Source organism: Microbacterium esteraromaticum (assembly GCF_900163815.1).
Lineage (GTDB): Bacteria > Actinomycetota > Actinomycetes > Actinomycetales > Microbacteriaceae > Microbacterium > Microbacterium esteraromaticum_B.
In genome coordinates this window covers 57,133-112,728 of record NZ_FUKO01000033.1, presented here as the reverse complement: position 1 = coordinate 112,728, position 55,596 = coordinate 57,133, and the positions used below count along the sequence as shown (strand labels likewise).

Genomic DNA, 55,596 nt, shown 5'->3' with positions numbered 1-55,596 from the left:
GATCCCCGCGAAGGACGGCGCCGCCGCAGTCGCCCTCGCCCAGGCTGTGGAACAGATCGGCGACGACGAGCGAGCTGCGTTCGAACAGGTCTCCGAACTGGCTGGGCGCTGATCATGGCCGGCCGTCAGCCCCGGAGCGTCTGGGAGGATCCCGGCACCCGTTACAACGCCGAGGCTCCGAACGTTCAGAAGGAGAAACGCCGAGGGAAGATCCTGCGCGTCGGCGTCTGGATCATGGCCTTCGGCGCCTTCCCGCTTGCCGTGCTGCTCGGCTTCGTATCCATCGGCCTCATCCAGGGTATGAACGCCGAGAAACCTGCCCAGCTGGGATCGTTCGACACGAACGGTTCGGCAGGAAAGCCAGCGGCGACACGCGCTCTGATCGATTGGCTGACCGCCGATCCCTCGCCACTGCCGAACGGCAAGTTGATCTCCTGGGACGGATTCGAGGTCAAGGAGCCTCCGGCACCTGTCGATGACACCGAGAAGCCGGTGAGCTACCACTTCGAGCTCCACCGCTTCACCCTGGAACGGAATGACTCGCTGTACAGCGCTTCCGTCCAGGTCGTCGTCGACGGCGCCGGCGTCAGTGTGATGGGGACTCCCACCCTCTTGCCGATCCTCGATGCCCCTGCGACAGCATCGTCGCCTTGGTTCGGGCTCGGGACCGCGACTCCGTCGGAAGCCGTGCAGAGCGCGGTCGAAGAGTGGGCCAGCGCATTCACCGGCGGCGACCCGACCGCGCTCCGACGAGTCACGCGTGATCAGGATGCCAGCAGCACCTACGTTCCGCTGGTGGGGATCGAGACTCTGCAGTCCGCGAAGATCACGACCGCGAGTTACAAAGTCGTCCCTGCCGCGGATGGGAAGACCAAGGACGACAAGACCAGGATGATCGTCCAGGTCACGCTCGAGCTCTGGTGGGACGGCCAGACCCCGACCGAGGAGGAGCTCCTCGGTCCGAAGCCACCGACAGCGCAGAAGATCACTTACGACCTCCTCGTGCTGCAAGCCAACACTGACGCCGCCTATGTCGTTGCCTGGGGTGAGCCCGGGACCGGACCCGACCTCAAGCCCGAGGCGAATGCCATCGCCGGCGTCGACACCCGCAACCTCGAGCCGGGAGAGGGTTCGCAGACCCCAGACCCGAGCGAGTCCCCTGACCCGAACGACACTCCTGCTCCGGAAGGGACGCCGGCACCATGATGGCGAAGAAGCCCGCGAACAGCGCATTGACCATCCCGATCCTTCCTCAGTTCGAGACGCGTGCGCGCCGCCCGCTCTTCGATGGCTTGTGGCCCGGGATCGACGGATCCATGTGGCTGTGGCGGTCCGTGCCGATGGGCTCGGTGCCGGATGCGCGCACAGAGGAGGGCGCCGTCGCCGTCGGTCATGGTCTGGCCAACGCGTACGAAGCTCTCGCCGCATTCGCGGGCAGCGGCGCGCACCGCAGCCAGGTCAAGTCCACCTACCGTGACACGCATGCGCTGCTCTTGAACGTCCCGACGACCTTCAAGGCGAACCCGAAGTCGCCGATCGCTGACGAGCTCAACCGTGAGTACGGCGATCGTCCGACCATCCAGCGTGTGCTGCTATTCGGCGTGCGACTCAAGGCGACAACCGGCAACGGGACCCTCAAGAGCGCCGTCGACTCCGTGTGGGAAACGCTCCGCTACGGCGGATCGCCCCTCTCCGACTACGAGAAGGACCACCGCGATATGGCGATGGTGTTCTCGCGAGCCGGCTTCTCCGTGCCCAGCCTCCAGGAGCTGCATCTCGCGGACAGCTGGTGGAACTACGGGCTCGCAAAGGGTGTGCCCGTCCTCCTACACGACGAGCACATCCACTTCTTCCACTCCGCTGCCGAGGCCCGCGCAGCCGTCGACATCAACCGGCTCGACTGCCGCGACTGGCCGGAGGCGATCGGGGAGCACGCGATCAGCTTCGCGGCCGTCGAGTCCTTCGACCTGGATTTCACTCCCGCCACGGACACCAAAGCTCGATGGGTGATCCCGCTGCTGGAGAACGGTGCGCGGGTCATCTCCATCCGCGCGAAGGTCGAGCCTTCCAAGGTGACCCGGAACGAGCTACGCGGGCAGCAGCGTCGGTATCGTGCCGATCTGAGCGAGCTGCAGGCCCAGGGAAAGATGGATCGTGCCGAGCTGGAGGAGCGCGAGACCCAACTGACGTCCATCGAGCGCGCCTACGCGAATGGTGGTCCGGCGACTCTCATGGACACGTCCGTGATCGTCGGGTTCAGCGGAGTGATCGACGACATCGACAAGTTCTCGCCTCCCGGCGCCGAGCTGTCCCCCATGCTGAACCGCCAAGGAACCGCATGGCACGAGACGATGGCGAACTCCGCTGTCCGGGCGAACCCGCTGCAGCACGATCTCCCTCAGACCACGATCAGCTACAGCGCCCTGCCGACGCTCACGCGGATCGGTGACGCTGACGGCGCGATGATCGGGATGACCGAGGACGACCGCCAGCCTGCGTACCTCTCTCCCGTCGCCGCGGCCGATGAGGACACGCTCCCGTTCCTGTATGTCCTCGCCGCCACCCGTGCGGGAAAGACGATGCTGCTGCAGAACATCGCTCACCAGTTCAACCGGCTGCTGCACCCGCAGGTCATCATCGACTTCAAGAAGAACAGCGACCTCTCGGACATGGTGCGCTACTCCGGCGGGCAGACGATCAGCCTCGACGACATGGTGTCCGCGGACGGCCCTCTCGACCCGGTCCGGATCTTCCCTGACCGTGCGGACGCGATCGCGAAGGCGACGAGCATGATCCACCGCGTCAATCCGTACCACGACTCGCGCGTGGATGCTTACGCCAACGACATCTCGTTCGCGATCAGCTGGGGCATCGAGAATGGGGCGAAGGCCACTGGCCAGGCGCTGATTATGGCAGCCAAGGCGGGCCTCATCGAGCAGAAGATCATCGACCCCATCTTCAAGCACGCCCAGGTGTACCCGATGTTCCGTGCGACCTTCGGCATCGAACCACACACCCAGGCACTGAACCTTGCCGACGGCCTCACCCTGGTGCGGTCCGGGGCAACCCAGGTCGAGCTTCCGCCGATGGGCATGGACCCGGCGGACCTCCCGCGCGCTGAGCCGGCAGTGCGCAACTCGCTGAACGTCATCCGCATGCTCGTCTGGGGCAGCCTGGCGTCCCTGTCGAGCCGCCGCGGCGTCCTGCACTTCGACGAGTCCTGGATGCTCGAGAAGGCGAGCCCCTCGGATCTCGACGAGGTTGGACGTCTGTGCGGCCAGTGGGGCGTGTTCCCGATCTTCTACAACCAGCGTCCCTCCGGACCGCTGAAGATCGGCCTGAAGGGATACATCAGCCGCTTCCTGATCGGCCACATCAAGGACGAGGAAGAGGCATCCGCCGCACTGCAGCTGGCGAACATCGACAACCCCCGCGCGCTGGAGCGGATCACCGCCGAGCGATACCACGGCGATGGCGGCGGCCTGAACTGGGACTCGCTGCAGCACCTCCCCGATGGGAACGGTGGTGTCGCGCGTGGAAGCGTCTTCTACTACGCGGACCTCCGGAACCGTCTCGCGACCGTCGAGCACCGCCCCAGCGACGAGTTCCTACGACTCGGAGATCAGTCGCCGGAGGGCATCAGCCGCCGACAGCGAGAGAAGGAGGAAACCCTGCTCGCACTGCGCTGACCAGAGACCCCGGGCGCCTTCCCCCTGCTCTGCGCCCGGTCCCGACCCGGCGCCGCACCTTGCCGTGGGTGCGACGCCGGGTCCTTTCCTGTTCGCAGGGCTGGACGGTATGAGGCGCACGCAGATCAAGGTCGGCCCGCAGTTCAACCCGAACAGCACGCGCCATGTCGACGAGCTCCTGGAGCGGATCGAGAAGCGCGGCGGAGGGAAGGGCTGGAAGGTCGTCGACTTCGACGGCACGCACGTCACACTCATCAACCGCGGCGTGATGCACAGCGTCGAAAGTGCGACCAAGCGCACCAAGATCATCAACCTGGGCGGCGAGATGCGTGCCTCGGATGGCGAGAAGACCGCGGCGATGCTCGAATCGAACCCGAAGTACGAGGGCTGGTTCCTGACCCGGTTCGAGCCGCACATCAACCGGGCGGTGCTGTCACAGCTCACCGACGGGGAACGACGTTGCAGGAGCGCAGTCGCGAACGCGTTGCGGGTCAAGCCCTGGGACGTTCAGATCAGCCCTCGGAAGGGCGGAGGGTTCCTACTCGAACTGCCAGACTCGTACACCCCGAGCGCTCACGACGCCAAACTTCAGGAGGTCGCGGAGACAGCCGTCGGGCAAGTCGGTTGGTACTTCACTGGTGACGCCAAGACACTCCGCGGGGAGATCGTCCCGTCGGTGCCCCCGACCTTCGCCGACGTCATCCGATATCGAGCCGAACTGCTACCTCATCCATCTGGGGGTGGGATCTCGCCGATCCCGCTCGGTGAGCGGCTCTCCGAGCGGGGCGATGTCCCCAACGATGTGCTGACTCTCGATTTCAACGCGGCACCGCACATGCAGCTCGGCGGGGTTACTGGTGGCGGCAAGTCCGTCACAGTGAACGTCATCATCGCCGGCGCCCTCGCCGCCCAAGCGGAGCTGGTGATCATCGACGTTCCGCAGAAGGCTGTGGACTTCGAATCCTGGAGGCCGTTCGTGCGTCCCGGAGGGTGGGGCTGCGAGTCATTCCAGGAGAACGCGGTCGCCCTCGAAGAGTTGTACAAGGAGGGCGAACGCCGAGCCGCGACCCTGAAGCGCTACGGAGTCAAGAAGATGTCACAACTGCCGGCTGACATCCGCGCGACCATGCACGACGTCCTCATTGTCGTGGACGAGCTCACCGGCCTGTTCACCATGGATTCCGTCCCCAGACGGCTCGCGGCAGACGACCCATTGCGCATCGAGGCGGAGTCGAAGAACTACGCCCGAGAGCTGATCCGGACCTTCATCGAGAAGATCGCGGCGGAGCAACGCTTCGTCGGCTTTCACCTCGTCGTGTCATCGCAGGTAGCAACCGTCGACACCGGAGCAAGCGTCGCACTGCGGACGAACTTGCCGCACAAGGCACTGCTCGGATCGAATGCCTCTGACCGAAACCGCAGGAACATCCACTCCGATATCAGCGCGATCCCCGTCGTTCCGGCTCACATCAAGAACGATCCCAAGGTGTCGCAAGGTGTCGGCACAGCCGAGTTCGCCGGCCAGGCGGCGTGCGTCTTCAAGTCGTTCTACGCGGAAGAGGACGAGCTCATCGAGTTGCTGCACACCCGCGGCGTGAAGAGCCTCCCTCCCACACAACTCAACCAGACCCGGCCGGATCCCATGATCGTGCAGAAGCGATTCCCCGAACTCGCCGAGATCGCCCAGCATGCCCGCGAGCTGGAGGCCACGGACTACGCCGCGGCAGACGCGAATCGCCCACTGGAAGCTTGGGAGATCGACCCGGAGACAGGTAAGCCACTTACCGGCTTCGCCCGAGCAAACGCTGCGCGTGCTGAAGTGACTCGAGTGGCCAAGCAGGCCGAACCGGCACCGGGTATGTGATCGGCATGATCAGTACCGTCAGCTCCGAAAAGGCGTCGCCGTCCGTCGATACCGAGATCGGTTCCGTCGTCATCGACGCCATCGACGCCGGCGCGGATGTCCACGTCATCGCTCCCAATGCCCGTGGAAGCTACGCCTGGGCAGAGCCCTGGCTGCGGTCGTTGAGCACGGACGCTGCTGCAGCGAGTCGGGTGCTCGCCGAAGTGACCGACCTGATGGATGCGCGGACGCTGATCCTCCCTCCGGGTGCGCCCGTCGCCCCCGTCATGGTCCTGATCCACGACATCCCTGTCGCCAAGGTCTGGTCCGATGCGATTCACCACCTGAGGCGGATCGCAGACGGCGGCCGTTCGGCAGGCGTCCTGCTCGTTCGAATCTCCGGACCGCAGACGGCCATCCCCAGTAAATCCACGACGGCCGAGTGGGCGGAACGCGCACTTGAGCTGTTCGGACCAGGAAGGGAGAATCTCCCGTGAACACCCAGAACCACGGAGTCGGCCTCGCCGGGCGTACCCCACACATGTCATACACCTTCGCAATCGCAGACCTCCCGCATGTACGGCCGGGGGCCGCTGCCCTTCGACCGAACTTCGATCGGCTCCTTCGATCCCTGAACCGCTTCGATGGCTGGGCCGTCACCATTCGCGCGGACAACGTCCCTCGCATGGTCGGCGCAGCCGACATCGTTGCGTGGAGCAGACGGGAACGAGTGCAGCTCGGCGCGAAGGCCGTCCGCGGTGAAGAGCTCGTCGCCATCAAGCGTCCCGATGGCAGGGAAGCCCTGGATGGGGCGCTCCGCTCGATCCGAACGAACGATGTGGTGATGAGCGACTTCGTGCTGCGCCCGGCGTGGTGGACCCGCTGGGTGACCGCGCACCTCGGCTATCAGGCCGGCGTCGATTCCTTGCAGGTCACAGTCGGGAGCATGGATCTCCTGTCTCCCTGCGACGGCATGCTGCAGTTCGAGCTGGAGGCCGCGTGATGGACGGACATGCCCTGCTGGACAACACCAGCGCCAGCATTACCGAGGCACAGACCGCGTCGGAACTCGTCGATGGAGTGATCGACGGACATGCGGATGCCGACGACGACCAGCGGCTGGTGCTCCGTGCGCGTTTCCTCGCCGACCACGCGAACGCCGTGCAGGCCACGATCCTCGCCGACGTCGCCCACCACTACGACCTCGACGAGGACGCTCTCACGGTGCTCCTTCACGACCGTGTGCGAGAGGCCGTTGCCTTCGACCGCTGGGACTCCGACATACCGCTGATCCTGATCTCGACCGGGTACACGCCGTTCACCGATCGTCCTCAGCCCGTCGGCGATTCGATCGTCTGGCTCGACCCCTCGACAGAGACTTCGTTCCTGCGATCGATCAGCTGCGTCGGCCCCGTGACGTGGTTTGTCGCGGACGCCGCGTAATACCGAAGGGGCCCACGTCTATGCCGGCCCGTCGTGATCTCCTCGCGCCGTCGTCCGCCATCGCCCTGCCTTCGGCTTAACCATCTTCGCTCATGTTCGCCGGTCTCCACCAGCACGCGGCGAAGACGCCGGCTGGAGCGGTGACGATGCACTCCGGCGAACGTCTGCCGAACGTCGACCCACCGCTTTCCTGTCGTTCACCAGCGAACTAACTCAGGGAACGGTGCCGATGCCGGTCTGGTTCGCGTCAGGCTGCCTGCTTCAACCGAAGCTCCGACCCATCCGAGCGCACCATCTCGAGGGCGCCGAAGAACCAGTCGCTGACGTCAGCGATCGTCTGCACGTGCCGCCCCAGCGGCTGTCCTTTGAACGAGAGAACAGCCATCGCCGACTCTTCCCAGTGCCCAGCCGCCGCGGCGCGGATGCGTTCTGCCTGAGACTCGTTGAGTGGGCTCCTGTTGTCGCGCGCACTCCGGGAGGCGAAATGCTCCGCCACCCACGCGGCCTCCGTCTGCTGCATCAGGCTGGACCACCCACGCGCGGACGATAGGCCCTTCGCGGCGCGCCGCAGCTCACGGCGCTGGGCTTCGCTCGGCCGGGAGGGCATCACGACGGTTCCTCGGACGATCGCGGCGATCACCAGGGGCCCTTCCTCGAGAAGAGCTCTTGCGTCATCGACGGTGTAATCGACCCAGAGGTCCAAGAGGTCATGATCTGGGCCCTCGCCTGCAGGGACTACACGGCCTTCGATGATCGCGAGCATGTGGAGCAGCGAACGCGCGAGCATCCCAGGCGCATCCTCGCGATCGAGCAGGGAGGAGATCCTCCGCCGCGCTCGTGTATCCGCGGTGAATGGCTTCGGCAAGCCATGCAGCCGAAGCAACTCGGCGGCGGTCTCCTGCTCGATCTCGTGAGGGAGCATCTTCTTGCGGTCCCACCCTTCGATACGGTCAGCGATCTCCGTGATGACCGCGTTCTCACAGGATTCGAGGTAAGCCTCCTCGGCACTGGGGATCGGTGGCATCCACCCGTTCGACGGTGACGCCGGCGCCGCGCTACGCGCTCGCGCGCGCCTGATCTCCGTGACACCACCGGGGACGCAGGAGCGGGCGTACTTGGATGCCCACGCGATTGGCGCTCGTGAGATTGAAGCGAGTTCCACACGTCGACGTTCCCCGACCTCGCGAGGCCCGCCCGTGCCGAGGATCACCCGTTCGAGAGATCGCACAACGTAGTCCTGGACCCGGTCCCGCTCGATCTGCGTGAATGTGCCGTATGAGCGGACGGCGCTGGAGACGATTTCGAGGTCCGGATCGAGCAGTACGCCCATGATGCGCAGCCGCTCCGCATGCTCGACAGATGGGTCCGAGGCTGCCCGGGATGCGGCCGCGCGGATCTCGTCAGCTGCGGTCTTCCTGCGTTGTGTTGCCTCGCGGGTCGTCTCCATGCCCGGCACATACCCGGTGCCACGAGGGCCACGTCGCCGGGCGTACGAAGGTCATGGGACGAATCGATGAGCAGGGCAACAGTCACGACAGCACAGGCCGGTTCGACGGACGAATCAGGATCGATCCCGAACGCTCTCTATCCGAGGAGCTCCTCGCCCAGTACCCGGATGCTGAGCTCGTCCCCGTTCCGCCAACGCTTGGCGCGCTTGACCCGTTCCAGGCCGCTCACGGGAATCGGGGAAAGCTGACGTGGGTGGTGCAGGGGGATGATCACGAGACGCGTCTGGTCGAGGCAGAGTCAGCAGACGCTGCTGCCGAGTATGCCGCGGCGGAGTTCTCCGATCAGTACGACGAAGAGATCGGCGCGGATTCGATGAGTGTGCTCGGTGCATTCCGCGGATCCCCAGAAGAGGCCGACGCCGAGAACTTCGTCGAGATGGACGGCATGGACCGTTCCGTCGCCGTCCGCGCCCTCCGGCAAGCTGACTGAATCCATCACCGGGTATGTGCACTGCATGGCACATACCGCTATCGCGACGGACGCTCCCCCGGTTCCCCAGGACGAGGGCGAGGACCTCGACCTGCTCATCGAGGCTGTGCGAAGCGCGACAGGTCTCCCCCACGCGCGGCCCCGCGAAGGCCAGCAAGCGCTCTACCTGGATGCCATCTCAGCCCTCGAGCACGACCGCGATGTCATCGCGTTGGCTCCCACCGGGTCCGGCAAGTCGTTCATCACCCTCTCGATCGCGTTCCGGGCCGCTGTGCGATCCGGTCATCGGACGCTGCTGTCCACGCACTCCCTGTCGTTGATGGGGCAGATGGAGGACAAGGACGTGCCGACCATGCATGTCGCTCTCGCCGAGACGCATCCCGAAGCGACCGTGCGTGTGGCGTTTCTCCGCGGTGCGAACAACTACGCGGATCCCGCGAAGGCGATCGCGACTGCCCAGGTTCTTCTCGCAACCGACGATCACGACCTCGTCCGTCTCGCCAGCGGACTCGACACCCTGATCCCGAACAGGGCGGACCTCGTAGAGCTCGGTGACGTCGGCGATCCCGGCGAGTTCGCTCAGCTGGTGAGGTGGGCACTCCGCGTACACCTCACCGATCGGGAGCCAGGTGACCGCCACACCTGCCCGATGCCGCACACGGAGGATGGCTGGCGTGCTGTCTCGGCGTCGTCGAGCGAGGCGGACGACGGCAGCCGCTTCGGGGTGACGAGCCGGCTCGAGCTCGCCAAGGACCGAGCATCCCGCGCTGACATCGTCATCACGAACCATTCGATGCTTGCTGTCCAAGCGGCAAAGCGCCTTCGAATCGTCACCGGCGGCAAACGCCTCGGATCGTTCGACCTCGTGATCGTCGACGAAGCACATGAGCTGCCGGCAGCGGTACGCAGCCAAGGCGAGGCAAAGCTCTCGGGCGGAATCCTGCTCACGGCGGCCGCTCGTGCGTATCGGGCCGCGGGCTCCCCGTCGACTCTTCGATCGTGGATGGACGAAGCGGAGGTGATCGCCGGCGAGATCGACGATCAGCTACGGCGGTTCGCCCCGCACAGGCATCAACCGGATGAGATCCGACGCCTACGACCAGACGATGCTCCGCTCGCAGATCAGGACATCCGTGTGAAGGTCTGGGCCGAGCGCGGAATGGCCGCTCTCGAATCCATGACGCACAGCCGGGACGTCACGAAGCAGATTCGTGCCGCGTCAGCTTCGGACAGGCTCGCTCAGATGCCGGCCCTGGTGAAGGAGATCGGACGGCATCGAAGCGGGTGGGCCCGGTGGGTCGAACACTCCGAGCCGAACGAGAACCGACGTGCGTGGCTCGTCGGCTGCGTGAAGCCGGTCTCCGTCGGCTGGATCCTCCAGGACAACCTCTGGACCGTGCTGGAGGAAGACGGAGAGTCCCGGCGCCTGCCGGTCTTCGCACTGAGCGCCACCATCCCCGCCGGATTCGCACAGCAGGCCGGGCTCAACGCCCAAGCAACCGCCTACCCGACCCCCTTCGCTCGCGCATATGAGCGCAGCGCGCTGTTCATCCCCCACCTGACCGGCCGGGATCTCTCCCAGGTCACCCGCGAGGGCCGGTACGGCAAGCCGCAGTTCGACGTCGGCAGGCATGCGGAATGGTGCACCGATCAGATCGTCGACCTCGTTCGAGGGAACGCGGGTCGTGCACTGGTCCTGTCCGCCACTTCCGCCAGCGGTCGACGCTACGCCGACGCCCTCCGCGCGCGCCTTCCCCGCGACATCCGTGTGCACACCCAGTGGGACGCGAAGACAACGGGAACCGTGACCGCAGAATGGCGCGCCGATGTCGGCAGCGTCCTGGTGGGAACGAAGTCCCTGATGACCGGGGTCGATGCCCCCGGCGAGACATGCTCGCTCGTGATCATCGACCGGGTGCCGCGTAGCCCGAAGAACCCGTCCGACGAAGCCCGCGTCGACGACCTGGTGGAGCGACTTCAGTTGGACCGCTTCTCCTCGTCTCATCTCATCTACGCCGCCGATGCCGCGCTCCTGCTTGCTCAGGCCGCCGGCCGGTTGATCCGCTCCGAATCCGACACCGGCATGGTCGCGTGCCTGGACCTGAGGTTGCTGAAGACGCAGCTCGCCTACCCGGAGATCACGCGGTCGCTGTACATGGGCGCCTTCAGCGCGCTCGGCAATCGGTTCACTTCCACCGACTCTGCAGTCGAGTGGCTCGTCTCGAGGGGAGTCTGATCATGCACGAACACAACGGCCTCGGCACCGTCCTCGCTTCGAGGACCGGGGCTGCTCCTCCGCCGGCGTGGAGTGACAGCCCGGCGCTCATCGAGCCCCAGCCGTGGACCCAAGAAGCGCTGTGCGCTGAGACGGACCCCGATCTTTTCTTCCCGGAGAAGAACTCCGGGAACACCGCCCAGCGGGCGAAGGAGGTCTGCGATCGGTGCGAGGTACGCGAGGACTGCCTCCTGTACGCCCTCACTGCCGGCGAGACGTTCGGCATCTGGGGCGGCACGACGGAGTCCGAGAGACGGAAGATGCGGAAGGCGTCAGGCGTGACGGCGCGGCGCTCGCGGCGACTCGCCGAAACGTGTGGCCGCGGCCACGAGCTCACATCCGAGAACGTCTACGTCAACAAGCGCGGAGTGAGAGAGTGCCGCACCTGCGCACGCGACCGGCGGGCAGCTGCCTGACTCACCGGGTATGTGGTGAGCATGAAGATCACGGCACCATCTCCAGGGACTGCACGGTACTACCGGCTTCGCCGGACGGTCCGGTGGGTGTTCTGGGGCCCGATCACGACCGCCGTCGCTTCTTGGAACCTCGCGATGGTCGCGAGCATCCTCGACGCACACTGACGCCTGGGAGAGGAGGTGAGGATATGACCACGTTGCTGGACACCTTCGAACAGGGGCCGCGACCGACAAGTGAGCAACGGCTCGAGGCGCTCGTCACAGATCTCGAAGCAGTATGCGCACGGTGGGGCTCGACTTCCACACTCGCGCAGATGGTCGTCACCGAAGTCCGCGAAGCCATCGCCGACAACGCTCCTGCCCAGTCGCATCACCACCGCGGCCACTGATCTACCCGGGATAACCTGGCTCGGGATAAGTGAGATTACCCCGGATTGAAGACGGAGCCCGGTTTCCTTGCGCGGTCTCTGAACGGCCGTTGAGGGGCAGCGACGACCGGGTATGTGGTCGGTATGGATGAGATTCCCGAAGCCGACGACGAGTTCGATCGGATCGTCACGCACCAGGTGGACGACGAGCACTCGGTGGTCGAGCTCGAGCTGACCACCGTTGAGGCGGTGATCGATGCCGCTGTTGGCCATGTTCTCGCATCCGCACGGGCCGAGCGCCGCGGCCGACTCGATGAGGCCGATGCTGCCGAAAACCGGCTCTACGCGATCCTGCCGACCGAAAGGGATGATCTCGACGAGGCACTGAACGCGGCGATCGGCATGCTCGCCGCCGAACGTCGCCTGCACCACCGCTACCGTGTCAAGGTCCGGCTGACGGTCGCTGCCGGATGCCTTGGTCTCATCCTCCCCGCCGCCCTGGTGTCCGCGGTCTCGTTCCTCGCCTCCCTCGGCCAGTGACCGCCGAGAATCCGCCCCGGCGCCTATCCTGCGATCATGACCACGAACCCCTTGGCCCCTCTGCAGTCTGTCGATGCGAGCATCGTCCAGACGGCGATGGATCTCGCGGACGAGGCGGTGTCCGCCAACACCCGGCGGACATATGACCGAGCTTGGCGTTCGTGGGCGGGCTGGGCGCTGGCGCACGACCTCGAGGCTCTGTGCCCTGAAGAATCTGGCCCCGAACGCGACCGTTGGGTCGCTGGCCTGATCCTTCATCTCGCGGATCGCGTCGAGTCTGGCGTGAAACCGTCGACGGCCGCTCAGGCGATCCACGCGATCCGCTGGCGTGCGATGCGGTCCAACGACCTCTCTACCATCACAGCCCTCGCCCATCCTCAGATCACACTCCGCCTCCATGGCATGGCCAGGCGAGAAGCCGACCTTCCCGTACGTCAGGCAGATCCCCTCACATTGGATCTGCTCGGCAGCCTCTACGAGCACGCCGGGAACACGTCGGCCCGAGACCTGCGGGACCGTGCCCTGATCGCCACTGCAACGGCCGCGGCACTCCGAGCGAGCAGCGTCGCATTGCTGACGCTTCGAGATCTCCGACCGGCGGCGACGATCGACGGGCTCGTCCTGCATCTGCGGAAGTCGAAGACAGACCAGACCGGAGTCGGAGCAGACATCCCGATCAAACGAGCGACTGTTGCCGGTGCCCGAGCCCTCGACCCGGTCTCCAAGATCAACGCGTGGACGCGGTTCTACCGTGCAAGTGGTGCCACACCGGACTCGCCCCTCTTCCCACGGCTGCGCGGGTCGAACGGCATCACCTTTGAGGCATTGCGCAACCCCGATGAGGTCATCACTGCGATGCTTCGGAAGCGCCTGATCGGCATCGGGCTGGATGAGCACGAAGCAAACCGGTTCTCATCGCACTCGTTCCGGGCGACGTTCGTGACTCTCTCCGCGGCTGCCGGCGTCGCCGAGGGCGACATCGCCGAAGTCACGCGTCACCGTTCTCTCGCCTCCGTTGGCATCTATCGCCGCGTGTCCGCGGAGAAGGTCGCGCAGGCGGCGTACCTCGGTGAGCACTGATCCGACACACCGGGTATGTGGTGGGCATGGACACCTCGCTCGCCACCGCCCCGAACCGCATCCTCGACGCCTTCGTCGCCCAGCCCTTCACAGCCGCGGAGTTCGCTGCGCAGCTCCGTATGGCCTGCAACGATGGTCGGATCCCCGTCGACCTCGAAGACGAAGTGGATGCAGCGCTGATCGTTCTCGACGTGATCCCCGCATGACCCACTCGCCCGTGTCATCGCGACTGCGGGCGCGTTCAGACTGGGATCACGTCGAACTCGACGAGGTCGGGGCCCCTCAGCCCCCGCGAGTCGGGTTCTAGGAGTCGAGCCTGGATCCGTTCGACGATCTCAGCGTTTCGATCGAGGATCCGCTCCGCTTCCTTCGAGGCAGCCGTCAAGATGCCCTCCACGGTGAGCTCGCCCATCGGGTACGTCTGCGGACGGCTGCCGACGCAGATGATCTTCATCGCGTAGAGCATGGCGTTCCGAATATCGTCGTCAGGACCGGTGTCGTGGACCCCATCGACATGTTCAACCACCATCCCGGCGAGGCCGATCACGATCCTCGCCCACATGCCGTCGACCGGCTCACAATGCCGTGAGTCAGGAGCAGACCAGTGGACCTGACCGCCGGAGTTGTTCCTCACAAGGATGTCTACGCGGTGGACCGTCATTCCGAAGGCGAGTGCGACCACCGCGTGAGCAGCTTCATGCCTGGCTCGGATCGGCCTCGTCTCGAGGTCCCCGCGATCGGCCACCGCCGCCACCCCTGCTCCCATCGCGCCCAGGGCAACCGCCCCTGACCGCGAGAAGGCAGTCCCCGCATCCCTCCGTCGGAAGACCCAGAGGACCGCGCGGAAGACCGCGCAGATGGTGAGCACGAAGCCGCTCAGTTGCACAGTCGTCCGTGCATCAAGCGCGAGCATCTGGCTGAGAGGGAGGAGAACGATCTCGGGGGCGATGATCGCGATGAATCCGATGACGAGGAGAAGGATGCCGGTTCCCATGGGGTTCACATACCCTGCCTGGCCCGGGTTCACAGTTCGATCGGGATGATGAAGCGCCCCTCGTCGTCAAGGAAGAACCGCGACCGTGCCTCGTCGTAGTCGTCGAACAGGTCCAGTTCAGTGTCCAGGGTGATGTCGAGGGGCTCGCCTTCGGCATCGTAGATCTCATCGGGGAATCCGAGGCGCTCGTCGTCACGCCAGGCGAAGCGCATCTGCACCGCCTTCGGGTTCAGCATCACGGCCTCAGCGCGGGCGAGGTCGAGCTGCGCGTCTTGAGCGCGGCTCCTGGCTTCGAGCATCGCCGGGAGCTGCTGCTCCCAGAACCCCTCTGCCGCCTGTCGATACCGCACCCCGGCAGGTGATTCTGCGGTTGTCACCAGCCCCGCTTCTGGGGCGCTGCGGTCATGGCCGGCGAACTTGCCGACGACGTCGTGGATGTTCCCGTTGGCGTCGGTGCTCATCGTCCGCTCACCCCTCGATCATGCCAGCGCACTGTGGGCAGTACGGCTGCTCATCATCCCGCTCGCGGAACCAGTAGCCACCACATCGCGCGCAGTCCTCCGGTGAGTGTGCTGTGAAGACGACGGCGAGCTTACTGTCTCCCGCGAGCCGCCATTCCTCCATCTTCTGCAGCGGGGTCAGCGCATCGAATCGGTCGAGCGCATCGACCATCATGCTCGCCTGCTTCTTCGGCGACGCGTCGCGGAATGTCTCGAGCGGCGTGGGCGGTGCGGGTGCCAGGGTCCCGTCGGCTTCGGTCCGGTGATGCGCGGTGAACTCCCCGCCGTGCGACGAGACTCCGCGCGGAACGCGCGTTGTGATGGTCATGAGAGTCCCTTCTTGGGGAAGTCCGGATGGTCAGGTGAGATCCCTGCAGCGACGACCGCTGCGTCGAGTCCGTCGGCCGGTCGTGTGCGGATGCCGTAGTCCTTGCGGAGTTCGATGAGCACGGACCGTTCTGTGCGTTCCTGCCCACGGAACTTGACGGTGACGACAGGGAGCACGGTGCCGGCTGCGACGAGCACTGTCTTCGCGCGATCCTTGAAAGTGATCTCGGTCATTCCGTCGCCCGCGCTGCAGGACCGTGTGACGGTCGCATAGTTGGTGCGAGCCCATTCCGCGAACTCTTCGTCGTACTGCTCCTCAGTGATGATCCGGGAGAGGTCGACGCGATCGCCGTCCCAGAGGTAGTCCGCTGCGGTGAGCTTTCCTGGTTGCCCATCCGCGAGGGCCTCAGAGACTTCTCGTGCGGCGTCCACTGCCTCTTCCGAGTCGTACGCCCACTCGGTCCCCTCGTATGTTCCCGACCAGGCCCCGAAGCGCTCGACTTCGACTGCTCGCCCCTCGGAGAGAAACTCCCGCATCTGCGTGCGAGTGGGTTCCTCCCCCGGCGGGATCTCCAGATCGCTGAGCCAGGTGTCGACGAGACCATTCGTCGTGCGGCTGAGCGTTCTCCTGGGCGCCGTCGCGGCCAGGCCGTCTTCGTCCGGCTGCGATCGGACATGCCCGGAGAACCGCCCCCGAGTGTCGTGGATCGCACCGTTCCCATCGATCATCGTCATGGTGTTCACATCCCTGGTATCTGAGTCATCCGAGCGGGATCGCGTGTGCCGGCATCTCGCCGCCACGGCCTCGCTCACCTCGCGTGAGGAAGGGGTCTTTGTGGTCCTCCCGTTCGGCGAGGAACCACGCGATCGCCTCGTTACGGTCAGCAGCAGCTCCGAGCTCAGCCGCTTGGCTGGCGATGACCGGGGCGATTCGTTCCAGATCGACGGTGGCCGGCGTCCGTGTCAGGACATGCCCCTCTTCAACCCACGCCTCGGCTCCGTCCTGTGCGCTGAGCTCTTCGTCAAGGGCGAGCACGACGATGCGGATTCGTCCCGTGCGCGGGTCTCGTTCGTACACGACCTGCACACCTGAAGCCGACGCCCGCGCAATGGTGTCCAGCGTCGGCTCTCCGAGGCTGCCGAGAGGGTCGCTACGGTGGTGCGGTGCGAACTCACCGCCGTGGCCACCCGGCGCGCCCCGTTGCTGGCGGATGATCATGCCGACTCCTCCGGTCGTGGATCTGTGCTGCACACCTCCTGCACGCCCGGCGATCGCCCCGCACCGGCCTTGATCTCCGCGACATCGGTTCGTCTCGACAAGAACGACAAGGCGCCGCCGTACCCTGTAGGGAGATCACCCGGGAGGTGCGATGGCGAAGACGGTGACGTTCCTGACGCAGTTTCAGACGACCGATGACGTCAGCGGGCTGCGCGCGACCGCTCAGATCGCCGTCGGTGGCACAGGAACCTTCACCCTCGAGTCGCCGGATGGCTCGACGTTCACCGCGGATGCCGCAGACATCCCCGGTCTCGCGCGCCTTCTCGCCGAGTGCGATCAGTTCTGGATCGAATCGCAGCCCGGGCATCCAGAGCTTGATCCTGCGGAGGCTCCGGCCCTGTAGCCCACCGGGTATGTGGGGGTCATGACCCCGCTCGTCGAACCTGACCTCCAGTTCACAGTTCGTGGCCTTCCTGCGCCTCAGGGCTCGAAGGAGGTCAAGCGCTACGTTCAGGGTCGCGCGATTCTCGGTGAGTCCTCGTCGAAAGTGCGACCGTGGCGCCAAGACGTCGTCGCTGCCGCGGTGGAAGCGATCCGCAGATCTCCGGGTTTCCGGCCAATCGACGGGCCGGTGTTCCTGACTGTCGAGTTCTACGTTCCGCGTCCGAAAGGGCACCCGAAATCGCGGCGGACAGTGCCGACGACGACACCCGACCTCGACAAGCTGCTCCGAAGCACCGATGACGCGCTGACGACCGCCGGTGTGATCACCGATGACAGCGTCGTCGTCGATATCTGGGCAAGGGACCGGTACGCTGTGCCCACCCCCGAGGTCGGCTGCGACTGGGAGTTGCCGGCACCAGGTGCGGTGGTCAGCGTCTTCAGGATCGAGGCCGAGTCGACATGGGCGGATGAGCCGCTGTCCGTCCTCGCGGGTAGGCATCTCCCCCTACGTGCCATTCCCGCCCCCGTCGCTGCTGCGATCGCGCTGAGCACAGAGGAGTTCGATCCCGAGCGAGCAGGATTCGTCGTAGAGTCGGAAGCTCGTGACGGCGAACTGGTGGCAACAGTCGCTCGAGCGGTGAAGCGCACGCAGCGCCGTCCCGAGGAGACGGTACTGCTCGTGATCGAGGACGGGGCCCGGCGGCTGAGCAGTTTCCCGAGGCAGCCCTTCACCTCTGCACAGCAGGCGATCGCCGATCTCGGGTCCCTCACATCGGTGAACGTCGTTCTCGCACGCCGGCTCGCTGCAGAGGAGCCGTCGATCCCCCTTGATGCACCAGCTGAGTCTCCCGTCGCGGATCTGTTCGACTGAACGCTCTCACTCCCGCGCGTTCTGCCAGGGAAGCTCCATGGTCCGCTTGAACGCCTTGGAGAGCCTCTCCCCGACGGAGCGGATCGCGTCCGGCTCGAAGGCCTGCCACCCGGCGACGTACTCGCTGGCTGTGCGCTGGTGCGCCTGCATCCCGTTCATGCGGCACAGAACGTAGGCGAAGCTCTCCGCCTCCACTTCCATCTCACCCCGTTTGCCGCCGTGATCGGTCGAGTAGTTGCGAGTCTCTTCCTCCCCTGTGTGACCGCACATGATGTGTCCGAGCTCGTGCGCGAGGGTCCTCGCGCGCTCCCCTGGCGCGAGAGTCGAGTCGATCACGACACGGTGAGGCGCACTCATCGTCGTGTACCCCTGCTTGCCCCCGCTCAGTTCCTCGTACGAGATCGTGTAGCCCTGTGCAGCGATTGCCGATTCGAGATCATCGGTGAATCCGGGAGGGGGCTCTTCGCTGAACGAGTGATACCCCTCCGGGAGCGGCTCACCCTCGGTCTGCGAGATGTCGAAGACCGTCGCGGATGTGAACCCGACGACCTTCTTGCGTGTCTTGCCGTTCGAATCGAGATCCACGTTGCCATCGTCGTCCTTGGCGTTCACCACCTTCGGGGCGAGGATCGCGATGCCTTTCTCGCCCTTGCGGACACTTCGACCGAGGCTCTTCCAGGTCTGGAATCCCGCGACGCGGGTGGCTCCAGGACGCTGGATCATGATGAGCACCTGGTTCTGGAAGCTGTAGCGGTGGAACTTCCCCATGGTGTCGAGGAACCTGTTCCACTCCTCGTCGTCACTGAGTCGGTCGACGGCGTCCGCGAGTTCAGCCCGCATCGCTTCGACCTTCTCCTGGACGCTGGCATATCCCGTGAACGTGGGACGCTCAAGTGTCCCGAGCGCGCCCTCGGGCTCGGTGCGGACATGTCCGTCGAACCGGCCGGCCCTGTCGTGGATGTTCCCCTGCTCGTCGATCGTCGCCATGGTGGGTACACGCCCGGCCTGAGCGCAGCGGTGGCCAGCGCTGGCACCGAGCCGGGCGTTCACCGAACATGGGAACCAGAGACGCTCACGGCAACATCCACGATTCCAGTGGTCGCTTCGATGGCCATGTCCGCAGCGAACCAGAGGAGGCCCTGGGGCATCGCCCGCTTCCGACCGAGATCGCCGGCGAGGCACATGGCATGGGCGGGGATGAGATCCGTTCACTGGATACGAGTCAGCTGCGCGCGGCGTTCGAGATCGCGGTGCAGGGTGCCTATCGGATGCAGGAGGCGTTGCGGGAACGTGGCGAACTCGACAACTATCCGACGCAGGTTGTCGATTACAGGGACTACACAGAGCGCGACTTCGACCTCGCCGTCGATGCTGCCCGTGCGCGGCTGGGGCTTGCCGGCGTCGTTCGTGACCGTGGAGCGTTCCGGCAGTCGGTCGACGACGGTTTCGATGTCGAGACGGTCATCGGCGCCGAACGCGAAGCGCAGCTCACGGACGCGCAGCGTGACGAGCTCGGGGAGCGAGCGTGGGAGGTTTACCTCAAGTACGAGAAGGACGCTTACGAGAACGACGAGAGCTGGAGCGAGCCCGAGTACTGGGCTCACCATGAAGCGGTGCAGCGGGCCTACCGCCGTGCGTACACCGCGTGGGCCGAGGAGAACGGCATCCCGGTGCTCACCGAGGAGTAATGAGCCTCCAACGGCGTCATGTCCTGACCGGCGTGCGGATCGCTTCCTCGATGACCATGATGGCGATCTCCATCAGCCCGACCATGTCCTCTTCAGGCATCGTGTTCACCGAGTCGTTGTCGCCGAGTGCCGCGAGAACCTTCGACTTCCGAGCTAGCACCCGCTGCACGGCTTCATCGAGAGTCCCCAGCGCGACCAGGGTCGTGTACGAGGACGCCTGTGTTGCTCCGATGCGGTTCGTGCGATCCTCCGCCTGCACGATCAGAGCCGGCGTCCAGTCCGTCTCGACGAAGATGGAGTCTGAGCTACGTGTGAGCGTCAAGCCGACGCCTGCCTTTGTGATCGCGGCCACGAGTACTGGGATCTGACCGTCCTGGAAACGGTCGACGATGCTGTCCCGGCCGGCGTCACTTGTCGATCCGATGATCGCTTCCGCCTGCGGCAAGGCGTCCAGCAGCGCGGCGGCAACATCGAGGTGATGAGTCCAGACGATCAGCGGGCGATTCCACCGGCGGACACCGCCGGACTCCTCTGAACCTGTTGCGTCGACGTGAGCCTGGATGAGCTCCTTCGCCGCGTCGATCTTTGCGAGCCCCGCCGCGCGTCGAAGCTGGCTGACAATCTCGAAGGATGCGGTCTTCGCGTACTCCTCGATCTCGGGCTTCTCCGGGTCGCGGCCATTTTCGTTGCGGAACCAGGTCACCCACGACTGCACGCGCGCGATGACGTCCTTGTGCGCCTTCCGGTAGCCGGTGAGCTGAACGTCGAGCGGGAGGTTGGTCCGCTGCTTCAGTGGGAGCTGCGGGAGGGCTTCCCTCTTCCGCCGGCGCACCCACACGTAGTGCTCGAGGAGTGCTTTCAGCCGCGGCAGCGCGGACTTCCGGGCGTGCCAGCCGTTGAATCGGTCCTGGGTGCAGAAGTCCTCGAGGAACGGCCCGCGGCCGCCGAAGACGGGCGCAAGCATTCGCGTGAGCTCGAGCACGGGAACCAACTCGTGCGGTGCTGCGAAGATCGGGGTGCCGGTGAGCGCGATTGGCGCGTTCCGCACTCGGGTCGCGACGTTCAGCACTGCCTCCGAGCGCTTCGATCCGATGGTCTTCAGTCGGTGCGCTTCGTCGACGATCATCTCGTCCGGCGCCCAAGCCCGAAGCCGGTCGGCTGTTGCGGGTCGAGCCGCGAGCATGCTGTCGGCGATGATGACGACGCCCTCATCGGGGAGCGTTGGCTCCTTCCGTCCAGCGCGGAACACCGCAACCGAACCGAAACCGGTCATGTCCGCCTCCCGAGCCCAGTTCGTGGTCAGGAGAGGCGGGCAGACGATGATCGTCCGCCGCGCGTCACGCATCCGGACGGCGAGCAGCGCCTGCAGGCTCTTGCCGAGGCCAGGCTCATCGAAGAGGCAGGATCGTCCGGCGGCGACGGCGAGGGCGCCCGCCTTCTGATAGTCGTAAGGCTCGCGACCGGTGACGGGGAGACCCGCAGGGGCGATGCTCCGAATCTGGTCACCAGGGATGTCGTTGATGTGGAGCGCTGCGGAGAGGTGTCGCGCGAGCGGGGCGATGGGTTCTAGAACGCTCGACAGCGTCCTCACCTGATAGGCGGCCGCGATTGCGTCCTCGGGCCACAGGACTCCGGGCCGGATGTCGCCGTTCTTGTCGAGGACGTCAGCGACGTAGGTCCAGAACAGCTCCCGCTCCTTGTCCCAGACCGCGCCTGCACCGAGGAGCTCTTTCGTGAGGTCATACCCAGCGAGTCGGTGGCGGACCATCACCAGGCGCCCATTGCCGTGGAGCTTCGCGAGCGGCATCGCGAGGGCGTTCAGCGACGGTGCGTCCCGGAGCGGCTCGGGGCAGCTGGACCAGTCGACGGTGATCCCGGCTTCAGCGAGGGTCTGCTCGGGGGTGAGTGATCCGAGCCCATGGATCCTCCAGGATTGCTCCGCGGCGACCCAGCGGGCGTTACAGCGCAGCTTGACCCAGTCGATCATCAGCAAGCTCGGCTCCTGCGGATGCGGGAGCCGAGGGTGGATGCGGGCGAGGATCGCGGGTTCGGTGATCGTGCCGTCGACTGTCGCGAGGCCCGTCGTCCCGGCAAGGATCTGTGCAGGCATGACCTGCACATACCCGGCCGTGGATGCCTTACAGGGAGATGCGTTCCAGGGCGGGGCCGACGAACTGGTTGATGACTCCGGTCACGCTTCCGATCGTGAACGTGACCATCGTCAGGAACCCCATGGTGTCTCGGAGCCCGCCGGCGATGGCGCGTCCCATTCGGGAACGAGTGAACGAGCCTGCCGCTGAGCCGTACGCTGCCACGGAGGCGAACGCGAGTGCGACGGCCGTGATCTCGGGAGGAAGCATCCATCCGATGGCCTGGAACGTATGCAGCTCCTGAGCCACCCAGGCCATCACGCCCGAAACGTAGAGCCACCCGCCGATCGCGAGTCCCGGGAGAGTGATCATCAGGTCAAGCGTGGTCACGCCGGGTCGCAGCCGCAGATCATGAAGGCGCTCAGCGCCGTGCAGGCGGTAGAACGTCGCGATCTGCGCTGCGTTGGCGGCCTGCGGGCGTCGCTCGAGCTCTTCGGGATCCTCCGGAACGTCGTTCCCGCTTTGGAGCTTCCCGCGGTCTGCAGTTCCTGTTGGACGCGCATGATCGAAGGAACGGCGGTCTACCGCGGCGTGCGTGTTCAACGCAACAACAGCTGGTGCGGTGACTGCGCCGGGGAGGGATTCGATGAGTCGTGTGCTGGCTTCCACCACGTCGCCGCAGGCGTCGAGGTAGCGCTGGTCCTCGTCGGCTGGGGCGCCGCTGAGCTCCGCGAACTGGTCCTCCCATTCGCCGAATCCGCCGTGTTCTTCGCTCACCCCGCGGAACCGTTCCACGGCCTCGAACATCCCCAGCAGCGGCTGACGACGCTGGGCGTCCCTGGTTGAGATCCATTGGTCGGTGCGGCGTGCGGCACGGCTCAGGATGGCGCCTTGCTCACGCAGATACCGGCGCACGAGCCCTGGTGCCGCGGCGACCGCCGCAGCCGCTGTGCGGCCGTCCGGTAGTTCGGAGGTGAAGAGGCGATGGTGATGACCGGGGCCCCGCAGAGCGTCATCGAGCGGCTCCGTGACCATGTTCCTCTTCGTCCAGGATGCGAACCGCATCTCTGCCGCGAAGACGGCGGAGCCTAGCGCGGCCGCGGCACCGAGTGGAACGGCGGCAAGGTACTCGGGAAGCCCGAGTCCAATCACAAGGCCCAGGGCAGACGCGGTGGCCACGGTCACCGCCGCGATGGTCGCCACCGGGCGCGTGTGAGTCCACGGCCGGTGATCCTCGAAGGTGAGGGGATCGCCCTCCCAGAGGACCCATCCGTGCCGCCACCAGATCCGGTGGAGGCTGATCTTCACTTCGGATGCGCTCGCGTTCACGTTGGCACTCCCCCGGGTCTCAACTGCAGGAAGCGATGGTCGCCGCCAACGACTGGCGATCGTCTTCACTGATCTGGAGTTCGTAGGTCGCGGCAACGGTGACGAACTTCGTCGCGTAGACGCACCGATACGACTCGTTCGGCGGCATCCAACGAGCGGGGCCCTTGTCGCCCTTGCCGTTGTTCGTCGGACCGTCGACGGCGAGGAGGTTGGCCGGGTCGTTGGCGAACGCGAGCCTCGCGGAGTCATCCCACGACCAGGCTCCGTGCTTCCAAGCGTAGGAAAGGGGGATGATGTGGTCGATCTGAACTGCTTGAGAGGACTGCTCGCCTCGCACGAAGCTGATCACCCTCCCCGTGTACGGATCGTCGAGGACGCCCGACATCACCTTGCACTGGTCGGCGGCGAGGCGAGTATCTCGCATGTCGCGCTGCAGGACGTCGTTGCGGGTGTCGCAGAGATTGCCGTCGACATCGAACCAGCTCGTACCGAAGAGGTCTCGATCGTAGTCGGGGGTCCTCGAAGTGCTCTGCGGCTGCAGGGAGTCGAGTATGCCGTCCAGCCCCGGGACGTCGACAGGGAGGATGTCGCCCTGCTGCGCCTTCTCCCAAGCGGCGTGTATCGCCTGAGATGCCTCCTCGACCGTCGGAACGTTCTCAGGAACCGTCGCGTCAGGGAGCGGAACATTCCAGCCATCGCCGGGCACCTGCTCGGCGATCTCAGAGGTCGTGATCCCCAGGAGCTGGGCTACCGCCGGCCACCACCTGGGCGATTGAACGGCGACGACGATCACGACCGCGACGACGGCCGCGAAAGCAACCAGCCTCGTCACGATCTGTTCAATGGAGATGCTGCGCTTCGGTCCTCTCATGCTCGCCACATACCCGGTCCTCGCAACTGCGTGGTCATGCGGCGTCCTTCACTGTGGCCGCGGCGGTGGACCGCGCCCGAACGAGTTTCCCATCGCATCGGTGCGTGAAGTAGCACCTCGTGGGCAAACTCCCGGGTCCGGTGAATCCATACCGTCCGCACGCGGCGCATGCGGCTACCGTGATGGTCGGCTTCACTCTCAGGAACGGCAGGATGAAAGAGTACCGGTCGAGCAGGGCCTGTTGTTCCGGTGTGAGGCGCACGAGCAACCGGATGTCCTCTCGGGTCGCGAGCTCCACGACCTGACCCCACGTACCCACCTTCAGCCGCCGCATGACGAGCTGCGCGACTTGAGCCGCCTGGCAGGGCTCTGGTGCGTCGACGCTGTGCTGAAACGTCTTCGGGGGTACGGGCTTGCGAGGTGCCATGCCGGTCACATACCCGGCGCGGCCTCTATTCGCCGTCGGGACGTTCGGGACGCTTGTCTGTCACCACGAGGGTGTTCGATCCGCTCCCCCATGTCCCGACGACCGCGTCCGGCCTGCTGTCGGTGATGATGGACGTCACCCATTCGCTGCGGTTGAACGTCGCGGGGCTCGCTGCGACGTATACGCATAGCTGGACGGTCTCGTTCGTCTCCAGCCCGTGCTCAGCGAACGGCGTCGCCAGGGCCGAGCACCCGAACTGTCCGTCTCCGGGGTAGGCCTCGACGGTCTCGCCTGCGAAGTTCAGGAACTTCATCGACTGGAGCGGTTCGAAGGCCGTGATGTCCCCCGTCCCGCTCCGTGCGAACTCGCGAATGCGGAGCACGACCTTCTGGATGGCGTAGACATCCGGGGCGGCGGCTGGGGCACCAGGTTCCGCGCCCGTCCACGCGGTCACCAGATCTCTTTCGGGACCAGACGGGAGGTTCTCGCTGATCCTGTCGATCGACACGGCGACGGAGGGGAAGACGTCCGGCGAGGAATGGTTGGCCATCGTCACCATGAACGTCTCGGCCATCTCGGGCTGATCGGGCTGCAGCCATTCTGGGTCGATGGGCCCTGTCAGCAACCCGTGAGGGATGTCTGGAGGCAGTGCGAGAGGCGCGAAGTCTCCGGCAGCGACGCCGGCCGGATCGAACGGTGCTTCCGTCTTCCCCGGCGCGGGTTCTGGCCTTGGCTCGGCCGTCACGGTGGGAGCTGGTGTCTCGGTGCGCTCGGGTGCCGGCGAGAAGCAGCTCGTGAGCGCCATGGTGGCGCCGAGTGCCACTGTCGCCGCGAGGATATTCCTGACGACTCGTTTGCTGACCATGGTCATCCCTCCGGCTTTGCTGGGGTGTCGCCGAGCGTGGTGCTGCTCAGCCCGATCTCGATGTGCAGGTGGTGGCATGCGTCCTTGAACTCGCGCATCGTCGTGATCTTCTGCCACCCGCGGCAGTCGAGCTGGCCGACGCCGGAGTCCCTGGGCGCGACCTTGTCGAACGCGAGAATGAAGCGGATGCTCTCGGGGTCAGCGCCAGTGACTTGGATGCCGTTGAAGTGCCCGAAGTCGATCGCTTTCCCCTTCCAGTGGTAGCTCGCGGTGCCTGTACCGGCGTGATCGTCCACGCAGCGGCGGTTGAGTGAGTTGATGGAGAACACGTCGTACATTCGTGTGGCCATGACGAGCGCCTGCAGCACACCGGTGTCGAGGGTGCATGCAGGGGAGATCTTCTCGCCATTCGCGTACGCGCCGATCTGGTCTCGAGCGGCTGGCTCCCACCAGAGCACTTTCCCGGCGGCGGCCGCGGCCATGATCTCTTGAGCGAGCTCCTGATCGGTTCCGGTGGGCACGGTGCCGTCACCGGTTCCCCCGCGGCAGCCAGCTGGCTTGTCGCTGATCTCCGGCGACCCGATACCGCCGATTCCATCCGGCAGGGCAAGAGCCGGGGTGTCGGCGCCGAACTGCTGCCAGATTGCCTTGGCGAGCTCGATCTGCTTCTCGTACTTGTCTGGGAACGCTGAGACCTGGACGTCCTGGGCGACGTCACCTGGTGGCTTCGTGTCCCATCCAGAGATCTTGCCCATCGCCTCGTAGAACCGCGCGATCGAGAACGCTGGGTTCATCAGGCGCTTGATCACGCCTTCGATATCGGTCTTCCAGTCGGAGTCACCGACCGTACCCCAGGATCCGCCGATCACCTGCTGCTGGACGATCCCGACGCTGGAGTGGTCCGTGCCGACAGCGTCGTGAGGCAGGGTGAGCGAGTACTCGAGCTCGCTGTAGTGCTCCAGCTGACTGGCGGGCGTGTTCGAGCGGTCCAGGTCTGTGACGACGCCGTCATTGGCGTAGTTCTGGAATCTGCTCTCAACCCTGGCGGTGATCAGCCCGATGATCGCCGCCTCTTCCTCCTTGCCAGGCTGCATCGTCTTGGCGATCCCGATGATCGTCCGCATGATCGCGACCTGCTCCTTCGTGTAGGTCTCCCCGCCATAGACCCACTCGTCACCCACGATCTGACCGGAGTCACCTCCTCCGCTGGTGCACTGGTCCTCGCCGAGAGCCCACGAGAGGGCACGGTTGTAGATCTGTCCGGCCTCCCCCTCTGTGAAGCCAGCTCCCTGAAGCGCCTGAAGGTGCACCTCCCGGACCTGTTCGGCCGCCTGATGACGAGGGTCTGTGTCCGCGGACGGGATCACGAGGTAGCTCTTGTCCGAGTATGCGAGTCCCCCCGTACGAAGGTCCCGATGTCGCCTCTCCTTGTCGACCTTGTCCAGCTCACGAGCGACTGCGGCCGACCACTCGTCGGTGGGCTTCCCTTCCTTCTTCTGCGCCTGGATGCTGGCAACCAGGTACCAGGGAAGCTGATGCTCGTCGCCGATCTGGCGCGCTTCGCCTGGCCGGACGTTCTCATCTTCAGACTGCTCCACTGAACGGGTTGTGCCTTGCTCTTGCGATCCGCCAAGTGCGGAAACCAACGCACCGCCGAGCATCATCGGAAGGGTCAGCACTCCAACCATGACCGCAACGATGACCAGGACGAGACCGACGATCACCCGTCGGGTCGTCCGGTTGCGTACCGCACTGACAGCGGCTCCCTTGGCGGCTCCTGCAGCTGCACCGGCCACGCCACCCGCTGCGCCATGCAGTGCTCCCTGAGCGGCTCCGGCAGCAACATCCTTGAGCGCCTGCTTGCCCTCCGAACCGGCATCACCGCCGGAAGACTTCGCGCCCTTCGCGCCGCCGATCTTGCTGATGGCCGCACCGCCGACGTTCTTCGCCAGGCCGGCGCCGAGTTTGCTCGCCGTTCCGGTAGCCTTTGCACCGCCGGCTGGCACCGCGCTGCCGGCTCCTGACCCCGCACGCCCGAATCGTCCAGGACCGGAGCTCGCGCCCTCGGATGCACCTCCGGGCGCTTTCGAAGAGGACGACCGTGACTGCTCTCGCCGTCGCCTCATCTGCTCGTCTGCGTGCTTCCGCGCTGCTGACCCGCTGCTTGCTCCGCGCGTCCTCGCTCGCTCTTCACGACCTGGCTTCGAGGTGCCCATGGAGGGATTGCCCGGGGAAGCGCCGATCGCAGACGATTCGTCGTCCGTCCCGCTGCTCTTCGAGCTTCCGCTGCTCGCGTTGCTCCCCGTGCTCTCGCTCATGCCCTCACCCACTCACCGACCCCGACGGGTGTGCCCGCCGGGAAGTACTTCCGCCGTCTGCGCTCGATTCTGAGCCGTTGCGTCGCTGTCGGAACCCTCGCGCCCTTGCTGGTGTTGCAACGCCCACAGGCCGCGACGAAGTTGCGCATGCTCGTCGCGCCTCCTCTGGACCAGGGATAGAAGTGGTCGCCATGCTGCGCCGTTCGGGTGCACCGCCAGAGCAACCAGCGGTCGTACTCACACTGTTGGGATGCCCGCCCGAACCCCTGTGCGCGCTCCATCGAGGTGTACATGCGCCGTTCGTCACGTGCTCCAGGTCGTCGACGACTGACGAGGAGAACGACGATCAGGACCGCAAGCGCCGCGACGGCGGCGAGGATCCACGGGTCGACCGGCAACATACTGTCCAGCCCTGCGAACACCCCGCGTCAGATCGCGATGGGCTCTCCGCGTACCCACGTCTCCTCGACGCCGTCATCGTGGATCACGGCGGGTCCGTCTTCGCGGTGCAGAACGCCGTCCTGCCACCACTGCTGCTCACCATCGATGCCCTCGTAGGCGGGACCGTTCTCACGGTGCTTCTGCCCGTTGTGCAGGTAGATGCGTCCCGTCGGCGCGTCGAGTGCGACATCGAACCCACCCTCTGGGTCACGACGCTCGAGAATAGCGATGCTCAGGGGCCGGCGACGCACATGCTCTGCGGCTACCCCCAGCGTGCCTTCGGCTTCCGCGCGCTCTCGTCCAGCGAACTGCCCACCCCCGGGTCCCTCGCCGCGATGCTGGTTTCCGTGTCGATCGGTCGTCATGTACCGCACACGCCCGGCGCGCCCGTGTATGTGGACTTGACGCGACGAAGCCCCGGAACCGTCGGGGGTTCCGGGGCTTCGTCAACCGGTCAGAACAGATCGTCCGACATCGCCTCGACACCGCCGGCGGGTACCGCCTGCGGGACCGGGGCGCCCTGGGGCACCGGAGCCGCCTGGGGAACGTACTGCTGCTGCGGAACGGCCTGAGGCTGCGTCGCCACGACGGGAGCCGTCAGCGCAGGTGCCGCCGCCTGGACCGGCTGAGCCACACCAGCAGGCGGCTGAGTTGCCTGCTGCCCCCTCGGCGCGCTTTTGGTGAAGACCGTGGTGCCGAACTGCAGGCTGGGACCGATCGCCGTCGGCTCGATCTCCAGCGAGTACGCCGTCTGACCTTCCCGCGTCTGGTACGGCTTGTGCTTGAGCTTGCCGTACACGAGGACCTGCTGCCCCTTGGCCAGCGAGTTGGCGACGTGCTCACCGAGCTCGCGCCATGCGGCGATGCGGTAGAAGATCGTGTCGCCGTCCTTCATCGCGTTCGCCTCGCGGTCGAACACCCTCTCCGTCGAGGCGACGGTGAAGTTCGCCACGGGGATGCCGTTCTGCGTGTAGCGCAGCTCCGGATCCGCCGTCACATTCCCCACGACCGCCACGTTCGTCTCGTTCATCTCTAGTTCCGTTCTGGAAACCCGTGGGTTCCCTTTCTTCTTGCGACCACCCATCCACTCGGTTTGTGGAGGGTCAGACGCCGCGGGGATGCGGCCTCTGCGATGCACATACCCGGTCTGGCCGGGAATGCTTCACGCGGGGATCCTGCGAAGCAGATCCCACGCAGTGCGGGCGATTCCGAGGTCCTCCTCGATATCCGCGAGTGCTCGGTGCGCCTTCGCCCCGCCGTTGTGGACCTTGCTCATCGCGGTCGAGCCCGTGGCGTCCTTGAAGGCCTGGGCGACGATCGAGATGTCCAGCGGCCGGTAGTGCAGCAGCGCGGCAACCTGCGGGAGGTGGATCTTCGTCCACGGCCAGTCGAAGTTCGCCACTCCACCGCCCGCCATCCTCAGCGTCTCGCCGGGACTGGCCAGTTCGGACAGCCATTCGCTGGTGCCCAGGTCGACCGATTCGAGTCTGGGCGCGTCCCACCCCTTGAGAGCGAGTTCGGACCAGAGCCCGCTCTCGTGGTGCATGCGCTTGACGTACTCGTTCGCGTTCAACAGCTCCCAGGTGTCATCCGTGACCTGGATCAGGGATGAACGGCGGTCGATCTCGCGGAGCTCCTTGTCGGTGACGATGAACGCCACCTCCAGCAAGTGATCATGCCTCTCGTCGAGCCCGGTGGTCTCGTAGTCCGTCCAGACGTACGCTGCGGGCCCATGCTTGTGATCAGTCATGGGCCTCAAATACCCGGTGCCGTCATGACCGAGTGTTGTAGAGCTCGCGTGCGGAGAGCAGCTCGTCGAAGGATGCTTCGCCCGCTTCAACAGCCACGTGCGCGCGGACCAGAGCGTCGTACGGGGTCACCACCGCGGTGGGTGCCGTGTGCCGTCGGCACTGGTGCCCGCGGTCGGCGTTGAACCACCGTCGACAGTCACCGCATTGCTCGACGGGCACGCGCGCCGCATTGTGCTTGACGAGCGCGTTGTACTGCCCGCCGACCGACGACGACTCGCGGACGGCACGGTAGATCGACTCATCGACCCGGTATCCGTAGGTGCGATCGCCGAGCCGGATGATCATCTCCTCGGACGCCCGGTTGTATCCGACACCGCGGACCCACGAGGAGTTCAACCGGTCGGTCTCCATCGCTGCACCTGCCTTCGCCAGACGCAGCTTGTGTCGCTCGAGGAGATCTCCGGCGTCCCGTAGCGCATGGGCGGGACGCCGGGACTCGAGGATGCTGGTGACAGCTTCCGATGCCCGCCAAGACACGTTCGCCGGGAAGCCCAGAGGCTCGACAGACCACTGGCCAGGACCGTTCTTCGTCACGCGCACGTGCCCGATGATGGAGTTCCCCGCCTGCCCCTCGAGCTCGATGGGCATCTCGAAGGTGCCGGCGTTCTCGGCGGCGAACTGCCGGACCGTGTTCACGTCGTACATGCGGAGTGCGAGCCCGCCGCCTTCGTACAGTCGCCGCGGGACCCGAAGGTTCCCTCCGACCGACCGCCCGCGAGCCTTCCCCTGCTGCCCCGGCAGGTAGTCATCTGGCATAAGCGGATACCCGGAGCCGACGCTGGCGTTCCGCCTCGCCTGCTCGTGCCACTCCTCGATGCCGTCCGCCGATCGTGCGCTCGTCGACGTCGACCATGTGGCGACCGCCGGCAGATACCCACGGTCCTGCAGCTGTCGACGCCGATCCAGCAGGAGTTGGATATCGGCGCGGTCAGCATCGGACAGTGATCCCGCCGGCCCGGTGCGGATGTGTCCTGCGTACTGGCCGCGGCCGTCGTGGATGTCGCCGTTCGCATCGATCGAAACCATGCTCAGAGCACGCCCGGCTACACCCGGAACTCGGACTTCCCGGAGACCGGGTATGCGAGGGTCATGGCGAACAAGAAGAAGGTCAGCCGTTGGACGCCGGAGGACTATGCCTCCCTGAAGGTGTTCGGATCCGGTGCCATCAAGCTGGCGGACTCCCAGGTCGCCCCTTTGGTCGCGCAGTCCCGCGGATACACCACGGTCGAGGACGCGGAAGGGGCGAAGAGCATCGCGTCACTCGCATACGCCGAGGAAGCACAGAAGCGGGCCCTCACCCGACGGCTGACAACGATGACCCAGGATGCGAACGACTTCCTCGTGCTGCCCTGGTACTCCCTCGCTGCCGTCGCATCACGGCAGACGACTGCTGACAGCGCCTGCACCCAGGTCCGTCCTGCTCGCCCGCTCATGAACGCGAAGACGAAGAAGGCGCCGAAGTACGAGCTCCTCGCCGGCCACGACTCCGTGCTCGACGTCAACCCCGCCACACCACTCGAGTGGTTGACCGAGTCCCCGACGGTGTTGATCACCGAGGGCTGCATGAAAGGGGACGCGGCGCTCAGCGCGAAGCTCCTCGACGCTGGAGTCGACCGGGATGCCCTGAACGCGATCTCTGAGGGCACTCAGCACGAGGCCCGCCTCGCCCTGCAGGCGCTGATGACCTCCCTCCCCCGGCGTGAATGGGTCACCGTCATGTCCCTTGTCGGCGTCGGGAACTGGCACAAGCAGCCGGAATGGAACTCGGTGCGGCTCACGAATCGCGATGTCTGGCTCGCCTTCGACGGCGACCTGCGAACGAATCGTGCCGTCTGGGATCAGACGGAGCGCATGTGGGAGTTCATCCTCACCCGAAAGGGCGCGCCCAAGCTGCTGGACCTCGGCGGAGCATCCGCCGAGAAGGACGCACTCACGTCCGGGTACGACGGCAAGGTCGGCATCGACGACTACCTGTCGCACGTCGGCACATGGAAAGACCTCGAGCAGCTGCTCGAGTCCGGCCTACCGGTAGCACCTGAGCGCACCAAGGGTGCCGGCGGATACCGGCCTGGCGACTTCCGTGTCACCGATGACGGGCTGGCCGTCGAGGAGTGCGTCAAGCGCACCGACGCGACCGGCGATACCGCGGTCATCTGGGAGCCGCGGCTGCCGTATGGCGGTCGCGTCAAGCGCATCAGCTCGCTGCACGCCATCAGCGAGATCACCCCGACGACGGGCAAGGCGACGCCCCAGAACGTCATCCGCTCGGCGAAGAAGGGTCAGTGCGTCATCGAGATCAACTGGCGCGACGCCGATGGGGTCGAGCGCTCCGCGGAGATCACCGGAACCAGCGATCTCCTTCTGACGAGCCCCACGGACTGGAACCGCGCAAACGCGCACATCCCCGACGATGTCGCGGCTCTGCCTCGGTTCCCTCCTCGCAAGGGCGCCGAAGCAGACGGGTTCCGTGAGGCCATCAAGGCCTTCCGCGCTGACGAAACCGAACGTGCGGACACGTGGGATGTCATGGGTTACGTACCGACGAGTAGCGGCTGGCCGGTGTACATCATCGGCAACCAGGTGCTCGGCCGCACGCGCAGCGACGAGGCGAGCAACTTCCCCGGCGTGACCAACGAGGTCCTCGACGGCGCCTCTCGCTTCGGTGTTGTCGACACGTACTGGGACCACTTGGAGGCGGAGGATCTGGACGGTTGGAAGGCTCAGATCCGCGCAGACATCGAGACCGTCGTCCGCGCCTTCGTCGTCGAAACTCCGTGGAAGGACCCCACGATCGGGCCAATCGCAGTCGCCGTCGGACTACGCGCGACAGCACCGGCTCAGAACGTCTGCAACCTGTACGTCTCCGGAGGCTCAGGCGCCGGCAAGAGCTACCTGGCTGCGTTCATCGCCAACTTCGTCGCGGCCCCCGGTCGGGTCTTCACCGAGAACAGCCTCCCCGGCAGCGGTAACGACACCTTCGCGGCGCTGGAGCACAGCGTTAGCCGCACCCCGATCTTCTTCATCGACGACATCGCCCCGACAGCGAGCCGTCGTGAGCAGGAGAATCAGGCGAAGGCGATCGAGAACATCATCCGCGCGAAGACCAACGGAGGCGGCCGCCGTCGAGGAACCGCCGACGGCGATCAGAGGGCCGTACAGCTGCCTCGGGCCGTCCAGGTGTTCACAGCGGAGAACGGTCAGACCACCCCGTCGATCCGGCAGCGGTTGATCAACATCAACCTCGTCGCCGGGGACACCGACTCTGCACGCGCGAAGCACCTGGAGAAGCTGACGCGCAGCGATGACCAGCCGCTCTCCCGGCTCACCGCCGCCATGATCCGATTCTGGCTCAACGTCGACATCAATGAGACGGACCTCGCCCTCAGGGACGACATCCCCGTCGAAGGTCTCCGCTCGTGGGCGGACCTGCACGAGCTCGCCCACAACAGCATCGAGGAGGTCGCTGAAGATCTTGAGCGGCGTTTCGAAGAGGAAGGCGCTCCGGGCGGTGTCGCCTCCCGGCAGGCGCGCACCTGGGCCGACATCCTATTCACGCTCGATGTCCTTCTCGCTCTTGGGAAGTGGGCAGGAATGAAGCACGACGACCCCGTCCTGCAGCCGTTCAGCGACACGAAGCGGCTCCGGACATCGATCGTCCGCCGCGCACGGATAGATGTCAGCAACGCCCGGGCGGACACCATCGTCCACCGGCTCATGGCGGCACTGCGCGACCTTCTGGAATCCGGGAAGGCGCACCTCGCACACCCGACGATTTCCGGCGCGCGCCCGGTGGAGTCCGGAGAGAACGCCGACTGGCTCAACCGCTCCGTCGGCTGGCGGATGAACCCGCGGATCGACTCCTGGGAGCCGCAGGGTGAGCAGATCGGATACCTCGGCCGGGCGAAGGACGGCGACGAGCTGATCGCCCTGTTCTCCTCTCAGACCGCGTTCAACCTCGCCGCCCGACACTTCCCGGATCTGATCCCACAGGGGCAGCGTGCCACTGACACGTGGCGGCAGGTGTGGACCGAGGACGGCGGGGCGTTCGTCTCGAAGGAGTGGAAGCAGAACGGATCCCGAGACATCCAGGCCCGCGCCCGACTGCGTGGTTCCGGTGAAGACCAGGCGACCATGCGCGCTCTGGGGGTGCCCGTCCTGCTGAGCAAACTGCTGTCCATGGAGGACCCCGAAGCCACCGGAGAATGACGACGATGACCGCCTGAGGACACGACGCGTCCAGCACCGGGTATGCGCTCTGTGAACGCATCTTCCGGAAGGAGACGCCGTGGCTTTCGCCCATCTGCACGTCCACACCGAGTACAGCGCCCTCGACGGCCTGACCAGGATCAGCGACCTGTTCCCGCACATCGCATTGCTCGGTCAGACCGCGGTGGCGACGACCGACCATGGGAACCTCGCCGCCTGCTGGGCCGCCCAGCAGCGCGCGGACGCCACCGGGGTGAAGTACATCGCCGGGTGCGAGTTCTATCTGGCCATCGGCAGCAGGTTCGAAAGGAACGTGCTGTGGGTCGATTCGGATGACAACAGCGCCGACGAGGACGAGGCTCGGCCCGACGAGGACACTGCGACAGATGACGAAGAGCGCGGCGAGGTGCAGCGTAGCGCAACGGACGGCCGGAAGGCACGGCGGTACATGCACCTCACCGTGCTCGCCGCGACGCCCGCCGGCTGGACGAACCTCGTCCGTCTGAACAACCTCGCCCAGGAGTCCATCTGGCAGAAGCCCCGTATCGATTTCGAGCTGCTCGCCCAGCATGCCGAGGGACTGATCGTCCTCACCGGATGCCTCGGTGGTCCGATTCTCGGGCCCCTCAGCCGGCAGCGCGCGGCAGTTGACCGGATGAGGGAGCTCGAGGCGCAGCTCCAGGACGATGACGCGAAGCAGGGCAGCGACGCGGCTCTGTCAGACGACGAGCGAACGCAGCTGACGAATCAGCTGCTCGATGCTTCCGCGGACGCCCACGCTGCCCGCGAGAACCTCGAAGCTCTCATCGATGCCGTCGGGCGAGAGAACGTCTACGTCGAGCTCATGGAGCACGGGATCCCGGCCGAGTCCGAGATCCTCGTCGACGCCGTCGCACTCGCGCGCGACCACGGGGTCGGCATCGTCGCCACCAACGACTCTCACCACACGCATGCTGAGGACGCCGACGCCCACGCCGCGTGGCTGCTCGTGCAGTCGAAGAGCACGCTCGACGACCCGAAATACGCGTTCCATGGGGAGGGCTACTGGCTGAGGAGCGAGGAGGAGATGCGCGCTCTCCGCCCCGAGGACTGGTGGCAGGAGGCCTGCGACACCACCCAGACGATCGCGGATCGCTGCGCGCTGAGGACTCTTCCGACCTGGCGGAACCTCATGCCGTCGTTCGAGACTCCTCCCGGTCACGACAGCAACCTGTCGTACCTGTTCCACATGCTCCGCGCCGGTGCGCACCGTCGCTACGGCGGGATCGATGCGGACACCCAGGCCCGTGTCCGCAGCGAAGTCGACGTCATCGCCGGCGCCGGCATGGTCGACTACTTCTTGATCGTCGAAGATCTCATCTCCTGGGCACGTTCCACCCGTCCCGTCGCCCCAGGCGGTGAGCCGAAGAAGCCCATCCTCGTGGGACCCGGTCGCGGCTCCGGCGGCGGTTCGGAGGTCGCGTACCTGCTGAACCTCACCCAGGTCCCGCCCCGACCGAACGGCCTGCTGTTCGAGAGGTTCTACGAGCTCGGACGCAGCGAGCCGCCAGACTTCGACATCGACTTCCCGGAATCACGTCGCGACGAGGTGATCGAGTACCTCGGCCACCGCTACGGGCGCGCGAACGTCGCGTTCCTCGGAACCTTCATGGTCGACCGGACCAAGGCCGCGATCAAGCATGCAGCGCGCATCCTCTCCCTCGATGCCCTCGGCGCGAAGATGACCGATCTGGTCCCTTTGGTCAGCGCGAAGCCGATGGCGCCCGAGGCGATGATGGACCCCGAGCAGCCAGCAGCAGCGGAGTACCGCCGGATAGTCGAGAACGACTCGAACGCCCGCCGGATCCATGAGTACGCTGCTCGGTTCCACGACGTCATCGCCGGGTACGGCATCCACGCCTCTGGCATCATCGTGTCGGCTGTCCCGCTCGCCGACCTCGTGCCGCTGCGCCGCTCGAAGCGGGGCTGGGTGATTCAGTGGTCCGGCACCGACGCCGAGCAGCTCGGCTTGCTCAAGGTCGACGTGCTCGGACTTCGTTCCCTGGATGTCGTCGACAAGGCTGTGGAGTACATCCGTGAGTCCACAGGCGAGGACCTGGACTGGATGTCGTTGCCGGACCCAGCCGCGGCGCACACCGGGGCTGAGGCATCTCGGGTGGCGGCCGCCTGGAAGGTCATGGCTGAGGGCCGCACTGCTGGCATCTTCCAGCTCGAATCTCCGGCGATGACGGAGCTGGCCATGAGCGTCGCCCCGAACAGCCTGAACGACGTCTCCGCACTCGTCGCGCTCTTCCGGCCCGGTCCGATGGCTGCCGGGATGCATGAGACGTATGCCCGTCGCAAGCGCGGCGAGGAGCCCGTGGACTACCGGGTATTCACCGCGGACCCAGCCGAGCAGGCGCAGATCGCGACAGTCCTCGGGGAGACCTACGGGGTGATCTGCTACCAGGAGCAGATCATGCAGCTCGGCACCGTCGTTGCGGGAATGGATGCCTCGGAGCGCTCGAAGCTCCGCAAGGCCGTCTCGAAGAAGAAGAAGGACATGATGGATGCGACCCGCGAGCGGTTCGTATCCGGCGCCGTCGAAGAGATCCGGGATGCGTCGGGCACCGTCATCAAGATGGCGTTCGCGGAGACCACGGCGGTCACGCTGTGGGACATGATCGTGGGCTTCGCCGAGTATGCATTCAACCGCGCGCACTCGGCTACCTACGGGCTGCTCTCATACGTCACCGCCTACCTGAAGGGCAACTGGCCAACGGACTTCGCGGCCGCGACCCTCGCCGTGACCGACGGCGACCAGAAGCGGATCCAGATCCTCCGCTCGCTGCGGGAGGAAGGCGTCGAGGTCCTCCCGCCGGATGTGAACCGTTCCCGGGCTGAGACGTTCCCCGAGCGTACTGGTGCGATCCGGTTCGGGCTGTCAGAGATCAAGGGTCTGAACAAGGCGCTCGGTGGGCTGATCGTCACGGAGCGAGAGCGTTCCGGGAAGTTCGAGTCCCTCCACGACATCATCCGGCTCGTGAACGTCCCACGTGCTGACGGGGACAAGACGACAGCGGCGGCAGTGAAGTCGAACGATATCCGGAATCTGATTGACTCCGGTGCGGTGGACGCTTTCGGTCCTCGACTCGGACAGACCCTCACTGCGGCGGCCGAAGGGCTCGAAGCTTTCCCTCCTCCGCCGATGGAGTGGGGCGTCCTCGAGCGGGCCACGCGCCAGCGCGATCGCCTGCTGGTCTCCCTGGGCGAGCATCCGCTGCTGGCGCTGTCCGACCAGGTCGACACGGTGACGATCCGAGCATCGGGTGCTTCTCAGTTCGATCGCAAGCCTGTCCGGGTCGAGCAGGTTCCGGACCGCCCCGGGGAGATCGTCCACGTGCTGGCCGTGCTGGGAGCGTGGTTGGAGCGTGCGTACTCGAAGGGCCGTATGGCGAACCTCCGTATCGACGGAATCGATCAGTCCATCCCGGGGACGATGTGGGACTCAGAGCTCGCTGAGCACAATCGCTCACCTCTGACGCGCCCGCTCGTCGGTGACATCGTCACCGTGCACGGCAAGGTCCGGTACCGGGAGATTCTCACCGATCCGCGCGACCCCGACTCCGAGACGGTGAGCGTCAAGGAGATGCAGGTCTACAGCGTCCGGAAGGTCGACGTCACGGATCCGGCCACGGGATCGTTCCCGCCGTCCCCGTACCCCCGGATCGATTTCACCGCGCCGCCGGAGGCTGTGCGGGAGCCGGTGGTCTATTCACCGCCGCTGTTCGTCGACGACGAACCGGTGGCACCTGCGGAACCCCAGCTTCCTGCGCGGAGCACGGCCGAGGTCCACGTGCCGGTTGCCAAGCAGTCGGCCGCCGTGGCGGTCCTCGACGCGCCGACGACGACGGGCGTATGGAGCATCGCACCAGGGATGACACCCGGCGTGCCGGTCTCCGCAGGGTGGGCGCCGTCTGCGGCGATCGCGAACGCTGGGGCCCTCATCGACCGGGCCTCTCAGCGAGAGCTGCTGGCCGCGCTGAAGGCGGCCCACGCCGCACACCAGGCCACCACGTACACAGCTTCCCGGGGCGGCGATGCCGTGCTGGTGCTGCAGCTGGAGTGACGCATTTTGTCGACCGATGCCCGAGCTGATGCCTCTTATCAGGTAGCGGCGGCTTATCAGGAGGAACACCGCATGAGCATGCGAGACCCGTACACGCGACCAGCGTCAACGGACGACACCACGGTGTCCGCTGACGTCATCCCGGATGAACCCGCGCGCGTCACTTCGCCGTACGCTCGCCCCGCGGCGACCGACCAGCCAGCGGATCGAAGCGACCCGGAGTCTTCGCCATCCGATGAGTCGGTGATCCGTCTCGACCACCGGCTCGGCTCCGGCATCACCGATCCGGCAGACGCTGCCATGTACCGGCGCCCGGGAACCTCGGTCGCTGTCGAACGTCGCGGCAACCGCCGCTCGAGGGCAGAGCGCGGCGAGCTCGTGATCGTGAGCTCCGGACGCGGTGGCGGCGGCAAGTCGACAACCGCTCTCGGCCTCGCCGACAAGGCGGCGAAAGCAGAGCTGTCCTGCATCGTCATTGACGCGAACCGCGGCCAGCCGGATGTCCGCATCTACATGGCCATCCCCCGGTCAGCCCCGGTCCCGACGATCTACGACGCGCACGCCACGCAGGACGTGACCGCGGCATTCATGTTCCCGGGCGACTACGCGACATACCGGTCGACTCAGGGCCTGAACACCCCCGACTTCGGGCTCGTGCTCGGTCCCCGCAGTGCTCAGCAGGCAGATCAGAAGTACTCCTCGCCCCGGATCTACGGCGACGTGATCGATCACGCGCGGACGCTCGCAGACGTGGTCATCGTCGACACGCAGATGATGGAGCAGGAGCCCAGCGACCTCTGGCGCCACCTGTTCATCCCCCTGCTGCGTGCCGACGCATGGCTCGTCGCCGTCACGGACGATTCCCCTCCCGGCCGCTCGAACCTCGAAGAGCGCCTGCGCGGACTCCGTGAGGACGGCGTCGAGTCCGGGCGGACGATGGTCCTCGCCAGCCACTACGCCGCGTACACGGACCGAGACGAGGCGCAGCTGAACCAGATCTACAGCGGACTCGGATCCGTGATCGGGCACACCGATTACGACGAAAAGTACCGGCAGATGACCCACGACGGCCACCTGGATTCGAGTAACCCCGCCGTCTCTCCGGCACTGAACGCCATCCTGTCCCGGGTCACCGGCCGCATCGACCTGTTCACCGAGCCCGACCGCAGCCGGAACGGACTCCTCGGCCGGATCCGCCGCGGAAAGGGCCGCTCGTGATTCTGCACCTCAGCGACCACGATCGCGGGCTGTTCCCCACCAGCGACACTCTCGCGCAGACCCTCACGCACGTCGCGAACGGTCATGCCGCATCCCGCCTGCTGGAGTCCGAGCACCCGACGATCGGGCTGGTGGTCTCACTCCCCCAGTTCGCGAGGGCCGACTGGGCAGGGAAGACGAGCATCAACCGGGTGCAGTGGGAGTCCGACCCCGAGGGGGCCACAGGCACCGTCATCATCGTCCCCATCGAGACGTCGACCAACTACGAGTGGGTCATCGACGACACTTCGGCGGGGCGATCCACTGGCTCCGTGACCATCTCCGCGGACGGCATCTCAGGACATCTTCCGCCCCAGGCCGGCGACGCCCCACTTGCCGTCGTGCACAACGGCATCAACGTCGATCGGGCGCTGCGGGACATCATCGAGCTCGGCTCGAAGGCACAGTTCGATCTCCTCTACAAACTCGGGCCCTACTCGAGGTCGGCGATCGCGACCGCGTCCCGACGCATCTACCGCGACATCAACGACTCTGCGCCTGACGAAAGCGGCGACGTCATCGACCGCGCAGACGCGGAGCAGGTCCTGTCCCGGCTCATGTACGGCTTGGACGGCGAGACCAGCAGCGTCGTGATGCGGATGATCACTCGCGTTGCGACGACGGGGGCGGCGATCCGCACATCCACGATGAAGTACATGGCCACCGCGATCTGGTCCGCGGCGGAGAGCATGGTGCGCTCGCACATCGGAGACCCGCCCATGGGACGGCAGCTGCGGCGAATCGCCCGCGAGCTGAAGACCATCGACCCGCATCGGGTCCTGGAGACATACCGGGCGAATCACCCGAAGGCGCTGATCAGCGTGAACCGCGTCCAGGCAGCACTCACCGCCGGCGCCACGATCGGCACGCACAGCCTCGAACTTGACCAGCCGCGACCGGACGACAGCTGGTGACGCGCAGCGTCGCGCCCAGCGGAGAACCTCATGACGATGCCGAGCCTGAACTCAGCGAACCTCAGCCGTGCTGAAGCCGACCGGATGAGGGCGGAATGGCTCGTTCGTCTGCACGCGGGTGAGACGAACGTGCCCGAGCTGATTCGCCGGGCCTGCGCACCCGGATATCAGCCGCTCCTGAGGATCCCCCTGGTCCGCCTGCTCGCCGACCAGGACGGGTGGGGACGAGCTCGAGCGTTCCGAGTGATCAACCGTTCTCTGGTTCTGCTTGGCAAGCCGCCGATCAGCAGAGCGGAGGCATCACGCCTGCCGCTACAGTGGCTACTCGACGCCCGCTCAGGCGGACGTCGGTGCATGGCGCTGAGCGAAGCAGCACGGCAGCAGACACGGGAATCCCGCCCTTGGACGGGGTGGCCATATCTGCCGGAACCAGCGATCATGCACGAAGGGGAATGACAATGGCGACGGAACAGAACGACACGGAGCTGCGGGCCCTCCTCCAGGGCATCGCATCCAGCGCCGAGCCAGCACGCACCGTTCGCGTCAACGAGCTGATCGAACGTCTCGCCGCCGACCAGACGCTGGAAGTCTGGGGCCGGGCGATCGCCCGTCGCTACGCTTCCTCCGGCATCGACTGGGAAGACGCTACGAGCACGCTCACGATCGGGCTGATCCGCAAGCTGCACGATCTGACTCCCGAGACGTTCAACGCCATCCGGATGCCGGTCTTGTCGCGCCTGTACTACTGGGCGAAGGATGCCGTCAGCGACTGGGCCGATTCGTCGGCTGTCACCCTGGCTCAGGGGATGGTCGGCATCAGCCGCCGGCACCGTTCGGCGCAGAAGAAGCGGCAGGAGATGGTCGCCGCGCTCGGCCGCGAGGTCACGCCTGCGGAGGTCGTCGAGGCGTACAACTCCGATGTGCTCGCGCACCGGACGAATGCGGCGAAGCAGGGCGAAATCATCGATGTGGGCGACGTGACTGGCGTGTACCTGCGCCGGGGCACGCTCGTTGACCAGCGTCCCGATGACCCGTATGCCGACGGTGACTGGTTCGTCTCCGAGGCCGACACCGGCGAGGAGGACCTTGAGATGGCGAGTGAGGTCGCTTCGACGATGCAGTTGCTTGAGCGGGACGCTCGCTGCCAGTTCGACCCTCCTCGCTCCGAGACTGTGGTGCAGACGCTGCAGGTGTGGTCTCAGATCGTCCTCGCCGGCGAGACTCCGTCCGCGAGGGCTGTGGCGAAGGTCATGCACGTCAGCCGCGACCGCGCTGGAGATCTGCTCCGTGATGTGAACGGGCTGCTCGAGGCGTTCCGCGAGCGAGGCGCGGTCGACGCCTGACGATCAGCGACGGTCGAACCAGTAACGGCCGTCGATGCAGATGAGCGCCGAGGTGCTCGCGATGGCACCGTCGGGGATGAACGACGTGATCCCCGGAATGTCGGCACCGGCGGCCGTCCAGTCGAGGTGCTTCTTGAACGGCCACCGGTCGAGGAATGCTCCTGCATCGTCCGGGGTGATCTGCTCGGTGATCGCACGGGCCACGTCCGCGAGCTCGGTGAACTCTCCGAGGAACGCCTGCTCTGCCCGGGCGAGCACGTTCCGGTCCACGGACACCCCCGGGTAGACCGCATTGAGGTACGTGACGAGAGCCGCGCGGGGGACCTTGTACTGCCGCCCGTTGAGATCAAGCTCCGTCAACGCGAGGGTGATCTCCTGCTCAGAAGTGCTCGTCATCTCGGAGCTCCTTTCCGTTCTCTGCGAGGAATGCTCCGCCGACGACGACGGGCACTTCTGATGTCAGCTGGCCTGCCGGTTCGCCGGCGGACTCCTCGATGGTGGCGAGCACGTGTCGCCAGTCTTCTTCCGGGGCCTCAGACAGGGTTTCGTGCGTCGCCTCCGCCTCGTCATCAGCTTCCTCCGACGGCCCCTCGCTCTTCTGAGCCTCGGCGTTCACGAACGCGAGGTGCATGACCTCCTCAGCAGCACCGAGTGCCGCCAGCGGGGCGAGGACGGCGATCAGAACGCCGAACCATGCCTCCATGCGGGAGAAGTCCCAGTCCCAGAAGGCAGCTGCGTGGGCGGCGTTGAGGACCACGGACGCGAGCGTATATGCCCAGAGCCGACGCCGTGTCCGACGGCGGACCTTGCGATCTTCGCCGCGGGACTCGTAGATGGCCAGGGCGAGGGTGTAGGTGACGATCGCCCCGTCGATGAAGAGCGGAGCGAGAGCCTGCACCCATCCGACCGCTCCAGCCCACCGGCCCGAGTCCATGATGGCGACGTACGAGAACACGAAGCTGGCGACCATGATGACCGTGACGAGCACGATGGCAAGGATCGCGACCCAGAACCGGTCGGGGCTGACGCGCGCGGTGCGATGTGGCCTGGTCTCAGACATCGGTCACCGCCGCAGCGATCTCCCCGAGGTGCTGAGCGAGGGCTCGCCGCGCACGGTACTTCGTGGCTTTCTGAAGCCTGCTGGCCGGATAGGAGACCTTCGGCGCGGGTGCGTCGCCGAGGGAGACCCAGTCGACGAGCTCGCCCGTCGTTGCGGTGACGAACTCGCCGTCCCCGATGTCGGCGAGATCCTTGATCAGCGCGGCCTTGTACTCCGGGTCGACTTCCTCAACCGTGCGCACTCGCTCGGGAGCGTGCTCCTTCACCCAGGCGAGCAGCGCCTCCTGGTTGATGACACGCGGGCGCGAGCCGATCGTCAGGGTCACGTTGCCGTACTGGGACGGGATTGGGGTGGTCTCGGTGGCGCCGGCGAGCTGTTCGATGATCGCCTGCTTCTCCCAGTTCGCGCGCTCCTCGATGGCGTCGAGCAATGCGGTCAGCATCGCGACCCTCTCGGCGCCGGTCATCGCCTGGAACCCTTCGGCTCCGACGAGCGCGGGCGGCTCGGTGAGCTCCTTGAACTTGGTCATGATGCCTCCTTCATCTCCGCATACCCGGCCGAGGGCTCGGCGACCGTGCCACCGGCTTCAAGGAACCGCGGGAACCACTCGAGACCGCGAGGGTCCAGGAACCGCTTCGCGCGAGTGGCGGCCACGTAGGCGAGCCGGGCCTCCTCAGCACGCATCGGCTGCTGGATGCCCTTCTTCCTCGGAGGCTCGCGGAAGTCCTCGGCGATGTGCACCTGCGCCCATTCGAGGCCCTTGGCCACGTGGGCGGTCGACACGGTCGTCCGCGCTTGATCGACAGGCACACAGGCGTCGATGGCCGCGACAACCTGGTCGGCGCCGACGCGGTCGACGAGGTCGACCAGGGGCTTCATATCCGCACCGTCGTCGCTGTCGGCGTGGGCGCGGACGTCGGCCCACGTGTTGAACACGCTCAGCTCCGGGTGGCTGGTCCAGCCACGCTGCTTCAGATCAAGAGCTGCCTGAGCGAGGCTCCGCAGTTCCTGGGACTTCTTCTCCCCCGCGATGCCGGTGTCCACACCTTGCTCCTGGGCGGTCACGATCTCTTCGATCGCCGCGGCGTTCGTCCTGGTGAGAACCGCATCCGGCTGTCGACCAGAACCTGGGGTGCGACGCCGGACGGTGGCCAGTTTGTCGGACCCGACGAGTCGCATGTCGTCCGGGGCGCCGAGGGCCTCCAGCCACATGTTCGCGTACTCGGCGATCGCGGGGCCGAAGCGGAAGCTGCGACGCAGCATGGTGCGCTCACCGCCGAATGCGTCCATGGCGTTGACGGCGCCGCGCCACTCGTAGATCTGCTGGCGGCGATCACCGACCGCGATCACCTGGGCGTCCTGAGCGAGCAGCACCGCGGTGATCAGCCCGTCCGCGTCCTGCGCCTCGTCGAAGAGGATGTAGTCGAAGGGGAGGATCGGGGCGCTGAGCGCCCAGCACTTCAGGTACGCCTCGGGCGTGTACTTCATCCTGCCACTCGGGTTCTGCAGGTCCTTCCAGTACTCCTGGGCGAAATCAGCGATCGTGGTGCGCAGCCGCGACGCCGCTGAGTCCTTGAGCTTCGGTTCGATCGTCGGCGGGATGTACGCATGCTCCGCCGTGACGACCGGGTCCATTGTCCGCATGAAGTCCATGACCGTCTTCGTCGCGTACGACACCAGCTGCTGCCGGCTGAGGGCCCCGGGCAGGCCGTCGCCGTCGGCGGAGGTCAGCACGTACTTGTCGTTGATCCCGAGGATCTGCGCCTTCTCGGTGGGCTTCAGCGGCGGCTGCTTCCCGAGGCGATGCCTCATCGGCGCACCGTACTCGGCGTAGGCGAGAGAGTGCATCGTCCGCGCCGTCACCGGGGTCCCAGCGAATCGCCGGGTTGCTTCGAGCTGGATGCCCTTGTTGAAGGCGGCGTACAGCCCCCTGCGGTTGGGTGCGGTGTCGGCCATGAACCGGAGGGCCGCGGTCTTGCCGGTGCCGGCGAGGGCTTCGACGACGACGTTCCCGCCTGCGGTGAACAAGTCGACGGCGGCCTGCTGCTCTTCTGTCGGACGCACGGTGCCGTTACCTCCCAGATTGTGCTCGTCAGCGGCATCTGCCGCGCTTTGGACACATACCCGGTTCGAAGACGCATGAGGAAGGAGCAGGGATTGGCGTTGTTCCTTAGGCCCTATCATCAGAACCACGTTCCAAGACTGGGGTATGAGCATGGGAAAGCACGGCCTATCGGCGACCGAGATCGGCGCACCGTACGGACTGAACGGGCGAGTGACGAATCGGCTGCTGGAAGCGATGGGAGTGATCGAAGAAAGCGAGTACGGCGGATGGAAGTTCACTGCGCTCGGTGAGAAGTACGGGAAGGTCATCGACCGCGACAACGGCTACGGCGGTTATGCTCGCCGCGATTGGCCGACGACGTATTACGACGAGTCGATCCTCGACGAGCTGAAGATCACGCCTGACCTCATCGCCCAGGCTCGGGCGGTTGACGTCGCCCGCCGTACAGAGCAGGCGCTCAAAAACGCGGTCGATAAGGAAGAGGCCGAGGCGGCGTTCAGAGCCTTCCAGGACCAGCTCGCTGCCGAGAATCAGGCCCAGAACGGCCAGATCGACTGGGTGAAGGTGGCGGCCATCCTCGGTGGCATCATCGTGGTCGTCGGCGGCGTGGTCGTCGTGAACAAGTTCGGCCCTGACATCAAGAGGAAATGGACCGAGGTGGCTGCGCCTCGCATCGCAGCGGCAAAGCGACGTCTCACAAGATTCGCTCAAGTCAACTCGGATGCGCCGCTCGAGCAAGAAGATGACGCGCCACCGGAGACACGCAGCTGACAAGACGCATGGCCTGTAGGGCGAAAACGCCCTACCATGGATGCATGCTCACCGAACAGCTCTCGCGGCTCCGCCGTCGTCGGGGACTCCCCGCGACGGCCCTTGGCGCGCGCACGGGCATCGACACGAGCGCCATCTACGCCTTCGAGCATGGCCGGCGGGATCCTCGGGCATCGACGGCGCAGACGTGGGCACGAGGGCTCGGCGCCCGGCTTCTCGTCGTCGACACGCATGGTCGAGCGAGCGCCGCGGAGACGGCTTCGCTCATCCGGAACGCTCTCGTCCACGCCGACAGGAACGCGGCCGTGCAGGCACTCCTTCAGTTCGTGAACAACCTCCGCGCCAGCGACATCCTCGCCGTGGCCGCGCTGACTGTCGATGAGCCCGAGCCGTACACGGAAGGATGGTCGTGGGCCATCGCGGGCATCGTCGAGCAGGAGACTGCCGCACGAGACATCCCCACCCCTCCGTGGGCGTCGGAGACGGTCGGGGACCCTGACTCGCGGTGGAGCCCGTGGGCTCCGGAGCTCGCAGACTTGGTCGACGTAGACCAGGTGCCAGAGCCGTTGCGCCGCCGTGGCGTCTACATCGAAGCCGGTGAGCTGGTCTCCGCATGAACACCTGGCGGCCCGAGGACCATCCGCGCGGTGGCGCGGACAACGCCGGGCAGTTCGTCGGCAGACACCGGACGGAACCGGAGACACGGTTGCAGACCCCAGCGGCTCGGCTCACCAGGGACGAGCTCGAATTCGGGCTGAAGGAGATCGTCCAGCGCCTCGAGGAACGGGGCGAGCCCGCAGAGCTCCGCATCGTCGGTGGTGCGGCGATATCCCTCTGGCACAACGCCGCTCGTGGGGCGACGCAGGACATCGACGCCGCGCTCTCCCCCGCTGACGCGGTCCTGGATGTCGCCAAGGAGGTCGCCGTCGAGCAGGGCTGGCCGGACGACTGGGTGAACGACAAGGCGCAGATCTTCCTCCCGAGCGGCATGGGCGCCCGAGGCGAGGAATGGGAGACCGTGTACGCGAGCGGGACGGTCACCGTGAAGGTCGCTTCCCTGGACATGCTGATCGCGATGAAGCTATACGCTGCCCAGCGGCGCGCCCGACGCGAGTACGAGGATCTCCGCGTCCTCCTTGCCGAACGCGGAATCAGCTCGATGGCGGAAGCGGAAGCGCTCTTCGAGGACTTCTACCCCGGCGACGACCTCAACGACACCGCATACCGGATCCTCGGGATCGCCCTGGAGAATCCCGAACGCCCTGCGGTGCACGCTCCAGAGTTCGGGTGAACTTCCCTGTCGGAGGCCACGACTACGCTGGCCCAGTGTGCCTCTTACGGTCTTGATCCCCGCGTTCACAGCTCCGACTACCAGGATGTCGTCGACCATGCCGTGATCGATGCCCTCCGCACCTGGTCGGCGTCGAACGACGGGAAGACTCTGCTTCCCACCGGCATCAAGGCGCGAAACCTCAACCCCATCTTCACCGGCCTTTCCACGCTGACGTTGGGCTGGTGGGGCTACCTCGTCGACGGCGCGAAAGCCCGTTTCCCTTCGATCAACACCAAGTCGGAGCGCCTGGCGGCTGGCAAGGGACCGATCGGTTCCCGGGCGATCGTGCCGGCGAGCTACTGGCGAGAGTTCCAGAAGCCGAACAAGGCCCTCCACCACCTCTCCCTGCCGGGAAACGATCTCCTCGGACTCGCCGCCGTCACCAGGCGCGGCCGCACCGCGGACGGCCAGGAGTACACCTGCTACTCCCTGGTCATGCAACCCGCAGCAGACCACATCTCCGGCATCCACGACCGGATGCCGCTTCTCATCCCCGCCGGTTTCGCCGAGGAATGGCTGACCAGCATGGCTCCCGCCGGGCAGCTCATCGACGCCGCCCGCGGCGCATCGCAGCCGCTCGCGACTGAGATCATCGGCACGGGGCAGGGAGCGGCAGCGGAGCCTCTCTTCTAGCCGACACACCGGGTATGTGATCCCCACGGAGGATCACAGATGCCGCTCTCATACCCGCCCCTGAAGGCCGTGGATGTCGATGGGGTCAAGAAGTGGACCGCTGTCTGCCGCGCCTGTGGGCAGGACGTCGTCCAGGTTCCGCAACTGGTGAAGGCCGCGGTCGAGCAAGCCCGCAGGGCGCACGGCCATGAGGCTGAATGCACGCGAGCACAGCCATGACCGACTGCACGGCTGATGACTGCGAGAAACCGGTCTGCGCCAGAGGGCTCTGCCGGATGCACTATCTGCAGGCGTGGCGCGACCAGACCCTGACCGAACACGGGTCATCACGCACGCCCCTCCCTGAGTGCCCGCCAGGGCCCGACCATACGCACACCGTCGACGGATGCTGGACCCAGCACGGATGCCGCTGCTCCCCCTGTAGGCACTCGCGCAAGATGGAGCGTCAACGCAGACGCTCGCGGCTCCGTGCGTACGGACGCGAGGATCAGATCCGCCCGCGACGCGTGGATGCCGCACCTGCACGCGCAGTCCTTCAGCGCCTGCTGGATTCGGGATTCGCGCTCGAGCGGATAGCCGTCGCCGCCGGCGTGCCCCATTCGACGCTCACCACTCTCCGTTTCGGGCGTCGTGGCGCCCACGCCGGCGTTCATCTGAAGACGATCGAGGCTGTCGTCGCCGAAGCGCTACTCCGTCTGGAGCCGCAGATCATCTCGACGAGCACGGTGCCCGCGACGGGGACGACGCGGCGGCTGCAGGCGCTCGTGGCGACCGGGCAGACCCAGAGCGCGATCGCCGAGCTCCTCGGCCGCGGCGTCGGCAACCTGTCACCCCTCGTCCATGGCAAGCGGCAGATCGTCACTGCTGCGACCCACGATGCCGTCAAGGCTCTCTTCGACGCGCTGTGGGACCAACGCCCTGAGGGCCCAAAGCACGATGCAGCCCGGCGGCTCGCGGAACGCCATGGATGGCTGCCGCCTCTCGCGTGGGACGATCCGGACACAGACCCCGAGCCTCCCGCTGTGGACCGCGACCCGGACCTGGTCGACGACATCGCCGTCGCACTGGCACTCCAAGGAGACGGACCACGCCTGACTCCTGCGGAGCGCCGCATCTGCGTGAGGACCCTGTGGGCGCGGAAGTACTCGGACATCCTCATCGCGGCCACGATCCGCTGTGACGCGAAGACGGTCGGGCGCATCCGCGAAGAACTGGATCTGCCCGCGTTCGATCAGATTGAGCTCATCCAGCACCGGGCCGCGTGATGATGGCCGATTCATCCTGGCGCTGCAGCGGGGCAATATCCTGACGGGATGACCGATGCTGAACTTCCGATCCGTGGCACCATCTCGGCGTTCGGTCTGGGCCAGTCACACAAGGGCGAGGTCTGGCACTATACGGATTCCTCGGGGCTCGTAGGGATCCTGACGAGCCGGACGCCGACGCCTTCATCGGAGCTGGTGCCCGGGTCGCCGCCTGTGCAGATCTACCCGAACGGGACGCTCCGGTCCACGGCCGCTACGCAGCTCAACGACTTCTCCGAGCTGCAGTATGGCGCTCAGCGCATCATCGACTGGTACGAGGCTGAGGGTAACGCGACGTCCGGCACGATCCGTGAGCATGTCCCGATCCGCATCGTGCTCGGAGACCTGCTGAAGCAATTGGCGGACAACCCTGCATACGTCTGCTGCGCCTCCACCACCCGCGACTCCCTGGAGCATTGGCGTGGCTATGCCGGCGAAGGTGGGTATGCACTGAAGCTCGACGCCTTCGAGACCTACACGCTCATCGGGCGGCCGTCCGTGGACACCGGGTTCATGGTCTCGCCCGAGTGGGTGAAGGTCCGGTACCTGCCCGATGAGCAGGATGAGCTCATCCACTCAGTCTTCACGCAGCTCCTGGATCCCACCAGGCAGATGGGGCAGATCGTCAACTCCGGTGATCAGCGAGCAGCCGTCATCGTGGTCCAGGCCCACCTGGCCGGTCTTGCAGCTGCGCTGAAGCATCCGTCGTTCGAGAAGGAAGACGAAGTGCGCCTGATTGTGCAGCGGCCCGATGGCGTCACACCAGATTTCCGCCCATCGCGGCGCGGGCCAGTGCCCTATCTGACGCTGGGTCGAGCTCCTCTGGGCAACGCGCAGTCCCCGACGGTGTTCACACCACTCCCGGTCAGCGAAGTCCTGGTCGGGCCGCCGTCGGGAGACGCGATGGAGCAGCGTGTCCGCGGCACTCGGACGCTGCTCGACGCGATGGGCCGCACCGGAGTTCCTGTGAACAAGTCGGAGCTCCCGTACCTTCCGTGATGCGGGTGCTCAGCACCCGTCGGCAGATCAGACCCGACGCTACGAGGGTGCGCCAACGATCGTGACCGCATCGGTCACGTCCTCGGCACGAATCTCGTGCACAGTCGCCTGCCAATACGACCGCCGATCGAATCGCCGCCGGTCGAAGATGTATTCCCAGGAGCGCTCGGCCTCTGCCCGAAGATCCGCCGGCCACTCAGAGATCGGTGAGTTCCTCACGTTGGCGGCCTCGAGACGAGCGAGGAATGCATCCGTGATCTCGCTGTACCGGGATTCGAACGACTCATCGGTCTCGCCCGGGCCCATCGTCACCGCCAGAGCCGAGTTCAGTGCTGAGTGCCATTCGTCGAACTGGGACAACAGAACTCGCTCGCGGGGTATCCGGCAGGTCAGCAGCACCTGGGGATCGCTGGAGCGTGATGCCCGTCTGCAGTTGCTGACCAGGTCGTATCGACGGATTCGGGCCCAGAGCCACAAGGCCGCGTCCCCGGTCGTCGGCAACCGGTCCGCCATCATCCGGTTCATCCACGCGTAGGCATCGGGCCATTCCGTGGCCGCAAGCTCGGGTGACGGTCGGAGGACCCCGTCTGAGAGGAGGCGCTCGTACGCGACTCCCGTCTGGATCGTGTGAAGCAGCAGGATCGGGGCATCCAGGTCGTACCCGATGCGGCCGGGCGGGATCGCCTGCTCGGGCGGTGCGGACCGGACCAGGATCTGGCGCATGGTCGTATCCTCTCGCCGGCTGGACGGCCCGATGCTACCGTTGTTGGCGGGCGACCGATGGCGCCTCACTCTGAGCTGGCGATGCACCCGTGCTGCAGCTGGCATTGAAGACAATCTCCTGAGGGATGACATCGGATGCTGCATCTGCCCTGACGGACCAGCGGCGAGCACGGGTGGAGCCGCATGTCTTCCGGAGCATCTGCCATGGTCAGCACGAACCGCAAACCCTTGATCCGCGCGTACATGCGCGACCACGGTGTGAAGTACACCGAGGCGCTCAGAGCACTCGGCTTGCCCTCTCCGCCATCGTCAGGAGGGCGCACCGAGTACAGGATCCTGAGCTGGGAGCAGCACGACTACTCCACTATCTCCGACGGCCCCAGCTTCCTGACTCTGAAGGAAGCAAAGGCCGCCGCAGGCGAGGATGGCGACGTCATCGTCGGTGGATTCTTCGCACCGGATGTACCCGGAGGGCCGGTGCTATGGCACAGCAATCCGCACGGCAACGGGTCCCAGCGCCACATCGATCCCGTCCTCGGAGGGCTGTGGGGAGATCCGGTGCGCTGGAACGACGCCCCGCGTGTGCCGAACGGCTGGTCGAGATCGTGGTTCCAGAGGTTCCCGACCCCGGCGGATGCCGCAGCGGCTCCAGGCCTGGACCGCGGCGATCTCACGGACGGTGTGAACGGCGACATGTTCCGATTCGTGAGGGCGGACGGTGCGCTTGTCACCCGCGCGCTGCCGACGATCAGTCTCGAGGCGGCTTTCTCGCAGCTGAGCGGCGATCGTAGAGCTGTCTATGCCGAGATGGCGAGCATTACGGGGAGGCTTGATCCACGCCTTGGGATCGCTCTCCGTGAGACCACCTCACCTCTCGGGCCCGTGAGCTATTGGGAGTTCGTGACACCGGATCTTGCGAGCTTCGTCAGCTGGAGCAGCGTTGACCGGCACGTCGGTTCGCACCTTGATGCACTCGATGCGTGGACGAACGACGAGTACCCGCACTCGAGCAGCATCAACATGCTGCCGTTCGCCGTCCCCGAGACCTGTGGATTCTGCGACAACGAACCGATCACTCGCCTCCATCCTCTTGTACCCGGCCACATGATCGGGACCATGTGCGACTCTGAATCCGTCGTCCAGATCAGCGCGCCGTTCGAGTCTGGTGGCCCACGAACCTGGGAAGACCTCGTGCTCATGCACGTCTACGGCGGGATGCAGTTCGTCAGCCACGATAGTTGCGCCGAGTACTGGTCGGAATGAGCCAGAGCCTACGGCCGCCCGTAGGTGTCGTCGAACCACCGCACGAACGCCAGCGTGCTCCCCCACTGCTTGCTGATCCTGTCGTGCACGGCCCGCTGATCGTGGCCGGGAAGGAAGGTGACGGTCCCGGCGACGCTGGCTCCGCAGCCGCAAGCGCACACGCGGTCACCCTGCTCTTGGTAGGTGACGGGGTTCCGGAAAGCGTCGACGGCGGTTCCGATGAGAGCGTCGTAGTCGGGGTCTCCCGCCGACAGCACCCGACCGATGATGGCCTGCTTGCCGCCCGGCACGTCTTCGAAGTCTTCGATCGCGACGACGACCTTGACGCGGCCCTGGTTCGAGAACGTCGCCAGACGCTCGTTCCTCGAACGCCTCCCGAGCAGCCAGACGCCGCGGTTCTGCTCGTACACTTCCTCGTCGCTGAGGTTCTCTGCCCAGCCGATCCAGGTTCGCCCCCATGGATCGTCAGCTGAGTCGACGTCGCGGCGGTCATCGAGCTTGAAGTTGATGGACATGTGCACCCTCCCGATAGATTGAATCCTTGAGAGCAAGGTATCAGCCCTATAACTCTAAGGCAAGACTTAGTAGTTATCTGCCCAGGTTGGTCAACCGCCGGGTATGTGGCTGGCATGACCGATCAGCTTGCTTCCAGCACGAATGACCTCGACGCTGCCCGCGCGCAGATCATCGCTCACGCTCGAGCTGAGCGGACCCGCGAGATCATCGGATTCGTCCAGGACTTCGACCACCTCACCGCGGTGCGGATCGACAGCGAGATGGCTGCGCGCCATCCGGAGGAGGTCGAGCAGCCGCACCGGATGATGATCGTTGACGGCGAGATCGAGGTGTGCGACACCTGCGTGAACTCCGAGGGCAACCCCGTCGCATGGGATCAAGCTCACACCGCCGACATCCCGGCCGGCGCTCTGACCTTCGAACAGCAGATCGAGGCCGTCGACCGTGCCGACTGGCGCTCCCAGTACCGGACCCGCCCCTACCCGGGTGTCACCGGCGGTATCCCGGACCGGCAATGGCTCACGGGCCTGCACGCCGAGGGCTACGAGATCGTGAAGCGAGTGCCCTCCGATGCCTAGGACATCGGTGCGCTGGGCGCTCTGGGGCTTCCACCCGGCATATCGAGGTAAGGACGGCTTCCCGTACCCGCTGAAGCTCGCGATCGGTTCCGAGCGTGCGTGCAACGGCGAACGAGCTCGCCGTGAGAAGCAGGGCGGCTGGACGCTGGGACGGTACCGCCAGGGCGTCCCGCCGACGGGCGTGCGCCTCCAGTGCGATGAGCTGTATCCGGAGCGCTCGCGCCTCGGCGAGGCTCAGGACGGGCAGCAGCGATGAGCCTGCAGGACCTCACCGATCTCCGGGAGCTGGCTGCCGAAGCCCGAGCTCACGGGCATCGCGTCGCGATCTCACCCGACGCCGCCGACCGCATCGCTGATGAGCTCTCCCGGGCTGACCGGACCGACCCGGACCCGCACGCTTCTGCCGAATGGGCAGAGCTCGTGGAGGCAACGCACGCCTTCGGGTTCGCCATCGGCCGCCTCGATGCCGCACGAACCGCCTATGCGCGTAGGTTCCCCGTGAGCCGAAAGGGCGCGGACAATCAGCCAGGGAGTCGCGATGCTTGACCGCTACGTCCGCGAGAACATCATCGCGCTGGAGGTGTTCTCCGACGATGGACAGAGCGAGTTCAACGGCGTCGACGGGCGCACTCTCCACGCCTTCGCACGCCGCGGTCTCGTCTGGTTCGAAGCGGTTGACCCCTTCGCCAAGAGCAAGCGGTACCGCGGCGGGCTGACGGACAAGGGACGGGCAGTCCTTGCCGAGCATGAGGCTGCTGAGAAGGCTGCTAGCCAGTTCGACTCGAGGTCGGCAGTGGGTGCTGCGCAGTTCACCGAAGCGGACGTGATTGCTGCGGCGGCCGTCCACGCCGAGCACGTCACCGGCTACTCGATGCGCGACGGAGGCTACACCTACCGTTGCGGCCGATGCACCTGGGCGGCGAGCGGTCCTGATGCAGCGGTTGAAGCTCAGCGGCACCGCATGCGCGAGGCACTGGCGGCGATCACCAGCCTGCCGAACGGGGGCAGTCGATGACGATGACTGTGAGCATCACGTGCGACGAATGCGGTACGTCCGCAGAGACCAGCACGAGCTACGACGCCGGCGCCAACGAGATCGACGGCGTCCTCGACGACGGCTGGGCTCACGACGGCGAACAGGACCTGTGCCCTTCGTGCGCAGGTCAAGAGGAAAGGAACGAACGATGAAGATGCAGGTAGTCACCACCATCACATCGCTGATCGACATCGACACCTTCGAGACGACTCACGACGCGCAGGTCGAGGGCGAGGCGGGTGTTCCCGAGTCCATCGCACGCGCAGCGGCGATCGGCGGATGCCGAGCGATCCTGAACAACTTCGGATACGACAGCGTCGAACGCGCGTCCAACCCGGAGGAAGGAGACCCCGATGCCAGTCCTGCTCCGTGAGAAGACCATCGTCGCCCGCAAGGCCCATCACTGCGACACCTGCGAGGCCACGGCGATCAGCGCCGGCGAGAGCTACTCCCGGCAGACGTACGTGTACGACGGCCGGGTCTACGACTGGATCCAGTGCGACAGCTGCCGCGCCATCGCCGCGCTCGTCTTCACATGGATGGAGGACTGGTACGACGAGGGCATCTCACGCGACGACTACATGGAATGGGCTCGCGAGCACCGGGACCACCCGCTACACGGCGAAGCCGCACGTGCATACCTCGCCAGAGCGAGCGGAGAGAGCCAGTGACCAGGCTGAAGCCCGGAGAGTCGATCATCGTCGTCCAGTTCGGGCTCGAGTGGCGTGACGCGAACGGCTCGTGGCATCACGAGTTCTTCCCCTACCCCAGCGAGCGGAGGAAGAAGCGCGACGCCGTGGAAGCGCTCGGCGCCACCGACATCTCAGAGCACATGCGCGACCGGCGGGTTGAGCACTCGCCGTGGATACGCACCGACCGGCAAACCAGATCCGCGGATGAGCGTTGAGGCAGGGTATGTGAACAGCATGACCGACGATCGCATCAACCAATCGGCCAACGGAGCGCAGCCCCAAGGCCTTCAGACAGCGTCGATCGAGACCGCGCAGTGGCTGAGTAACCTCAGCTACGCCGCGACCGCTCTGGAAGGCTCGGCCGACAACGGCGACCGCTACTGCGCACGCTTGATCCGCGAGCACCTGGCGGCCGTCGCCGCCCACCGCTCCGAGATACCAGATCCGAGCGCCGACGAGAAGGACGCGGGTCTGTCCGACGCCCACTCCGAGTCCTACCGGCAGGGATGGCGTGCAGGTCGAGCATCCGCACATGCAGAGCCGCAGAGCGAACCGTCCGAGGAGCACATCCGTCTCGCAACGCTCGCGGCCGTGAAGAAGGGCGCCAAGAGCGACGCGGAAGCGGTCCGCAACTACCGGGAGGCGGAACGAGTCATCCGGGCCGCGATCCCGCATCTCGGCAACTCCGACGAGTGCGAGCCGTTCGACGGACCACTCCCCTTGTGCGGCTATTGCGGCGATCGCCCAGGTGCGCCGGGATGCCCGGCGCATGGCGCGCCACAGGGCCGGCCGTCCGACGACGACCGGATCGACGCTGCGGCACGCGCGCTGAATCCCCAAGCGTGGGAGGTATACGACAAGGCCTCGCCAGGCATCGATCGGGATCTCATCGTCGACGGATCACGCGCCCAAGCCCGAGCAGCCCTGCGAGCGGCCGGCGCCGTCGTTAACCCTTGACGTAGCCGTTGGCGCCATTGATGCTCAGCGACGAGACACAGACGGTGTCCT

The 55,596-nt window shown here is 66.0% G+C and carries 63 protein-coding genes (2 of these 63 cut by a window edge); 39 read left to right on the top strand and 24 right to left on the bottom strand.

Features of this window, described 5'->3' with window-relative positions:
- From FM104_RS12775 to FM104_RS12750, 7 genes are all read left to right on the top strand, one after another.
- Positions 1-112 carry the 3' portion of a hypothetical protein gene (locus FM104_RS12775; protein WP_087132635.1) on the top strand. The gene continues 473 nt to the left of window position 1, outside the view, so only the last 112 of its 585 coding nucleotides appear in the window; its start codon lies beyond the left edge, outside the window; the stop codon is at positions 110-112.
- Between the two features lie 2 nt (positions 113-114).
- Complete coding sequence (locus FM104_RS12770; RefSeq protein ID WP_087132634.1) at positions 115-1,206, top strand: hypothetical protein; 1,092 nt, start codon at positions 115-117, stop codon at positions 1,204-1,206.
- Complete coding sequence (locus FM104_RS16550) at positions 1,203-3,689, top strand: hypothetical protein (RefSeq protein ID WP_179206793.1); 2,487 nt, start codon at positions 1,203-1,205, stop codon at positions 3,687-3,689. Before FM104_RS12770 ends, FM104_RS16550 begins: the two co-directional genes overlap by 4 nt.
- A 109-nt stretch (positions 3,690-3,798) precedes the next feature.
- Complete coding sequence (locus FM104_RS12765) at positions 3,799-5,553, top strand: FtsK/SpoIIIE domain-containing protein (RefSeq protein ID WP_179206792.1); 1,755 nt, start codon at positions 3,799-3,801, stop codon at positions 5,551-5,553.
- A 5-nt stretch (positions 5,554-5,558) separates the two neighbouring features.
- Positions 5,559-6,029 carry a hypothetical protein gene (locus tag FM104_RS12760; protein ID WP_143738393.1) on the top strand — a complete coding sequence of 157 codons (471 nt, stop codon included), beginning with the start codon at positions 5,559-5,561 and terminating at the stop codon, positions 6,027-6,029.
- Positions 6,026-6,535 carry a hypothetical protein gene (locus FM104_RS12755; protein ID WP_087132631.1) on the top strand — a complete coding sequence of 170 codons (510 nt, stop codon included), beginning with the start codon at positions 6,026-6,028 and terminating at the stop codon, positions 6,533-6,535. Before FM104_RS12760 ends, FM104_RS12755 begins: the two co-directional genes overlap by 4 nt.
- Positions 6,535-6,975, top strand: coding sequence for a hypothetical protein (locus FM104_RS12750; protein ID WP_087132630.1), 441 nt, complete (start codon positions 6,535-6,537; stop codon positions 6,973-6,975). Before FM104_RS12755 ends, FM104_RS12750 begins: the two co-directional genes overlap by 1 nt.
- 247 nt (positions 6,976-7,222) lie before the next feature.
- Here the strand turns inward: FM104_RS12750 and FM104_RS12745 are convergent, their stop codons facing one another.
- Positions 7,223-8,422, bottom strand: coding sequence for a hypothetical protein (locus FM104_RS12745; protein WP_087132629.1), 1,200 nt, complete (start codon positions 8,420-8,422; stop codon positions 7,223-7,225).
- A 53-nt stretch (positions 8,423-8,475) separates the two neighbouring features.
- Here FM104_RS12745 and FM104_RS12740 point away from each other — a divergent pair, with 53 nt between their 5' ends.
- From FM104_RS12740 to FM104_RS12710, 8 genes are all read left to right on the top strand, one after another.
- Positions 8,476-8,913 (top strand): hypothetical protein, encoded by a 438-nt coding sequence (locus FM104_RS12740; protein WP_087132628.1) that lies wholly within the window; start codon positions 8,476-8,478, stop codon positions 8,911-8,913.
- Between the two features lie 25 nt (positions 8,914-8,938).
- A complete protein-coding gene (locus tag FM104_RS12735) occupies positions 8,939-11,149 on the top strand; it encodes an ATP-dependent DNA helicase (protein ID WP_087132627.1) in 2,211 nt (736 codons plus the stop codon).
- 2 nt (positions 11,150-11,151) lie between these two features.
- Positions 11,152-11,604, top strand: coding sequence for a WhiB family transcriptional regulator (locus tag FM104_RS16850; RefSeq protein WP_087132626.1), 453 nt, complete (start codon positions 11,152-11,154; stop codon positions 11,602-11,604).
- 21 nt (positions 11,605-11,625) lie between these two features.
- Positions 11,626-11,769 carry a hypothetical protein gene (locus FM104_RS16545; protein ID WP_179206791.1) on the top strand — a complete coding sequence of 48 codons (144 nt, stop codon included), beginning with the start codon at positions 11,626-11,628 and terminating at the stop codon, positions 11,767-11,769.
- Between the two features lie 23 nt (positions 11,770-11,792).
- Positions 11,793-11,993: a hypothetical protein gene (locus FM104_RS12725; protein ID WP_087132625.1), complete on the top strand. Its 201-nt coding sequence runs from the start codon at positions 11,793-11,795 to the stop codon at positions 11,991-11,993.
- Positions 11,994-12,116: 123 nt separating this feature from the next.
- Complete coding sequence (locus FM104_RS12720; RefSeq protein ID WP_087132624.1) at positions 12,117-12,512, top strand: hypothetical protein; 396 nt, start codon at positions 12,117-12,119, stop codon at positions 12,510-12,512.
- A 36-nt stretch (positions 12,513-12,548) separates the two neighbouring features.
- Positions 12,549-13,592, top strand: a complete 1,044-nt coding sequence (locus FM104_RS12715) for a tyrosine-type recombinase/integrase (protein WP_087132623.1) — start codon at positions 12,549-12,551, stop codon at positions 13,590-13,592.
- 26 nt (positions 13,593-13,618) lie between these two features.
- On the top strand, positions 13,619-13,798 hold the full coding sequence (locus tag FM104_RS12710) for a hypothetical protein (RefSeq protein WP_087132622.1): 180 nt from the start codon (positions 13,619-13,621) through the stop codon (positions 13,796-13,798).
- A gap of 35 nt (positions 13,799-13,833) precedes the next feature.
- Here the strand turns inward: FM104_RS12710 and FM104_RS12705 are convergent, their stop codons facing one another.
- Genes FM104_RS12705 through FM104_RS12685 form a run of 5 tightly spaced genes read right to left on the bottom strand, consistent with a single transcriptional unit; the run spans position 13,834 to position 16,632 of the window.
- A complete protein-coding gene (locus FM104_RS12705; RefSeq protein ID WP_087132621.1) occupies positions 13,834-14,586 on the bottom strand; it encodes a hypothetical protein in 753 nt (250 codons plus the stop codon).
- Between the two features lie 29 nt (positions 14,587-14,615).
- The gene (locus FM104_RS12700; protein WP_087132620.1) at positions 14,616-15,047 is read right to left on the bottom strand and encodes a hypothetical protein; all 432 of its coding nucleotides are present in this window, start codon (positions 15,045-15,047) and stop codon (positions 14,616-14,618) included.
- A gap of 7 nt (positions 15,048-15,054) precedes the next feature.
- Positions 15,055-15,414, bottom strand: coding sequence for a hypothetical protein (locus FM104_RS12695; RefSeq protein WP_087132619.1), 360 nt, complete (start codon positions 15,412-15,414; stop codon positions 15,055-15,057).
- Entirely contained in the window at positions 15,411-16,148 is a 738-nt protein-coding gene (locus tag FM104_RS12690) for a hypothetical protein (RefSeq protein WP_143738391.1), read from the bottom strand. Before FM104_RS12690 ends, FM104_RS12695 begins: the two co-directional genes overlap by 4 nt.
- 25 nt (positions 16,149-16,173) lie before the next feature.
- A complete protein-coding gene (locus tag FM104_RS12685; protein WP_087132617.1) occupies positions 16,174-16,632 on the bottom strand; it encodes a hypothetical protein in 459 nt (152 codons plus the stop codon).
- A 151-nt stretch (positions 16,633-16,783) separates the two neighbouring features.
- Here FM104_RS12685 and FM104_RS12680 point away from each other — a divergent pair, with 151 nt between their 5' ends.
- Positions 16,784-17,035 carry a hypothetical protein gene (locus FM104_RS12680; protein ID WP_087132616.1) on the top strand — a complete coding sequence of 84 codons (252 nt, stop codon included), beginning with the start codon at positions 16,784-16,786 and terminating at the stop codon, positions 17,033-17,035.
- A 21-nt stretch (positions 17,036-17,056) separates the two neighbouring features.
- Positions 17,057-17,947, top strand: a complete 891-nt coding sequence (locus FM104_RS12675; RefSeq protein WP_143738389.1) for a RusA family crossover junction endodeoxyribonuclease — start codon at positions 17,057-17,059, stop codon at positions 17,945-17,947.
- A 6-nt stretch (positions 17,948-17,953) separates the two neighbouring features.
- Here FM104_RS12675 and FM104_RS12670 read toward each other — a convergent pair whose 3' ends face one another.
- Positions 17,954-18,997, bottom strand: coding sequence for an ArdC-like ssDNA-binding domain-containing protein (locus FM104_RS12670; RefSeq protein ID WP_218778580.1), 1,044 nt, complete (start codon positions 18,995-18,997; stop codon positions 17,954-17,956).
- A gap of 5 nt (positions 18,998-19,002) precedes the next feature.
- Between FM104_RS12670 and FM104_RS12665 the strand changes: the two genes are divergently transcribed.
- Positions 19,003-19,635 carry a hypothetical protein gene (locus FM104_RS12665; RefSeq protein ID WP_087132613.1) on the top strand — a complete coding sequence of 211 codons (633 nt, stop codon included), beginning with the start codon at positions 19,003-19,005 and terminating at the stop codon, positions 19,633-19,635.
- 16 nt (positions 19,636-19,651) lie between these two features.
- On the opposite strand, the gene FM104_RS12660 is transcribed toward FM104_RS12665, so the two are convergent.
- The 10 genes from FM104_RS12660 to FM104_RS12610 form a co-directional block, all read right to left on the bottom strand.
- Positions 19,652-21,745: a DEAD/DEAH box helicase gene (locus FM104_RS12660; RefSeq protein WP_143738387.1), complete on the bottom strand. Its 2,094-nt coding sequence runs from the start codon at positions 21,743-21,745 to the stop codon at positions 19,652-19,654.
- 28 nt (positions 21,746-21,773) lie between these two features.
- The gene (locus FM104_RS12655) at positions 21,774-23,054 is read right to left on the bottom strand and encodes a hypothetical protein (protein WP_087132611.1); all 1,281 of its coding nucleotides are present in this window, start codon (positions 23,052-23,054) and stop codon (positions 21,774-21,776) included.
- 19 nt (positions 23,055-23,073) lie between these two features.
- Positions 23,074-23,925 carry an HNH endonuclease family protein gene (locus FM104_RS12650; RefSeq protein WP_087132610.1) on the bottom strand — a complete coding sequence of 284 codons (852 nt, stop codon included), beginning with the start codon at positions 23,923-23,925 and terminating at the stop codon, positions 23,074-23,076.
- A 452-nt stretch (positions 23,926-24,377) separates the two neighbouring features.
- Positions 24,378-25,217 (bottom strand): hypothetical protein, encoded by an 840-nt coding sequence (locus FM104_RS12640; RefSeq protein ID WP_087132608.1) that lies wholly within the window; start codon positions 25,215-25,217, stop codon positions 24,378-24,380.
- A gap of 2 nt (positions 25,218-25,219) precedes the next feature.
- Positions 25,220-27,223, bottom strand: coding sequence for a hypothetical protein (locus tag FM104_RS12635; RefSeq protein ID WP_087132607.1), 2,004 nt, complete (start codon positions 27,221-27,223; stop codon positions 25,220-25,222).
- A 308-nt stretch (positions 27,224-27,531) separates the two neighbouring features.
- Positions 27,532-27,816: an HNH endonuclease gene (locus FM104_RS12630; RefSeq protein WP_256971662.1), complete on the bottom strand. Its 285-nt coding sequence runs from the start codon at positions 27,814-27,816 to the stop codon at positions 27,532-27,534.
- 147 nt (positions 27,817-27,963) lie between these two features.
- On the bottom strand, positions 27,964-28,341 hold the full coding sequence (locus tag FM104_RS12625) for a hypothetical protein (protein WP_087132605.1): 378 nt from the start codon (positions 28,339-28,341) through the stop codon (positions 27,964-27,966).
- An 89-nt stretch (positions 28,342-28,430) separates the two neighbouring features.
- Positions 28,431-29,006: a single-stranded DNA-binding protein gene (ssb, locus tag FM104_RS12620; RefSeq protein WP_179206790.1), complete on the bottom strand. Its 576-nt coding sequence runs from the start codon at positions 29,004-29,006 to the stop codon at positions 28,431-28,433.
- A gap of 132 nt (positions 29,007-29,138) precedes the next feature.
- Entirely contained in the window at positions 29,139-29,726 is a 588-nt protein-coding gene (locus tag FM104_RS12615; protein WP_087132603.1) for an exonuclease domain-containing protein, read from the bottom strand.
- Positions 29,727-29,748: 22 nt separating this feature from the next.
- The gene (locus tag FM104_RS12610; protein WP_087132602.1) at positions 29,749-30,813 is read right to left on the bottom strand and encodes a hypothetical protein; all 1,065 of its coding nucleotides are present in this window, start codon (positions 30,811-30,813) and stop codon (positions 29,749-29,751) included.
- Between the two features lie 63 nt (positions 30,814-30,876).
- Here FM104_RS12610 and FM104_RS12605 point away from each other — a divergent pair, with 63 nt between their 5' ends.
- The 5 genes from FM104_RS12605 to FM104_RS12580 all read left to right on the top strand — a co-directional run bounded on the left by FM104_RS12605 (position 30,877) and on the right by FM104_RS12580 (position 41,615).
- Positions 30,877-33,993, top strand: a complete 3,117-nt coding sequence (locus FM104_RS12605) for a hypothetical protein (protein ID WP_087132601.1) — start codon at positions 30,877-30,879, stop codon at positions 33,991-33,993.
- Positions 33,994-34,072: 79 nt separating this feature from the next.
- Entirely contained in the window at positions 34,073-38,101 is a 4,029-nt protein-coding gene (gene dnaE, locus FM104_RS12600; RefSeq protein ID WP_087132600.1) for a DNA polymerase III subunit alpha, read from the top strand.
- A 72-nt stretch (positions 38,102-38,173) separates the two neighbouring features.
- Positions 38,174-39,319 (top strand): hypothetical protein, encoded by a 1,146-nt coding sequence (locus tag FM104_RS12595; protein WP_087132599.1) that lies wholly within the window; start codon positions 38,174-38,176, stop codon positions 39,317-39,319.
- Positions 39,316-40,272: a hypothetical protein gene (locus FM104_RS12590; protein WP_087132598.1), complete on the top strand. Its 957-nt coding sequence runs from the start codon at positions 39,316-39,318 to the stop codon at positions 40,270-40,272. The genes FM104_RS12595 and FM104_RS12590 overlap by 4 nt, the downstream gene beginning before the upstream one ends.
- 458 nt (positions 40,273-40,730) lie before the next feature.
- Entirely contained in the window at positions 40,731-41,615 is an 885-nt protein-coding gene (locus FM104_RS12580) for a hypothetical protein (RefSeq protein ID WP_087132596.1), read from the top strand.
- A gap of 3 nt (positions 41,616-41,618) precedes the next feature.
- On the opposite strand, the gene FM104_RS12575 is transcribed toward FM104_RS12580, so the two are convergent.
- Genes FM104_RS12575 through FM104_RS12560 form a run of 4 tightly spaced genes read right to left on the bottom strand, consistent with a single transcriptional unit; the run spans position 41,619 to position 44,739 of the window.
- A complete protein-coding gene (locus tag FM104_RS12575; RefSeq protein ID WP_087132595.1) occupies positions 41,619-42,011 on the bottom strand; it encodes a hypothetical protein in 393 nt (130 codons plus the stop codon).
- The gene (locus FM104_RS12570) at positions 41,995-42,675 is read right to left on the bottom strand and encodes a DUF2637 domain-containing protein (RefSeq protein ID WP_087132594.1); all 681 of its coding nucleotides are present in this window, start codon (positions 42,673-42,675) and stop codon (positions 41,995-41,997) included. Before FM104_RS12570 ends, FM104_RS12575 begins: the two co-directional genes overlap by 17 nt.
- Complete coding sequence (locus FM104_RS12565; protein WP_087132593.1) at positions 42,668-43,204, bottom strand: hypothetical protein; 537 nt, start codon at positions 43,202-43,204, stop codon at positions 42,668-42,670. The genes FM104_RS12570 and FM104_RS12565 overlap by 8 nt, the downstream gene beginning before the upstream one ends.
- Entirely contained in the window at positions 43,201-44,739 is a 1,539-nt protein-coding gene (locus FM104_RS12560) for a UvrD-helicase domain-containing protein (RefSeq protein ID WP_179206789.1), read from the bottom strand. The genes FM104_RS12565 and FM104_RS12560 overlap by 4 nt, the downstream gene beginning before the upstream one ends.
- Before the next feature lie 151 nt (positions 44,740-44,890).
- On the opposite strand from FM104_RS12560, the gene FM104_RS16320 reads away from it, so the two are divergent.
- The 7 genes from FM104_RS16320 (at position 44,891) to FM104_RS12525 (ending at position 49,780) form a co-directional block, all read left to right on the top strand.
- Positions 44,891-45,511: a hypothetical protein gene (locus FM104_RS16320; RefSeq protein ID WP_218778579.1), complete on the top strand. Its 621-nt coding sequence runs from the start codon at positions 44,891-44,893 to the stop codon at positions 45,509-45,511.
- A 44-nt stretch (positions 45,512-45,555) separates the two neighbouring features.
- A complete protein-coding gene (locus tag FM104_RS12550; RefSeq protein WP_179206787.1) occupies positions 45,556-46,128 on the top strand; it encodes a helix-turn-helix domain-containing protein in 573 nt (190 codons plus the stop codon).
- Positions 46,125-46,802 (top strand): hypothetical protein, encoded by a 678-nt coding sequence (locus tag FM104_RS12545; RefSeq protein WP_087132589.1) that lies wholly within the window; start codon positions 46,125-46,127, stop codon positions 46,800-46,802. The genes FM104_RS12550 and FM104_RS12545 overlap by 4 nt, the downstream gene beginning before the upstream one ends.
- A 102-nt stretch (positions 46,803-46,904) precedes the next feature.
- Complete coding sequence (locus FM104_RS12540; RefSeq protein ID WP_256971652.1) at positions 46,905-47,477, top strand: SOS response-associated peptidase; 573 nt, start codon at positions 46,905-46,907, stop codon at positions 47,475-47,477.
- Between the two features lie 39 nt (positions 47,478-47,516).
- Positions 47,517-47,696 (top strand): hypothetical protein, encoded by a 180-nt coding sequence (locus FM104_RS12535; protein ID WP_087132587.1) that lies wholly within the window; start codon positions 47,517-47,519, stop codon positions 47,694-47,696.
- A 218-nt stretch (positions 47,697-47,914) separates the two neighbouring features.
- Positions 47,915-48,742 (top strand): hypothetical protein, encoded by an 828-nt coding sequence (locus FM104_RS12530; protein ID WP_087132586.1) that lies wholly within the window; start codon positions 47,915-47,917, stop codon positions 48,740-48,742.
- A 48-nt stretch (positions 48,743-48,790) separates the two neighbouring features.
- Entirely contained in the window at positions 48,791-49,780 is a 990-nt protein-coding gene (locus FM104_RS12525) for a DUF2971 domain-containing protein (RefSeq protein ID WP_087132585.1), read from the top strand.
- Positions 49,781-49,819: 39 nt separating this feature from the next.
- On the opposite strand, the gene FM104_RS12520 is transcribed toward FM104_RS12525, so the two are convergent.
- Positions 49,820-50,503, bottom strand: a complete 684-nt coding sequence (locus FM104_RS12520) for a DUF3841 domain-containing protein (protein WP_179206786.1) — start codon at positions 50,501-50,503, stop codon at positions 49,820-49,822.
- Positions 50,504-50,707: 204 nt separating this feature from the next.
- On the opposite strand from FM104_RS12520, the gene FM104_RS12515 reads away from it, so the two are divergent.
- Entirely contained in the window at positions 50,708-51,766 is a 1,059-nt protein-coding gene (locus FM104_RS12515; protein WP_087132583.1) for a hypothetical protein, read from the top strand.
- Between the two features lie 8 nt (positions 51,767-51,774).
- Here the strand turns inward: FM104_RS12515 and FM104_RS12510 are convergent, their stop codons facing one another.
- A complete protein-coding gene (locus FM104_RS12510; protein ID WP_087132582.1) occupies positions 51,775-52,281 on the bottom strand; it encodes a hypothetical protein in 507 nt (168 codons plus the stop codon).
- A gap of 114 nt (positions 52,282-52,395) precedes the next feature.
- Between FM104_RS12510 and FM104_RS12505 the strand changes: the two genes are divergently transcribed.
- From FM104_RS12505 to FM104_RS12470, 8 genes are all read left to right on the top strand, one after another.
- Positions 52,396-52,860 carry a hypothetical protein gene (locus FM104_RS12505; RefSeq protein WP_087132581.1) on the top strand — a complete coding sequence of 155 codons (465 nt, stop codon included), beginning with the start codon at positions 52,396-52,398 and terminating at the stop codon, positions 52,858-52,860.
- Complete coding sequence (locus FM104_RS12500) at positions 52,853-53,116, top strand: hypothetical protein (protein WP_143738381.1); 264 nt, start codon at positions 52,853-52,855, stop codon at positions 53,114-53,116. The genes FM104_RS12505 and FM104_RS12500 overlap by 8 nt, the downstream gene beginning before the upstream one ends.
- On the top strand, positions 53,113-53,406 hold the full coding sequence (locus tag FM104_RS12495; RefSeq protein WP_087132579.1) for a hypothetical protein: 294 nt from the start codon (positions 53,113-53,115) through the stop codon (positions 53,404-53,406). Before FM104_RS12500 ends, FM104_RS12495 begins: the two co-directional genes overlap by 4 nt.
- Positions 53,399-53,875: a hypothetical protein gene (locus FM104_RS12490; protein WP_087132578.1), complete on the top strand. Its 477-nt coding sequence runs from the start codon at positions 53,399-53,401 to the stop codon at positions 53,873-53,875. Before FM104_RS12495 ends, FM104_RS12490 begins: the two co-directional genes overlap by 8 nt.
- A 169-nt stretch (positions 53,876-54,044) precedes the next feature.
- The gene (locus FM104_RS12485; RefSeq protein WP_087132577.1) at positions 54,045-54,269 is read left to right on the top strand and encodes a hypothetical protein; all 225 of its coding nucleotides are present in this window, start codon (positions 54,045-54,047) and stop codon (positions 54,267-54,269) included.
- Positions 54,250-54,567 (top strand): hypothetical protein, encoded by a 318-nt coding sequence (locus FM104_RS12480; protein WP_087132576.1) that lies wholly within the window; start codon positions 54,250-54,252, stop codon positions 54,565-54,567. Before FM104_RS12485 ends, FM104_RS12480 begins: the two co-directional genes overlap by 20 nt.
- The gene (locus FM104_RS12475) at positions 54,564-54,803 is read left to right on the top strand and encodes a hypothetical protein (protein ID WP_087132575.1); all 240 of its coding nucleotides are present in this window, start codon (positions 54,564-54,566) and stop codon (positions 54,801-54,803) included. The genes FM104_RS12480 and FM104_RS12475 overlap by 4 nt, the downstream gene beginning before the upstream one ends.
- A 19-nt stretch (positions 54,804-54,822) precedes the next feature.
- Entirely contained in the window at positions 54,823-55,545 is a 723-nt protein-coding gene (locus tag FM104_RS12470) for a hypothetical protein (protein WP_143738379.1), read from the top strand.
- On the opposite strand, the gene FM104_RS12465 is transcribed toward FM104_RS12470, so the two are convergent.
- On the bottom strand, positions 55,535-55,596 hold the 3' end of the coding sequence (locus FM104_RS12465) for a hypothetical protein (RefSeq protein ID WP_087132573.1). The gene runs 343 nt beyond the window's last position; only the last 62 of its 405 coding nucleotides appear in the window; its start codon lies beyond the right edge, outside the window — the gene reads right to left on this strand; its stop codon occupies positions 55,535-55,537. The two genes, FM104_RS12470 and FM104_RS12465, sit on opposite strands and share 11 nt — an antisense overlap.

Coding starts and splice junctions, on each gene's coding strand:
- FM104_RS12770 (WP_087132634.1), top strand. CDS start 115: ATGGCCGGCCGTCAGCCCCGGAGCGTCTGGGAGGATCCCGGCACCCGT.
- FM104_RS16550 (WP_179206793.1), top strand. CDS start 1,203: ATGATGGCGAAGAAGCCCGCGAACAGCGCATTGACCATCCCGATCCTT.
- FM104_RS12765 (WP_179206792.1), top strand. CDS start 3,799: ATGAGGCGCACGCAGATCAAGGTCGGCCCGCAGTTCAACCCGAACAGC.
- FM104_RS12760 (WP_143738393.1), top strand. CDS start 5,559: ATGATCAGTACCGTCAGCTCCGAAAAGGCGTCGCCGTCCGTCGATACC.
- FM104_RS12750 (WP_087132630.1), top strand. CDS start 6,535: ATGGACGGACATGCCCTGCTGGACAACACCAGCGCCAGCATTACCGAG.
- FM104_RS12745 (WP_087132629.1), bottom strand. CDS start 8,422: ATGGAGACGACCCGCGAGGCAACACAACGCAGGAAGACCGCAGCTGAC.
- FM104_RS12740 (WP_087132628.1), top strand. CDS start 8,476: ATGGGACGAATCGATGAGCAGGGCAACAGTCACGACAGCACAGGCCGG.
- FM104_RS12735 (WP_087132627.1), top strand. CDS start 8,939: ATGGCACATACCGCTATCGCGACGGACGCTCCCCCGGTTCCCCAGGAC.
- FM104_RS16850 (WP_087132626.1), top strand. CDS start 11,152: ATGCACGAACACAACGGCCTCGGCACCGTCCTCGCTTCGAGGACCGGG.
- FM104_RS16545 (WP_179206791.1), top strand. CDS start 11,626: ATGAAGATCACGGCACCATCTCCAGGGACTGCACGGTACTACCGGCTT.
- FM104_RS12725 (WP_087132625.1), top strand. CDS start 11,793: ATGACCACGTTGCTGGACACCTTCGAACAGGGGCCGCGACCGACAAGT.
- FM104_RS12720 (WP_087132624.1), top strand. CDS start 12,117: ATGGATGAGATTCCCGAAGCCGACGACGAGTTCGATCGGATCGTCACG.
- FM104_RS12715 (WP_087132623.1), top strand. CDS start 12,549: ATGACCACGAACCCCTTGGCCCCTCTGCAGTCTGTCGATGCGAGCATC.
- FM104_RS12710 (WP_087132622.1), top strand. CDS start 13,619: ATGGACACCTCGCTCGCCACCGCCCCGAACCGCATCCTCGACGCCTTC.
- FM104_RS12705 (WP_087132621.1), bottom strand. CDS start 14,586: ATGGGAACCGGCATCCTTCTCCTCGTCATCGGATTCATCGCGATCATC.
- FM104_RS12700 (WP_087132620.1), bottom strand. CDS start 15,047: ATGAGCACCGACGCCAACGGGAACATCCACGACGTCGTCGGCAAGTTC.
- FM104_RS12695 (WP_087132619.1), bottom strand. CDS start 15,414: ATGACCATCACAACGCGCGTTCCGCGCGGAGTCTCGTCGCACGGCGGG.
- FM104_RS12690 (WP_143738391.1), bottom strand. CDS start 16,148: ATGACGATGATCGATGGGAACGGTGCGATCCACGACACTCGGGGGCGG.
- FM104_RS12685 (WP_087132617.1), bottom strand. CDS start 16,632: ATGATCATCCGCCAGCAACGGGGCGCGCCGGGTGGCCACGGCGGTGAG.
- FM104_RS12680 (WP_087132616.1), top strand. CDS start 16,784: ATGGCGAAGACGGTGACGTTCCTGACGCAGTTTCAGACGACCGATGAC.
- FM104_RS12675 (WP_143738389.1), top strand. CDS start 17,057: ATGACCCCGCTCGTCGAACCTGACCTCCAGTTCACAGTTCGTGGCCTT.
- FM104_RS12665 (WP_087132613.1), top strand. CDS start 19,003: ATGGGAACCAGAGACGCTCACGGCAACATCCACGATTCCAGTGGTCGC.
- FM104_RS12660 (WP_143738387.1), bottom strand. CDS start 21,745: ATGCCTGCACAGATCCTTGCCGGGACGACGGGCCTCGCGACAGTCGAC.
- FM104_RS12650 (WP_087132610.1), bottom strand. CDS start 23,925: ATGAGAGGACCGAAGCGCAGCATCTCCATTGAACAGATCGTGACGAGG.
- FM104_RS12640 (WP_087132608.1), bottom strand. CDS start 25,217: ATGGTCAGCAAACGAGTCGTCAGGAATATCCTCGCGGCGACAGTGGCA.
- FM104_RS12630 (WP_256971662.1), bottom strand. CDS start 27,816: ATGGAGCGCGCACAGGGGTTCGGGCGGGCATCCCAACAGTGTGAGTAC.
- FM104_RS12625 (WP_087132605.1), bottom strand. CDS start 28,341: ATGACGACCGATCGACACGGAAACCAGCATCGCGGCGAGGGACCCGGG.
- ssb (WP_179206790.1), bottom strand. CDS start 29,006: ATGAACGAGACGAACGTGGCGGTCGTGGGGAATGTGACGGCGGATCCG.
- FM104_RS12615 (WP_087132603.1), bottom strand. CDS start 29,726: ATGACTGATCACAAGCATGGGCCCGCAGCGTACGTCTGGACGGACTAC.
- FM104_RS12610 (WP_087132602.1), bottom strand. CDS start 30,813: ATGGTTTCGATCGATGCGAACGGCGACATCCACGACGGCCGCGGCCAG.
- FM104_RS12605 (WP_087132601.1), top strand. CDS start 30,877: ATGGCGAACAAGAAGAAGGTCAGCCGTTGGACGCCGGAGGACTATGCC.
- FM104_RS12595 (WP_087132599.1), top strand. CDS start 38,174: ATGAGCATGCGAGACCCGTACACGCGACCAGCGTCAACGGACGACACC.
- FM104_RS12580 (WP_087132596.1), top strand. CDS start 40,731: ATGGCGACGGAACAGAACGACACGGAGCTGCGGGCCCTCCTCCAGGGC.
- FM104_RS12575 (WP_087132595.1), bottom strand. CDS start 42,011: ATGACGAGCACTTCTGAGCAGGAGATCACCCTCGCGTTGACGGAGCTT.
- FM104_RS12570 (WP_087132594.1), bottom strand. CDS start 42,675: ATGTCTGAGACCAGGCCACATCGCACCGCGCGCGTCAGCCCCGACCGG.
- FM104_RS12565 (WP_087132593.1), bottom strand. CDS start 43,204: ATGACCAAGTTCAAGGAGCTCACCGAGCCGCCCGCGCTCGTCGGAGCC.
- FM104_RS16320 (WP_218778579.1), top strand. CDS start 44,891: ATGGGAAAGCACGGCCTATCGGCGACCGAGATCGGCGCACCGTACGGA.
- FM104_RS12550 (WP_179206787.1), top strand. CDS start 45,556: ATGCTCACCGAACAGCTCTCGCGGCTCCGCCGTCGTCGGGGACTCCCC.
- FM104_RS12545 (WP_087132589.1), top strand. CDS start 46,125: ATGAACACCTGGCGGCCCGAGGACCATCCGCGCGGTGGCGCGGACAAC.
- FM104_RS12535 (WP_087132587.1), top strand. CDS start 47,517: ATGCCGCTCTCATACCCGCCCCTGAAGGCCGTGGATGTCGATGGGGTC.
- FM104_RS12530 (WP_087132586.1), top strand. CDS start 47,915: ATGGAGCGTCAACGCAGACGCTCGCGGCTCCGTGCGTACGGACGCGAG.
- FM104_RS12525 (WP_087132585.1), top strand. CDS start 48,791: ATGACCGATGCTGAACTTCCGATCCGTGGCACCATCTCGGCGTTCGGT.
- FM104_RS12520 (WP_179206786.1), bottom strand. CDS start 50,503: ATGCGCCAGATCCTGGTCCGGTCCGCACCGCCCGAGCAGGCGATCCCG.
- FM104_RS12515 (WP_087132583.1), top strand. CDS start 50,708: ATGGTCAGCACGAACCGCAAACCCTTGATCCGCGCGTACATGCGCGAC.
- FM104_RS12510 (WP_087132582.1), bottom strand. CDS start 52,281: ATGTCCATCAACTTCAAGCTCGATGACCGCCGCGACGTCGACTCAGCT.
- FM104_RS12505 (WP_087132581.1), top strand. CDS start 52,396: ATGACCGATCAGCTTGCTTCCAGCACGAATGACCTCGACGCTGCCCGC.
- FM104_RS12500 (WP_143738381.1), top strand. CDS start 52,853: ATGCCTAGGACATCGGTGCGCTGGGCGCTCTGGGGCTTCCACCCGGCA.
- FM104_RS12495 (WP_087132579.1), top strand. CDS start 53,113: ATGAGCCTGCAGGACCTCACCGATCTCCGGGAGCTGGCTGCCGAAGCC.
- FM104_RS12490 (WP_087132578.1), top strand. CDS start 53,399: ATGCTTGACCGCTACGTCCGCGAGAACATCATCGCGCTGGAGGTGTTC.
- FM104_RS12485 (WP_087132577.1), top strand. CDS start 54,045: ATGAAGATGCAGGTAGTCACCACCATCACATCGCTGATCGACATCGAC.
- FM104_RS12480 (WP_087132576.1), top strand. CDS start 54,250: ATGCCAGTCCTGCTCCGTGAGAAGACCATCGTCGCCCGCAAGGCCCAT.
- FM104_RS12470 (WP_143738379.1), top strand. CDS start 54,823: ATGACCGACGATCGCATCAACCAATCGGCCAACGGAGCGCAGCCCCAA.